The sequence below is a fragment of the Streptomyces paradoxus genome (genome assembly GCF_014202475.1).
Classification (GTDB): Bacteria; Actinomycetota; Actinomycetes; order Streptomycetales; family Streptomycetaceae; genus Streptomyces; species Streptomyces paradoxus.
The window spans coordinates 181689-225240 of sequence record NZ_JACHGV010000011.1 but is presented as its reverse complement, the minus strand read 5'-3'; the positions used below and the strand labels follow the sequence as shown (position 1 = coordinate 225240).

Annotated in this window: 43 protein-coding genes and 2 pseudogenes (1 of these 45 running past the window's edge); 17 read left to right on the top strand and 28 right to left on the bottom strand. The window is 72.4% G+C overall.

Going from position 1 to position 43552, the window contains the following annotated elements; genetic code table 11:
• Both HNR57_RS31465 and HNR57_RS31460 read right to left on the bottom strand, forming a co-directional pair.
• The coding region (locus HNR57_RS31465) for a maltotransferase domain-containing protein (RefSeq protein WP_184565352.1) at positions 1–586 on the bottom strand (586 nt) is incomplete at its 3' end.
• Between the two features lie 74 nt (positions 587–660).
• The gene (locus HNR57_RS31460; protein ID WP_184565350.1) at positions 661–1029 is read right to left on the bottom strand and encodes a DUF5133 domain-containing protein; all 369 of its coding nucleotides are present in this window, start codon (positions 1027–1029) and stop codon (positions 661–663) included.
• A 365-nt stretch (positions 1030–1394) separates the two neighbouring features.
• On the opposite strand from HNR57_RS31460, the gene HNR57_RS31455 reads away from it, so the two are divergent.
• Both HNR57_RS31455 and glgX read left to right on the top strand, forming a co-directional pair.
• Positions 1395–1907 (top strand): pep a2, encoded by a 513-nt coding sequence (locus HNR57_RS31455; RefSeq protein ID WP_184565348.1) that lies wholly within the window; start codon positions 1395–1397, stop codon positions 1905–1907.
• Entirely contained in the window at positions 1904–4048 is a 2145-nt protein-coding gene (gene glgX, locus HNR57_RS31450) for a glycogen debranching protein GlgX (protein ID WP_184565346.1), read from the top strand. The genes HNR57_RS31455 and glgX overlap by 4 nt, the downstream gene beginning before the upstream one ends.
• A gap of 6 nt (positions 4049–4054) precedes the next feature.
• Here the strand turns inward: glgX and HNR57_RS31445 are convergent, their stop codons facing one another.
• A complete protein-coding gene (locus tag HNR57_RS31445; RefSeq protein WP_184565344.1) occupies positions 4055–4858 on the bottom strand; it encodes a VOC family protein in 804 nt (267 codons plus the stop codon).
• Positions 4859–5104: 246 nt separating this feature from the next.
• Here HNR57_RS31445 and HNR57_RS31440 point away from each other — a divergent pair, with 246 nt between their 5' ends.
• Entirely contained in the window at positions 5105–5425 is a 321-nt protein-coding gene (locus HNR57_RS31440; protein WP_184565342.1) for an ANTAR domain-containing protein, read from the top strand.
• Between the two features lie 30 nt (positions 5426–5455).
• On the opposite strand, the gene HNR57_RS31435 is transcribed toward HNR57_RS31440, so the two are convergent.
• Positions 5456–6247 carry an RNA polymerase sigma factor SigF gene (locus HNR57_RS31435; protein ID WP_184565340.1) on the bottom strand — a complete coding sequence of 264 codons (792 nt, stop codon included), beginning with the start codon at positions 6245–6247 and terminating at the stop codon, positions 5456–5458.
• 253 nt (positions 6248–6500) lie between these two features.
• Here HNR57_RS31435 and HNR57_RS31430 point away from each other — a divergent pair.
• From HNR57_RS31430 to HNR57_RS31420, 3 genes and pseudogenes are all read left to right on the top strand, one after another.
• Positions 6501–6957 (top strand): annotated as a pseudogene (locus HNR57_RS31430) (MarR family winged helix-turn-helix transcriptional regulator).
• A gap of 120 nt (positions 6958–7077) precedes the next feature.
• Positions 7078–7714: pseudogene (locus HNR57_RS31425) on the top strand (ABC transporter permease); the annotation flags it as partial.
• Between the two features lie 191 nt (positions 7715–7905).
• Complete coding sequence (locus tag HNR57_RS31420) at positions 7906–8427, top strand: hypothetical protein (protein WP_033311799.1); 522 nt, start codon at positions 7906–7908, stop codon at positions 8425–8427.
• 24 nt (positions 8428–8451) lie between these two features.
• Here HNR57_RS31420 and hemC read toward each other — a convergent pair whose 3' ends face one another.
• The 4 genes from hemC to ligD form a co-directional block, all read right to left on the bottom strand.
• Positions 8452–9387: a hydroxymethylbilane synthase gene (hemC, locus tag HNR57_RS31415; protein ID WP_107459080.1), complete on the bottom strand. Its 936-nt coding sequence runs from the start codon at positions 9385–9387 to the stop codon at positions 8452–8454.
• A gap of 67 nt (positions 9388–9454) precedes the next feature.
• A complete protein-coding gene (locus tag HNR57_RS31410; protein WP_184565338.1) occupies positions 9455–10477 on the bottom strand; it encodes a questin oxidase family protein in 1023 nt (340 codons plus the stop codon).
• 97 nt (positions 10478–10574) lie between these two features.
• On the bottom strand, positions 10575–11348 hold the full coding sequence (locus tag HNR57_RS31405) for an NPP1 family protein (RefSeq protein ID WP_184565336.1): 774 nt from the start codon (positions 11346–11348) through the stop codon (positions 10575–10577).
• A gap of 142 nt (positions 11349–11490) precedes the next feature.
• Positions 11491–12471 carry a non-homologous end-joining DNA ligase gene (gene ligD / locus HNR57_RS31400; RefSeq protein WP_184565404.1) on the bottom strand — a complete coding sequence of 327 codons (981 nt, stop codon included), beginning with the start codon at positions 12469–12471 and terminating at the stop codon, positions 11491–11493.
• 159 nt (positions 12472–12630) lie between these two features.
• On the opposite strand from ligD, the gene HNR57_RS31395 reads away from it, so the two are divergent.
• On the top strand, positions 12631–13146 hold the full coding sequence (locus tag HNR57_RS31395) for a MarR family winged helix-turn-helix transcriptional regulator (protein ID WP_184565334.1): 516 nt from the start codon (positions 12631–12633) through the stop codon (positions 13144–13146).
• A gap of 7 nt (positions 13147–13153) precedes the next feature.
• Here HNR57_RS31395 and HNR57_RS31390 read toward each other — a convergent pair whose 3' ends face one another.
• On the bottom strand, positions 13154–14197 hold the full coding sequence (locus HNR57_RS31390; RefSeq protein WP_246555116.1) for an MFS transporter: 1044 nt from the start codon (positions 14195–14197) through the stop codon (positions 13154–13156).
• On the opposite strand from HNR57_RS31390, the gene HNR57_RS31385 reads away from it, so the two are divergent.
• From HNR57_RS31385 to HNR57_RS31370, 4 genes are all read left to right on the top strand, one after another.
• Entirely contained in the window at positions 14198–14578 is a 381-nt protein-coding gene (locus tag HNR57_RS31385) for a helix-turn-helix transcriptional regulator (RefSeq protein ID WP_246555114.1), read from the top strand. It begins immediately after the preceding gene.
• Positions 14579–14623: 45 nt separating this feature from the next.
• Positions 14624–15004: a DoxX family protein gene (locus HNR57_RS31380; protein ID WP_184565331.1), complete on the top strand. Its 381-nt coding sequence runs from the start codon at positions 14624–14626 to the stop codon at positions 15002–15004.
• Positions 15001–15468, top strand: a complete 468-nt coding sequence (locus HNR57_RS31375; RefSeq protein WP_313675273.1) for a peroxiredoxin — start codon at positions 15001–15003, stop codon at positions 15466–15468. The genes HNR57_RS31380 and HNR57_RS31375 overlap by 4 nt, the downstream gene beginning before the upstream one ends.
• A 61-nt stretch (positions 15469–15529) precedes the next feature.
• Entirely contained in the window at positions 15530–17872 is a 2343-nt protein-coding gene (locus HNR57_RS31370; protein WP_184565329.1) for an ATP-binding SpoIIE family protein phosphatase, read from the top strand.
• Between the two features lie 2 nt (positions 17873–17874).
• Here the strand turns inward: HNR57_RS31370 and HNR57_RS31365 are convergent, their stop codons facing one another.
• Both HNR57_RS31365 and HNR57_RS31360 read right to left on the bottom strand, forming a co-directional pair.
• On the bottom strand, positions 17875–18474 hold the full coding sequence (locus HNR57_RS31365; protein ID WP_184565327.1) for a DNA polymerase ligase N-terminal domain-containing protein: 600 nt from the start codon (positions 18472–18474) through the stop codon (positions 17875–17877).
• 38 nt (positions 18475–18512) lie between these two features.
• Positions 18513–19343, bottom strand: a complete 831-nt coding sequence (locus HNR57_RS31360) for an aldo/keto reductase (protein ID WP_184565325.1) — start codon at positions 19341–19343, stop codon at positions 18513–18515.
• Between the two features lie 109 nt (positions 19344–19452).
• Between HNR57_RS31360 and HNR57_RS31355 the strand changes: the two genes are divergently transcribed.
• The gene (locus HNR57_RS31355) at positions 19453–20517 is read left to right on the top strand and encodes a LacI family DNA-binding transcriptional regulator (RefSeq protein WP_184565400.1); all 1065 of its coding nucleotides are present in this window, start codon (positions 19453–19455) and stop codon (positions 20515–20517) included.
• Here HNR57_RS31355 and HNR57_RS31350 read toward each other — a convergent pair.
• From HNR57_RS31350 to HNR57_RS31335, 4 genes are read right to left on the bottom strand one after another with little or no spacing between them, the layout of a single operon-like run.
• Positions 20480–21856, bottom strand: a complete 1377-nt coding sequence (locus HNR57_RS31350) for a glycoside hydrolase family 32 protein (RefSeq protein ID WP_184565323.1) — start codon at positions 21854–21856, stop codon at positions 20480–20482. The genes HNR57_RS31355 and HNR57_RS31350 overlap by 38 nt on opposite strands.
• Entirely contained in the window at positions 21853–22707 is an 855-nt protein-coding gene (locus HNR57_RS31345) for a carbohydrate ABC transporter permease (protein WP_184565321.1), read from the bottom strand. The genes HNR57_RS31350 and HNR57_RS31345 overlap by 4 nt, the downstream gene beginning before the upstream one ends.
• A 17-nt stretch (positions 22708–22724) precedes the next feature.
• Entirely contained in the window at positions 22725–23681 is a 957-nt protein-coding gene (locus HNR57_RS31340; RefSeq protein WP_184565319.1) for a carbohydrate ABC transporter permease, read from the bottom strand.
• The gene (locus HNR57_RS31335; RefSeq protein WP_184565317.1) at positions 23678–25087 is read right to left on the bottom strand and encodes an extracellular solute-binding protein; all 1410 of its coding nucleotides are present in this window, start codon (positions 25085–25087) and stop codon (positions 23678–23680) included. Before HNR57_RS31335 ends, HNR57_RS31340 begins: the two co-directional genes overlap by 4 nt.
• A 163-nt stretch (positions 25088–25250) precedes the next feature.
• On the opposite strand from HNR57_RS31335, the gene HNR57_RS31330 reads away from it, so the two are divergent.
• The gene (locus HNR57_RS31330; protein ID WP_184565315.1) at positions 25251–26795 is read left to right on the top strand and encodes a glycoside hydrolase family 32 protein; all 1545 of its coding nucleotides are present in this window, start codon (positions 25251–25253) and stop codon (positions 26793–26795) included.
• Here the strand turns inward: HNR57_RS31330 and HNR57_RS31325 are convergent.
• Entirely contained in the window at positions 26785–27141 is a 357-nt protein-coding gene (locus HNR57_RS31325) for a hypothetical protein (protein WP_184565313.1), read from the bottom strand. The two genes, HNR57_RS31330 and HNR57_RS31325, sit on opposite strands and share 11 nt — an antisense overlap.
• Positions 27142–27290: 149 nt before the next feature.
• On the opposite strand from HNR57_RS31325, the gene HNR57_RS31320 reads away from it, so the two are divergent.
• Positions 27291–28265 (top strand): TauD/TfdA dioxygenase family protein, encoded by a 975-nt coding sequence (locus HNR57_RS31320; protein ID WP_184565311.1) that lies wholly within the window; start codon positions 27291–27293, stop codon positions 28263–28265.
• Between the two features lie 15 nt (positions 28266–28280).
• On the opposite strand, the gene HNR57_RS31315 is transcribed toward HNR57_RS31320, so the two are convergent.
• From HNR57_RS31315 to HNR57_RS31295, 5 genes are all read right to left on the bottom strand, one after another.
• Positions 28281–29309 carry an LLM class flavin-dependent oxidoreductase gene (locus HNR57_RS31315; protein WP_184565309.1) on the bottom strand — a complete coding sequence of 343 codons (1029 nt, stop codon included), beginning with the start codon at positions 29307–29309 and terminating at the stop codon, positions 28281–28283.
• A gap of 80 nt (positions 29310–29389) precedes the next feature.
• On the bottom strand, positions 29390–30895 hold the full coding sequence (locus HNR57_RS31310) for a metallophosphoesterase family protein (protein WP_184565307.1): 1506 nt from the start codon (positions 30893–30895) through the stop codon (positions 29390–29392).
• A gap of 47 nt (positions 30896–30942) precedes the next feature.
• Positions 30943–31776, bottom strand: coding sequence for an MHYT domain-containing protein (locus HNR57_RS31305; RefSeq protein ID WP_184565305.1), 834 nt, complete (start codon positions 31774–31776; stop codon positions 30943–30945).
• Between the two features lie 120 nt (positions 31777–31896).
• Positions 31897–32652 (bottom strand): dienelactone hydrolase family protein, encoded by a 756-nt coding sequence (locus HNR57_RS31300; RefSeq protein ID WP_184565303.1) that lies wholly within the window; start codon positions 32650–32652, stop codon positions 31897–31899.
• 173 nt (positions 32653–32825) lie between these two features.
• Positions 32826–33446, bottom strand: a complete 621-nt coding sequence (locus HNR57_RS31295) for an L-threonylcarbamoyladenylate synthase (protein ID WP_184565301.1) — start codon at positions 33444–33446, stop codon at positions 32826–32828.
• 170 nt (positions 33447–33616) lie between these two features.
• Here HNR57_RS31295 and HNR57_RS31290 point away from each other — a divergent pair, with 170 nt between their 5' ends.
• The gene (locus HNR57_RS31290; RefSeq protein WP_184565299.1) at positions 33617–35110 is read left to right on the top strand and encodes a helix-turn-helix domain-containing protein; all 1494 of its coding nucleotides are present in this window, start codon (positions 33617–33619) and stop codon (positions 35108–35110) included.
• Between the two features lie 231 nt (positions 35111–35341).
• Here HNR57_RS31290 and HNR57_RS31285 read toward each other — a convergent pair whose 3' ends face one another.
• The 6 genes from HNR57_RS31285 to HNR57_RS31260 are packed head-to-tail and all read right to left on the bottom strand — an operon-like array spanning position 35342 to position 40687.
• Positions 35342–36562: a cytochrome P450 family protein gene (locus HNR57_RS31285; protein WP_184565297.1), complete on the bottom strand. Its 1221-nt coding sequence runs from the start codon at positions 36560–36562 to the stop codon at positions 35342–35344.
• On the bottom strand, positions 36559–37797 hold the full coding sequence (locus HNR57_RS31280) for a cytochrome P450 family protein (RefSeq protein ID WP_184565295.1): 1239 nt from the start codon (positions 37795–37797) through the stop codon (positions 36559–36561). Before HNR57_RS31280 ends, HNR57_RS31285 begins: the two co-directional genes overlap by 4 nt.
• On the bottom strand, positions 37794–38423 hold the full coding sequence (locus tag HNR57_RS31275; protein WP_184565293.1) for a GTP-binding protein: 630 nt from the start codon (positions 38421–38423) through the stop codon (positions 37794–37796). Before HNR57_RS31275 ends, HNR57_RS31280 begins: the two co-directional genes overlap by 4 nt.
• On the bottom strand, positions 38395–38757 hold the full coding sequence (locus HNR57_RS31270) for a DUF742 domain-containing protein (protein ID WP_184565291.1): 363 nt from the start codon (positions 38755–38757) through the stop codon (positions 38395–38397). The genes HNR57_RS31275 and HNR57_RS31270 overlap by 29 nt, the downstream gene beginning before the upstream one ends.
• Positions 38754–39176, bottom strand: a complete 423-nt coding sequence (locus tag HNR57_RS31265; RefSeq protein ID WP_184565289.1) for a roadblock/LC7 domain-containing protein — start codon at positions 39174–39176, stop codon at positions 38754–38756. The genes HNR57_RS31270 and HNR57_RS31265 overlap by 4 nt, the downstream gene beginning before the upstream one ends.
• Positions 39173–40687 (bottom strand): ATP-binding protein, encoded by a 1515-nt coding sequence (locus HNR57_RS31260; RefSeq protein WP_184565287.1) that lies wholly within the window; start codon positions 40685–40687, stop codon positions 39173–39175. The genes HNR57_RS31265 and HNR57_RS31260 overlap by 4 nt, the downstream gene beginning before the upstream one ends.
• Before the next feature lie 331 nt (positions 40688–41018).
• Between HNR57_RS31260 and HNR57_RS31255 the strand changes: the two genes are divergently transcribed.
• Complete coding sequence (locus HNR57_RS31255; protein WP_184565285.1) at positions 41019–41255, top strand: hypothetical protein; 237 nt, start codon at positions 41019–41021, stop codon at positions 41253–41255.
• A gap of 98 nt (positions 41256–41353) precedes the next feature.
• Here the strand turns inward: HNR57_RS31255 and HNR57_RS31250 are convergent, their stop codons facing one another.
• Positions 41354–41968, bottom strand: coding sequence for a hypothetical protein (locus tag HNR57_RS31250; RefSeq protein WP_313675265.1), 615 nt, complete (start codon positions 41966–41968; stop codon positions 41354–41356).
• A gap of 283 nt (positions 41969–42251) precedes the next feature.
• Between HNR57_RS31250 and HNR57_RS31245 the strand changes: the two genes are divergently transcribed.
• Positions 42252–43552, top strand: the 5' portion of a protein-coding gene (locus tag HNR57_RS31245; protein ID WP_184565283.1) for a catalase. Its footprint extends 358 nt past the window's final position; only the first 1301 of its 1659 coding nucleotides appear in the window; it begins with the start codon at positions 42252–42254; the stop codon falls past the right edge of the window.

Here is a 43552-nt window from a genome sequence, read left to right as displayed (position 1 = left end):
CCCGCTCCACCAGCAGCGGCAACGGCTCACTGCTGGTCACCAGATCCCGCAGCGGATGCCTGGCCAGGACCTCGTCCACCTCCGGCGTCAGCGCCGCCGCGAACCGGTCCGCGGTGGGCAGCAAGTCGTCGCGCAGGACCTGCGCAGCGGTGAGCAGCACGGCGCGGCCGGCTTCCTTCGGCACGCCGGCCGCTGCCCGCTCGTACAGTTCCGCGCCCTCTTCCAGGACCAGGCCCGGATCGATGCCCGCCGGGATCTTTATGCCCGCCGTGCGGCGCCAGGTGGCCACCGGATCGCTCCAGGCCTCGACCCGGTAGGACCAGCGGCCGACGGCGTCCGCGGTGATCTCGGCGCCCCAGCGGTCGCTGCCGGGGGCGAGCTCGCGCATCGGCGTCCACGGGCCGGGCCTGCCCTCCGAGTCCTTCAGGACGACATGGGCGGCCACCGCGTCGTGCCCCTCCCGGAACACGGTGGCGGTGACCTCGAACGTCTCACCCACGACCGCCTTCGCCGGCCGGTTGCCGCCCTCCACGGCCGGGCGGACGTCCCTCACCGGGATACGGCCGATGGCCCGGGTCCTCGTCATGGTCCTCACCTCCACCGTGCTCGAAAGCCGGGCCGCGGGGGCCCGGTTCAGGGACTGGATGTGCGGGAAGGGCGTCACCTTCGCGCTGTGGATCTCCGCTCGGAAGCGGGGGATCTGCGCTCCGCCGCCGGCGGTCTTCGTCTGACCGCCGCTGCCGGGCGGGGCCGTTCGGCCGGTTCCTGCGCACAGGTGATGTGCTGCTCCTGGAGGCAGGTGATCTGCTGTTCCTGCAGATAGGTGACGTGGTTGGTGCGCAGGTACCGTTCGGCGGCGTCCGCGGCCTCCCGCGCGCAGCGCTTGCCCATCAGCACGCAGAGCGTGTAGCCGGAGTCCTCGAAGGTGGTCCGCACCGTGCGGTCGTTCGGTGCCGCGAGCATCACGCGTTCCCAGGCCCGGTAACGCCGCAACTGCCGGGCGACTTCGGCTTTGGCGGGTAGCAGCATGGCGCCGATCACCTTTCGGGGCTCGAGGGACACGGTCTCCCGACGGTCGGACGGCGGCCGTGCAGCGCAGCGGCACGGACCCGTAACGGCGATCGAGTTCTTCACACATGGTGCACGCGCGGCGACACAGCGTCTTGTTGGATCTTCAACCAGTGAAGGCTTCGCTGCGCCGTTCGGGCATACCCCTCGCCGCTCACTTGTGCGCTCCCCTGCCTCAACCGTGCGCTCGTGTTGCACGAACGGGCTAGCGCCCTCAGGCTGTTGGTGACTCAGAAGCGATAGGCGCTCACGTTCCGTGTTCGGGGCTCGTCCCGCAGGACCGCGGGAGCGAGAAGGAGCTGAGCTTCGCGGTGAGGAGCCGACCGATGAAGACCGCAGTGCCCTGCTACTACCACCTCGACGTGGAAGTCAGCCCGGAACGGGTGGGACAGGTCAGCCGCATTCTGGCCGCTCACCTGAAGTTCTGGGACCTGGACAACCTGGTCCAGCCCGTCTGCGGCGGTGCCGAGATGCTGCTCAACGCCATCGACGAACACGCCACGGACAAGAACACGTCGATCGAGATGTGGTGGAACGGGCAGCACCTGATCACCGCCATCGGGGACAACGACCGCGCTCTGCGCCCGGACCAGGAGCTGCGAGGCTGCCTGGAGCACCTCGCGGCCATGAGCGACGGCTGGGGCTGCTGCGCGACCGAGACCGGCAGCAAGGTCATCTGGTTCTCGCAGCGCGCCCGCGCCGGCGAACGCGTCCCGCTGGTCCCGACCGCGCCCGCGCCGCGGGAGAGTGAGGGCCTCGACGTGCCCCGCGAGGTCCCGGTCACGCAGCTGGCCGCCCCGGCCTTCACTCCGGACGAGGTCCTGGAGGACGCCCGGTGACGCGCCGGCAGACTCGGAAAGGGGTGTCCGCCTGGAGCGGGCGCCCCTACCCGCTGGGTGCGGCCTACGACGGGGAGGGCACCAACTTCGCGCTCTTCAGCGAGGTCGCCGAACGCGTCGAGCTGGTCCTCGTCGACGACGACGGCACCCACACCCGGGTGCCGCTGAACGAGGTCGACGGCTTCGTCTGGCACGGCTACCTCCCCGGCGTCGGCCCCGGCCAGCGCTACGGCTACCGGGTGCACGGGCCGTGGGCCCCGGCCGCCGGACACCGCTGCAACCCGGCGAAACTGCTGCTCGACCCGTACGCCCGTGCGGTGGAGGGGCAGATCGACAACCACCCCTCGCTCTACGAGCGCAACCCGGACGGCCCCGACCCGGCCGACAGCGCCGGGCACACCATGCTCGGCGTGGTGACCGACCCGGCCTTCGACTGGGGCGACGACGCCCGGCCCTGCCGGGCCTACGCGGACACGGTGATCTACGAGACACACGTCAAGGGCATGACCCGCACCCACCCCGAGGTGCCCCCGGAACTGCGGGGCACCTACGCCGGGCTGGCGCACCCCGCGGTCGTCGAGCACCTTACCTCCCTCGGTGTCACGGCCGTGGAGCTCATGCCGGTCCATCAGTTCGTCCACGACGGCGTGCTGCACGACCGGGGCCTGACCAACTACTGGGGCTACAACACCATCGGCTTCTTCGCCCCCCACAACGGCTACGCCGCCCACGGCACCCGCGGCGGGCAGGTCGCCGAGTTCAAGCAGATGGTGAAGACCCTGCACGCGGCCGGGCTCGAAGTGATCCTCGACGTGGTCTACAACCACACCGCCGAGGGCAACGAGATGGGTCCCACCCTGTCCTTCCGCGGGATCGACAACTCCTCGTACTACCGCCTGGTCGACGGCGACTGGGAGCACTACTACGACACCACCGGCACCGGCAACAGCCTGCTGATGCGGCACCCCTACGTCCTGCAGCTGATCATGGACTCGCTGCGGTACTGGGTGACCGAGATGCACGTCGACGGCTTCCGCTTCGACCTCGCGGCGACGCTCGCCCGGCAGTTCCACGAGGTGGACCGGCTGTCGGCGTTCTTCGACCTCATCCAGCAGGACCCGGTGATCAGCCGCGTCAAGCTCATCGCCGAGCCGTGGGACGTCGGCGAGGGCGGCTACCAGGTGGGCAACTTCCCGCCGCTGTGGTCGGAGTGGAACGGCATGTACCGCGACGCGGTGCGCGACTTCTGGCGCGGCGAGGACCACACGCTCGGCGAGTTCGCGTCCCGGCTCACGGGCTCCTCCGACCTGTACCAGCACAGCAGGCGCCGGCCCCGGGCCAGCGTCAACTTCGTCACCGCCCACGACGGCTTCACCCTCCGCGACCTCGTCTCGTACAACGGCAAGCACAACGAGGACAACGGCGAGGGCAACCAGGACGGCGAGAGCAGCAACCGGTCCTGGAACTGCGGCACCGAGGGCGAGACCCGCGACCCGGCGGTACTGGAACTGCGCACCCGCCAGCAGCGCAACTTCCTCGCCACGCTGCTGCTGTCCCAGGGCATCCCGATGCTCTCCCACGGCGACGAACTCGGGCGCACCCAGGGTGGCAACAACAACGCCTACTGCCAGGACAACGACATCTCCTGGATCGACTGGCGGCTCACCGAGGAACAGCGCGACCTGCTGGAGTTCACCCGGTACCTCATCCGGCTGCGCACCGGGCACCCCGTGCTGCGCCGGCGCCGCTTCTTCCGCGGCGAGACCCTGACCCGCGCGGACCAGCCCCTGCCCGACCTGGTGTGGCTGGCGCCCGACGCCCGCGAGATGACCGACGACGACTGGCAGCGCGGCGACGCGCACTCCGTCGGCGTGTTCCTCAACGGCGACGCCATTGCCGAACCCGACGCGTGGGGCCGCCCGGTCGTCGACGACTCGTTCCTGCTGCTCCTCAACAGCCACTGGGAGCCGGTCGGCTTCCGCCTCCCGGACGCCGCCTACGGCGAACGCTGGACGGCCCTGATCGACACCGCCGACCCGGAGGGCACGCCCGACGAGTCGGAGCACAAGGCGGGCACGGGCCTGACCGTCGGGGCCCGCAGCCTGGTCCTGCTGTCCCGGCCGTCCCGCGAGAAGGAGTGACGCGGGTCAGCGGCCGCGGCGCGCGGTCACCGTGAACTGGGCGCCGTCGTGGTCCCGCAGCACCGCCTCGCCGTTGCCCTTCGACAGCACGCTGCCGCCGTGGAGTTCCGCGGCGCGGGCGCAGGCCTCCACGTCGTCGACGGAGAAGTGGACCTGCCAGTGCGGCCGGATCGCGGGGTCGGGGGCCGCCTCCAGGGCGCCCGACTCGATCCGGGCCACCACGTCCCCGCGGCTGCGCAGCACGACCTCGCCGCCTTCGTAGTGGACCTCGCAGCAGCCGGGGCGCTGGGAGGCCCAGTCGAGGACCTCGCCGTAGAAGATCGCCGCGTCGAAGGCGTCACGGGTGTGGAGCGTGATGAAGGCCGGCTGGGCGTTGCGCCAGGTCTCCCAGTCGGTGAAGAGGTCGCCCTCCCAGATGCCGAAGGTCGCCCCGTCCCGGTCGGCCAGCAGCGCCGCCCGGCCCGGCGGCAGTGAGATCGGCCCGACAGCGACCGTGCCCATGCGCTCCTGCACCCGCGCGGCCGCGTCGTCCGCGCTGCGCACCGCGAAGTACGGCGTCCACGCCACCGCCATCTGCCACATGGCCGCCACCCCCGCGATCCCGGCCACCGGCGAGCCGTCCACCAGCGCGATCCGGAACCGGTCGCCGAGCTTGGCCGGCCGCCACTGCCAGCCCAGCACGGCCCCGTAGAACTCCTCGGTCGCCTTGACGTCCCGGCTGGTCAGGCTCACCCAGCAGGGCGCCCCGAACACGGAGTGTGATGAGACGACGTCCTTCGTTCCGGAGGAGGTGGGCGTGTCGTGGTTCATGGCAGTCGCGTCCTGATCTCGTCGGCCTGGCAGCCACCGGAGGATTGACACCAGTGTCCAACCGGAACCGCTGTGGGCGCCTGCCGAGTACCCCGGCGGGGGCGCCGAAACGGCGTCCGGCCTGGTCCGCCCCGGTGGCACCGGGCGGCCCGAGTGACGACGATGGAGGGGTCGGACACTGCGTCAGGGTACTCAAGCATCCGGTGGGGCCTCGGGCGCAGCGGCGCACCGGACCAGGAGGTCACCATGCCCACGGACGGGGGCTCGGATCGGATCTTCGCGCTGCAGGAAGAGGTCCAGCAGCTGAAGGAGGCGGTCGTCTCCCACGCCGTCGTGGACCAGGCGATCGGGATGGTCGTCGCGCTCGGCCGGATCTCCCCCGACCAGGGGTGGGCCGTGCTGAAGGAGGTCTCCCAGCACACCAACATCAAGCTGCGCAACGTCGCGGAACTGATCCTCGTCTGGGGGCGCACGGGCGTCATGCCCGAGGAGATCCGGGCCGCCCTGGAGGACGCCCTCGACCGGGCCGGACCGACGCAGATCCCCGGCTCGCCGCCGGAGACGTGACCCCGGCGGCACCCGGCACCGGCCCCCGCTTCAGCGGGCCTCCGTCAGCAGTTCCTCACGCAGATGGGCGAAGCAGCTGCTGAGCAGCCGTGAGACGTGCATCTGAGAGATGCCGAGCTGCTCGGCGATCCGGCTCTGCGTCATGCCCTTGAAGAACCGCAGGTAGAGGATGATCCGCTCGCGCTCCGGCAGCGCCTCCAGGCAGGGCCTGACCGCCACCCTGTCGACGACGGTGTCGAAGGCCGGGTCGGGCCCGCCGATCGCGTCCCCGAGGGCGTAGCCGTCGGTCCCGGGCATCTCCGCCTCCAGCGACAGCGCGGAGAAGCATTCGAGAGCCTCCATGCCGGTGCGCACCTCGCCCTCGGTGAGCTGGGCATACTCGGCGATCTCGGCGACCGTGGGGGAGCGGCCCGGGGTGGTCTGCGACAGCTCCTTCGCGGCGTGCCGTACCCGGTTGCGCAGGTCCTGGACCCGGCGCGGTACGTGCAGCGTCCACATGTGGTCGCGGAAGTGGCGCTTGATCTCCCCGGTGACCGTCGGCACCGCGTATGCCTCGAAGGCGTTGCCGCGGGCCGGGTCGTAGTGGTCGACCGCCTTCACGAGGCCGAGGGCCGCCACCTGGTACAGATCCTCCAGGGCCTCGCCCCGGCCCCGGAAGCGGACGGCGATCCGCTCGGCCATGGGGAGCCAGGCCTCGACCAGCTCGTCCCGCAGGGCCTTGCGCTCGGGCCCCTCGGACAGTCGCGCGAGCCGCGCGAACGCCGCGGCGGTGTCGGGTGCGTCGTCGTGGGGGTGCGTTCGGGGGCTGCCGGCGATACGCATGGTGCGCACCTCCCTGAGCAGGTGCTGAGTATGGACAGACACCGTGGGAAGCGCGGCCTCGGATCTGACGAAAGCACCGGGGGATCGGGCGGCCTGCTCCCCACGTGCGTGCCTCCTGTCCGAAGCACTGACAATTCAGAATACGGCATTTGGTGCATGTGGGCGCTCTCAAGGTCGCCGTCGTCAGTCCCTTCCTTGACCTCTCTTGGCCGCACCTTGGGCCGATTAGCTCTACAGAGCTGATCTCGGCCGCCTGGAGCCGGAGACCTTCCCCGAGGAGCCGGCCGACGCACTGGTCGGTGTCCAGCGGCGGATGCGGCGGCGCCTGCGGCGGCAGACGCCCGACCCGCGGCTGCGCGGCGCCGAGGTGGAACTGCTGCGTCTGGTCGTGGCGCGGCCCGGCGTCGGCATCTCCGACGCGGCCAGGGAGCTGGGTCTGGCGGCCGACTCGGTGTCCACCCTCGTCAAGCGGCTGGTTGGGGGCGGGCTATCTGGTCCGCGAGACCGACCAGGCCGACCGGCGGGCCGCCCGGCTCATTCCCACACCCGCCGCCGAGACGCGGCTGCGCGACTGGCGCCGGCGCCGGGCCGAGCTCGTGCGCCGCCATGTTGCGCGCCTGGACGAGCCGGACCGCCTGGCGTTGCGGGCGGCGGTCCCGGCCCTGCGCAAGCCGGCCGACACCCTGCACGAGGAGGCCGAGGAATCATGACGTTGGACACCACCCCGCCCGGTGCCGACGCCGTCGCCTGCACCGGGCTCACCTACGCCTTCGGCGACCACAACGCCGTGGACGGGCTCGACCTCACCGTCCGGCGGGGCGAGGTGTTCGGGCTGGTCCTTCACCCGGATCAAGGCGATCCCCACCGGCGGCATCCCGTACGCCGACTACCTGGCGCCCGGCATCATCGCCCAGTCCGCCATGTTCATCGCCATCTTCTACGGCATCCAGATCATCTGGGAACGTGACGCCGGTGTCCTGAGCAAGCTCCTCGTCACGCCGACCCCGCGCTCGGCGCTGATCACCGGCAAGGCGTTCGCGGCCGGGGTGAAGTCGCTCGTCCAGGCCGTCGTCGTGCTCCTCATCGCCGCCCTGCTCGGCGTGGCCCTGACCTGGAACCCGCTCAAGCTGCTCGCCGTCGCCGCCATCGTCGTCCTCGGCTCGGCCTTCTTCTCCTGCCTGTCGATGACCATCGCCGGCATCGTCCTCGGCCGCGACCGTCTCATGGGGAGCGGGCAGGCGATCACGATGCCGCTGTTCTTCGGCTCCAACGCCCTGTACCCGGTGTCGGTGATGCCGGGCTGGCTGCAGAGCGTCAGCAAGGCCAACCCGCTCAGCTACGAGGTGGACGCCCTGCGCGGCTCCCGGCACACCCCGCCATCTGGCGGCCGACTTCGCGGTGCTGTTCATCGCCGCCGCGCTCGGCGTCACCGCCGCCTCGGCCCTGCTGGGCCGGCTGGCCCGTTGATCTTCACTCGTGGAAGTGATGTGCGGCACGCCTGAGCAAGCGCTTTCTCCGCTGGTTTCCGGATAACCGCTGGGCACGGCTTGATCACCGATCAAAAAGGATGAACTGCCTGGCCACAGCGCATTCTGCTCATTTGACAGTGCGCTGAGGCCACAGATAGGAAGCAGCTTCCAGAGGTCGAGAGGTGCAGCGTGTACGAGCCGAACGTGGTCGGGGACTGGCAGGAGTACGACGAGCATGCCGGTCTGCGCGTCCGCGTCCACCGTCTGGAACTGGCCGAGCCGCCCCGCGGCCGGGACGACGCCGCCGACGGACTGACGTACTTCTGCCTCCGCGTGACGGTCGAGAACCGCGGCAGCCGCCATCTCGGCGTCCACCTCGAGGACGGCCAGATCGACGTCCGGCTCGGCCCGGACGGCGAGAGCGCCTTCATCGACTGGCGCAACTCGCAGTTCATCGAGGGCTTCGACGTCTATCCGCTGCGCCGCGCCACCGCCGTGCTGTACGCGGCCGGCGCCGAGGCGTCCCTGAGTCTCGTGGACGTCCAGGTGCAGTTGCGCGTCGAGGAGGAGTGGACCGGCCGCCGGCTCTGGGCGGGCGGCATCGGGGCGCACGAGGGCCCTGCCGGGGCCCAGCAGGGTCCGGTGCGGGACAGCCTGGCGCACCAGGTGAGCGTCTTCCTGCGGGACCAGGCGGAGGAAGGCACCGCCTGATCCCGTGTCAGGGCGTCGCGCGGATCAGTGCGGGATGCCGTCGATGATCTCGCGGGCGCCCTGGCGCAGCAGGGCCACGGCGACCGAGGTGCCGAGCGTGGCCGGGTCGAGGCGGCCCGCCCACTCGTGGGCGTTGAGCCGGGTCTTGCCGTCCGGGGTGAACACACAGGCCCGCAGGGACAGTTCGCCACTGCGGTCCACCTGCGCGAACCCGGCGATGGGGCTGTTGCAGTGCCCCTGCAGCACATGCAGGAACATGCGCTCGGCGGTGGTCTCCCGGTAGGTGTCCGGGTCGCCGAGACCGCTCACCGCGTCGATCAGCGCGGCGTCCCCCTCACGGCACTGCAGCGCCAGCACGCCCGCGCCGATGGGCGGCATCATCGTCTCGGTCGAGAGGATCTCGCTGATCACGTCCTCGCGGCCGATGCGCTCCAGGCCGGAGACCGCGAGCAGCAGGGCGTCCGCCTCGCCGGCCTCCAGCTTCGCCAGACGCTTGTTGGCGTTGCCGCGGAACGGCACGCACTCCAGGTGGGGGTGCGTGGCGGCCAGTTGCGCGACCCGGCGCACCGAGGAGGTGCCGATCCGTGTCCCGGCAGGCAACTCGTCCAGGGTGAGTCCGCCCGGGTGGATCAGGGCGTCGCGGATGTCGTCCCGCTTGAGGAACGCGGCGAACACCGTGCCCGCCGGGAGTGGCCGGTCGGCGGGCACGTCCTTCACGCAGTGCACGGCGAGGTCGGCCTCGCCGGCCAGCAGCGCCGCGTCGACCTCCTTGGTGAACGCGCCCTTGCCCTCGACCTGGGACAGATCGCCCATCCACTTGTCGCCGGTGGTCTTCACCGGCACGACCTCGGTGCGCACTCCGGGGTGGGCGGCGGCCAACTCGGCCCGGACGCGCTCCACCTGGGCGAGCGCCATGGGGGAGTCGCGGGAGACGATGCGAATCAGTTCGGGGACGGACATGCGGACACGATAGTCCCTTCGCGGGGTCGCTCGTCCCGGACCTTCTCCGACTGCCGGGCATCGGGCGTCAGTTCGGAACGAGCGGATCGCTCAGTTCCACCGCTCGCAGGGCCGCGGCGAGGGCCCGCTCGTCGCCGACGTCGAGGGCGGTGTCGGTGAGCTTCACGACGTGCTCGTCTCCGTGCGCGAGGGCCCGTTCCAGCACCTCCTGGGCCGGGCACCCGGGCGCGGGGACGTCCGCGACGGGCTCGGCGGTGGGGTACATGGCGGTGACGGCCGCGGACGCGGTCCACGCCGCGCGCAGGCTCGGCGCCCACAGCGCGCGGGGCAGGGAGCCGAGGGTGCGCAGGACGGCGTTGGGCGCGGTCGCCGCGTGCACCAGCATGGTCGCCTCGCCGTGGCCGTGGGTGGCGTAGCGGTGGGTCGCGGCCCGGACCAGTTCGGCGAGGCGGTCCCGGGCCGTGTCCGGGTCGGTCACGTCGTCCGCCCACAGCGGCAACCGCCGTACGGCTGCCAGCCGGTCGGGGAATCCGCCCCGGGGATCGGTGACCGGCGGCACGGCGTCCAGGGACCGCGCGGCACCCGGCGCCGCGGGCAGGGCCGTGATGCCGGAGACGGGCCGGTGCCGGGCGGCCCAGTAGCCGAGGCCGTGCGCGAGTTCGGCGAGCCGCGGCGCGTTCTCGCGGGCCTCCAGGGCCCGTACGGCATGCCCGACGCGGATGACGGGATGCGTGGAGCCGCCGTACATCCCGGGCAGCAGGCGCGGCCACCACGCGGCGAGGACGTCCCGCCACGGCTGCTCGGCGAGCGCGCGGCCGAAGTACCCGATCCAGTCGGCGGCCCGGCGCGGGTCGCCCAGCGCCTCACGCCAGTCGGCGTCGGTCACGGGAGCGACGGGCCCGGGCAGGTCCTCCAGCTTGTGCCGGTAGAGGTCCAGCCACCGGTGCACGGCATCCGCCCGGCCGTGCGCGGCGAGGGCCTCCACGACCATGGGGGCGTGATTGGTGAGCCGGCCGAGCCGCTCCGGCCCGGTGGCGTGGAGACGGCCGAGGGCGTCCTCGAGGGTCCCTGTCGTGTCGTGCGTGTCCATGCGGGGACGCTATGCGGCCGCCCCGCGCCGGGGGATCGGGCGCGGGGCGGAACCCGGACCCCACCGGAGGCCTAGGCCTCCGGCCGGGCCGGTGCGGTCAGGCGTACGGGTCGAAGGGGATGCCGGAGGGCTTGGCCTTGGCGAGGTGGTTGGCGAAGGTGCCGTCCTTCAGGCCGAAGTTGGCGCTGCCGAAGTCGTACGACGTGAGCTTGTCGCGCACCCCGGCCGGGTAGCCGTTCCAGCCGACCAGTGCCGGGTACTGCCAGGTGCGCTTGTGGTTCTCCGGCGGCTCGTCGTTCCCGTTCGCGGCGCGGAAGCAGTGTGTTCTGATGCCGTCCTTGTGGTAGACGATCTTCGCGTGCGTGCCGTCGAAGCGGATCGCGGACGCCGCGTGCACGGTGAACCCGCCGTGGTTGGACGTCGACACGTACTTGACCTGGTTGTCCTGCACGAACACCGCGACGTGCTCGAAGTCGTGCCGGTGGCCTCCGATGCCGCTGCCGGCCACCGCCTGGTCCTTCTCGAAGTAGAGGGCGTACAGGATGGCGCACCAGCCGTTGTTGCACTTGGAGCGCGCGTAGCCGTTGGTGTTGTCGAGGTCCGAGGCGTCCCGGCAGTTGCCGTTCAGGGCGCCGGTCGGTTTGAGCCCGCCGTTCACGGTGCCGTCCGGGCCGATCGCGGGCGTGGAGTAGCAGCCGTCGGTGTCGTAGTCGTAGGCGGGCTGGTACGTCTGCTCCAGGGCGTCCGCGTTGGCGGGCAGCGCCGACGGTGGGGCGGCGAAGGCCGTGGCGGGGGAGGCGAGGACGAGGGCGGCGGCACCGGCCGCTCCGATGATCCATCTCCTGCGGTGGGCGAACGGGCGTGACGACACTGCGTCCTCCTTGGTCCGGGCGCAGCCCAACGGCTGTGGGGGAAAGGGAGGTTCAGCTTCCAGGCTGAACGCGTCCATGCCAAGAGGGACGGAGGATCCGAACGGTGAATCGGAGCGCAATAGTTGGGGCCGCCCGTTCGATTCAGACCATGTCGTCGGGGATGTCGGCCGCGGCCTCCTCGGGTGCGAGATCGGGCCGGAGCCGCAGCCAGGACGGCTGCCGCAGCAACCCCTCCCGCGTGCGGGTGCTGTAGCGGACCTCGCCGACGAGGCGGGGGACGACCCAGTGCGCGCCCGGAGCGCGCGGGGCGGGGTCGAAGGGGCAGACGTCACTCGCGGCGGCCCCCAGCAGTGCGGCGAGTTCGGTGCGTTCGGCCTCGCTCCAGCCGGTGCCCACGCTGCCGACGTAGCGCAGCCGCCCCGCCGCGCGCTGCCCCACCAGCACCGCGCCGGGCAGGCCGGTGAGCCGCCCCTTGCCCGGCTGCCAGCCGCCGACCAGGACGTCCTCGGTGCGCATGTTGCGGATCTTGATCCAGGCCCGGGAGCGCACCCCCGGTTCGTACACCGAGTCGAGCCGCTTGCAGACCAGGCCCTCCAGGCCGTGCTCCCGGGTGGCGCGCAGGGCCTCGGCGCCGTGGCCGACGAGTGCGCGCGGGGTCGACCAGGAGGGCCCGGCGAGGCCGAGGTCCTCCAGTGCCGCGCGGCGTCGTGCGTAGGGGAGCCGGAGGAGGGAGTGGTCCTGCAGGTGCATCAGGTCGAACAGCACGAGGTGGACCGGGACCTCCGCCGCTCGCCGCGCGGCCCTGGCGGGGGCGTGGGCCAGGCCCATCCGGGACTGCAGCAGCTGGAAGCTGGCGCGGCCCTGGTCGTCCAGGGCCATGATCTCGCCGTCGAGTACGGCGGGTGTGGCGCCGAGGGCGGTTCCCAGCGGCCGCAGTTCGGGGTAGGCGGCCGTGATGTCGTCACCGGAGCGGGCGCGCAGCAGCACACTGCCGTCCCCGGGCAGATAGACCACCACCCGCTGGCCGTCCTGCTTGGTCTCGTAGGCCCAGCGCGCGTCCTGCGCGGCGGGCGGCAGGGTGCCGGACGTGGCGAGCATGGGCGGGATCAGCGGCAGGTCCACGGGTGAGGTGTCGACGAACCGGCGGGCCGCCACGCGTGTTTCCTGTCTCTTTCCCCTGAACGGGGTGAACCGCTCGACGAACGAGGGAAACGCCGAAGGAACGGGGGCGGAGCCGCCCGATTTAGTTGAGTTACGCAACGAGATGGTACCGTGGCGCTCATGCCCACACCACCGCTCCCCGGCGCCCCCTCCCCGGAAGTGATCGAGATCGAGCGTGCGCTCACCCGCATCACCTACCTGAGCACGCGCGCCCGCCAGCACGAACGGCTGATGGCTCTGGCGGGCGTGCCGCTCGACCGCGCCGCGGTCGCCCTGCTGCGGCAGATCGCCGACTCCGAGCCGCAGCGGCCGGGGGAGCTCGCCACCCGGCTGGGCGTGGAGGCCTCGCACGTCACGCGCACGGTGCAGCAGTTGCAGAAGTCCGGATACGTCACCCGTGTCCCCGACCCGGACGACCGCCGCGCCCAGCGCATCGAGCTCACCGATGCCGGGGGCGAGGCCATCGCCAGGATCCGCGAGGCCGGCGTCCGCGGCATGCAGGTGGCCCTCTCGGCCTGGTCCCCCGAGGAACTGGGGCAGCTCGCGACGCTCTTCCACCGCATGGTCGACGACTTCCTCGCCCACGCCGTCGACGACGAAGGCGAATCCCGGCCGGCTCCGCCCGGCCCAGCCTGATCCCCGGTCACCGTCCGGCCGGATCACGCGGATCCGGCCGGACGGTCACCGCCGCCCCCGGCGGGGCCGGCTCGCGCAGGCCGCACAGCAGCAGCCGGCCCAGCGCGGGCAGCGCGACGAGCGGCAGCAGGGCCGACCGCAGGGACGTCGCGTCGGCCAGCGCCCCGAGCGCGGGGACCGCGAGGCCGCCGACGCTCACCGCCAGACCCAGCGTGACCCCGCTCGCGGTCCCCACGCGCCGGGGCAGGAAGTCCTGGCTCAGCGTGATGTGCAGCGAGAACGGCACATACAGACCCGCCGACGTCAGCGCCACGAACAGGTACACCGGCGGCCCGGGGACCAGGACGAGCCCGGCCACGGCCAGGACCGTCAGGGCGTACGACCGGCGCACCACCGCCATCCGCCCGTACTGCCCGGCCAGCCGGCCCCCGGCCAGCCGGCCCCCGGCCAGCTTGCCGGCCGCGCCGCCGGCGTAGAGCACGAACAGGGCCGCCGTACCGGCCGCGACACCGCCACCGGTGCGCTCCCGCACGTACAGCGAGACGAACGTGCCGAGGCCGACGAACACCACGGAGCGGCAGACCACGGCCCCGGACAGCCGCAGGAAGGACCCCCAGTCGTCCTCGCCCGCGACGGCGGACGCGGTGGTACTCCGCGCGCCGGACCCCGCCGAGCGCACCACCGCCGCACACAGCGCCGCCGCCAGGGCCGGGACGACCAGCAGGGGAGAGGCGCGCAGCCCGCCCGTGGCCAGCACGGCGAAGACCAGCAGGGGAGCCAGGGCGAAGCCGGCGTTGCCGCCGAAGGAGAACCAGCCCATCCCGGTGTGCCGGCCGTGCGCCGCGGCCCGCGCCACCCGGGCGGCCTCCGGATGGTAGGCGGCCACACCCACCCCCGCTGACACTGGCGGCGGTGGCCGCCGCTCCGCCTCGACCATCCGGCCGTCCTGGCTGTCAGCCCACTGCTGCGCGAGCTGATCCTCGCCTACACCCGTGACCCCGGCGACGACGGTCCCGAGCGCCGCCGGCTGGCCGCCGTCCTGCGCGACCAATTGCGCCTTTCCCCCCAGCAGCCGCTGCGGCTGCCCGCCCCCGTCGACCCGCGCCTGGCCGCCGTCTGCGCGCTCGTGCACGCCGACCCGGCCGACGTGCGCACCCTCGCGCAACTCGGCGCCGCGACCGGGGTGGGGGAGCGGACGCTCAGCCGGCTCTTCCGCGGCGAGTTCGGCATGACGTTCCCGCAGTGGCGCACCCAGTCGCGGCTCTACCACGCCCTGCGGATGCTGGCCGAGGGCCTGCCCGTCACGACCGTGGCCCACCGCTGCGGCTGGTCCTCCGCCAGCGCCTTCATCGACGTCTTCCGCCGCTCCTTCGGCTACACGCCCGGCAGGCAGACATCACGGGCACTCCCGGGACCCGGTGAACCGACCTGACTACCGTCCGGTAATAATGCGCGGCAGGCCTTCAGAGGAGGAACCGTGTCCCGGTCCGAACGCTCGCCCCTGCTGCTCGCCGGCCTCCTGGCCACCGCGGGCGTCGCCCACTTCGCCACCCCACGCCCGTTCGACGCGACCATCCCGCGCGGCCTGCCCGGCACCCCGAGGGCCTGGACCTACGCCAGCGGCGCCGCCGAGCTCGCGCTGGCCGCCGGACTGGCGCTGCCGCGCACCCGCAAGGCCGCCGCGCTGGCCACGGCCGCCTTCTTCGTCGGGGTCTTCCCCGCCAACGTCAAGATGGCCGCCGACTGGCGCCACCGTCCCGCCCCGCAGAAGACCGCCGCCTTCGCCCGCCTGCCCCTGCAGGTGCCGCTGGTGCTCTGGGCCCGCGGCGTCGCCCGGAACGCGGAGGCCAGGCCGTGACCGCGCGCGTGCAGACCGGCGACACGGTCGAGGACTTCTCCCTGCCCGACGAGACCGGCACCGTCCGCAGCCTGTCCGGGTTGCTCGCCGAAGGCCCCGTCGTGCTCTTCTTCTACCCGGCCGCCCTGACACCCGGCTGCACCGCCCAGGCCTGCCACTTCCGCGACCTCGCCGCCGAGTTCGCCGCCGTCGGCGCCCGCCCCGTCGGCATCAGCGGCGACGACGTAGAGCGGCAGCAGGAGTTCGCCGGGCGGCACGGCCTCGGCATGCCGCTGCTGTCCGACGCCGACGGCGCGGTCCGCGAGCGGTTCGGGGTGAAGCGCGGCTTCTCCCTGGCGCCCACCAAGCGCACCACGTTCGTCATCGCACAGGACCGCACCGTCCTCGACGTCGTACGCAGCGAACTGCGCATGAACGCGCACGCCGACCGGGCCCTCACCGCGCTGCGCGCCCACCGGGCCTGACACCGTCACGAATGCTGCTTCGCGGTTGATAGAGGGCCGCAAAGGGATAATCCTGGACGATATGGAGGACGCCTCCGCTGCTGCGATCATCGACGCCCGCGGCATGCTGACGGGGTGGAGCGAGGGTGCCCGGCGGCTGACCGGCTACCCGGCCGAAGAGGCCCTGGGTCGTGCCGCGCGGGAACTGCTCGCCGAGACCGTGCCGCCCGAGGCGGTGTCCGCACTCTCCGGCACCGTCATGGTGCGCCACCGCGACGGCTACCTCGTAGGGCTCCGCGTCAGGGCCTGCGCCGTGACCGGCCCGGACGGGGAGGCGGGCGGCTATGTGATCACCGCCGCGTCGCCCGGCCGTGGGGAGACCTCCCTCGCGGGCCGCGCCTTCCAGCAGGCGTCCATCTCGATGTCCGTCTTCGACACCGGCCAGCGCTACCTGCGGCTCAACGACGCCGCCTGCCATGTGATGGGCGTGTCCGAGGAGACCCTGCTCGGCCGGCACTTCCCGGAGACCGTGGAGGAGGCGGAGCACAGCCGCGGCTTCAACTGGCACCTGCGGCACGTCGTCGAGACCGGCCGGCCGCTGCGGTACGAGAGCTACACCGGCGCACCGGCCCTCAACCGCGAGCACGCCTGGGTCACCGAGATGTGGCCGGTGCGGGACGCCGCCGGCGAGCTCGTGGGAACCGCCCTGGCCGCCTTCGACAGCACCGAGCAGTACTGGGCCCGGCAGCGCCTCGCCCTGCTGAACGAGGCCGCCGCCGGGATCGGCACCACCCTGGACGTGGTCCGCACGGCCGAGGAACTGATCGGGGTCGTGATTCCCCGCTTCGCGGACTTCGCGAGCGTGGACCTGTTCGACTGGGTGCTCGGCGCGGACGAGGCGCCCACGGCGTCGGCCGAGGAGATCACGCTGCGGCGGGTCGCCCACGGATCCGTCACCGAGGGCACCCCGGAGGCGGCCGTCCATCTGGGTGCCGTGGACGTCTACCCCTCGTTCTCGCCGATCGCCCGGGCCATGCGGGAGGGCCGGGCCATCATCAGCCAGGCGGGGGAGCCGGCGTTCATGCGCTGGGTCGCCGAGCGCAATTCCCGCGCCCCGGAAGGACGCCCCTACCGCAAGGGCGTCCATTCGATGATGGCCGTACCGCTGCGGGCCCGCGGCACCACACTCGGCGTCGCCGTGGCCGTGCGGGTGGCGCAGCCCGACGACTACGCCGACGACGACGCGGTGTTCGCCGAGGAACTCGCCAGCCGGGCCGCGGTCTGCGTCGACAACGCCCGCCGCTTCGCCCGCGAACGCACCACCGCCCTCGCCCTCCAGCACAGCCTGCTGCCCAGGGGCCTGCCCGGCCAGGCCGCCGTGCAGGTCGCCCACCGCTACCTGCCCTCCGGCTCGGCGGCCGGCATCGGCGGCGACTGGTTCGACGTGATCCCGCTGTCCGGCAGCCGCGTCGCGCTGGTCGTGGGGGATGTCGTGGGGCACGGCATCCCCTCCACGGCGACCATGGGCCGGCTCGTCACGGCCGTCCGCACCCTCGCCGACGTGGACCTGCCGCCGGACGAACTCCTCACCCACCTCGACGACCTGGTCACCCATCTCGCCTCGGACGACCAGGACGACGAGGTCGCCGAGCTGGGCGCGACCTGCCTCTACGCCGTCTACGACCCCGTCACGCGCCGTCTGAACCTGGCCGCCGCCGGGCACCCCGCGCCCGCCCTGGTGCTGCCCGACGGATCCACCCGGCTGATCCCCATGAGCGCGGGGCCCCCGCTGGGCGTGGGAGGGCTGCCGTTCGAGGCGACGGAACTCCAGCTGCCCGAGGGCTCCGTCGTCGCCCTCTACACCGACGGGCTCATCGAGGACCGCGACCGCGACGTCGACCACGCCACCGACGAGCTGTGCCGGGCCCTGACCGTCCCCGCCGACTCGCTGGACGCCCTGTGCGACACCGTGCTGAAGGCCGTACTGCCGGAGGAGCCCGGCGACGACGTGGCCCTGCTGCTGGCCCGGACCCGGGCGCTGGGCGCCGACCAGGTCGCCACCTGGGACGTCACCCCCGACCCCGCGGAGGTGGCCGCCACCCGGCAGGCCGCCACCGACCAGCTCTCCGCCTGGGGCCTGGACGAGACGGCCTTCGTCACCGAACTCGTCGTCAGCGAACTGGTCACCAACGCCATCCGGTACGGTGCCCCGCCCATCCAGCTCCGCCTCATCCGGGACCAGACCCTCATCTGCGAGGTGTCCGACGGCAGTTCGACCTCCCCGCACCTGAGGCGGGCGCACCAGGACGACGAGGGCGGCCGTGGCCTGCTGCTGGTCGCCCAGCTCACCCAGCGCTGGGGCAGCCGGCAGACCACCCGGGGCAAGACGATCTGGTGCGAACAGTCACTCACACCGCTGTTCTGACCTCACTCCCCGGCTGCCTCGGAGGCGACCTGGGCGAGCGTGCGGCCGGACTTGGCCGAACGGGCGCGGCGCGGATCGGGAGCCCCGCGCGTACGGGCCGGGCCCCCGGCCCGCTTCACCAGCAGCCACGCCTCCTCGCCGCCGCGGAACCGGGTCAGGGCGTACGCGCCGTGGAGCTTGGTACCGCTCAGCCGGAACGTGGCGTGCCCGCGCTCCAGTGACCGGGCGAAATCGACGGGCCGGCCCGCGCGGTCGTGGCTCAGCGGCTCGTACGTGCCGTGGTCCCAGACGATCACCGTGCCGCCGCCGTACTCGCCGCGGGGGATCACGCCCTCGAACTCCTCGTACTCCAGCGGATGGTCCTCCGTGGGCACGGCCAGGCGCTTGTCCTTCGGGTCCGCCGAGGGGCCTTTCGGGACCGACCAGGATTTCAGCACGTCGTCCACCTGCAGCCGGAAGTCGAAGTGCATCGTGCTCGCGTCATGGATCTGCACCACGAACCGGGGCCTGTCGCCCGCCGGTGCTCCGCGTCCCCGGGGCTCGCCGGTCCGGTCGAAGTCGCGCTTGCCGCGGTAGTCCCGCAGCCGGTCCCGCTCAGCCACCTGCGGCTCCTTCCTGCCTGGCGTGCCCCGGGTACCCGTCAGAACTCCTCGTGCACCTCGGGGTCGGCGCCGACCCTCCGCCGCGGCCTGTCCGCGACGGCCCGCATCTCGTCCTCGCTCAGCTCGAAACCGAAGACGTCGAGGTTGGCGCGCTGCCGCTCGGGATTGGCCGACTTCGGGATGGGCACCGCACCCAGCTGCGTGTGCCAGCGCAGCACGACCTGCCCGGGCGACACCCCGTGCGCCCCGGCGATCCGTGCCACGGCGGGATCCTCCAGCAGGGGCGTACCCGGGCGCAGCGGGCTCCAGCTCTCGGTGACGATGCCCTTGCGAGCGTGGAAGGCGCGCAGCTCGTCCTGCGGCAAGAAGGGGTGCAGCTCGATCTGGTTGACCGAGGGCAGCACGCCGGTCTCCTTCTCCAGCCGCTCGATGTGCCCGGCCGTGAAGTTGGAGACGCCGATCGAACGGACCAGCCCCTCCTCGCGCAGTTTGATCATGGCCTTCCACGCGTCGACGTAACGGTCCACGCGCGGCAGCGGCCAGTGGATCAGGTACAGGTCGACGTACTCCAGGCCCAGGCGGGCCCGGGACTCCTCGAAGGAGGCGAGGGTCTCCTCGTAGCCGTGGTGCCGGCCCGGGAGTTTCGTCGTCACGACGATCTCCTCACGCTGCACCACGCCGGAGGCCACGCCGCGGCCGACCCCCGCCTCGTTGCGGTAGTTCGCCGCCGAGTCGATCAAGCGGTAGCCGGCCTCCAGGGCCGAGAGCACCGCCTGCTGCGCCTCGTCGTCGCCGAGCGGCCAGGTGCCCAGGCCCAGGGCGGGGAGCGTCGTACCGTCGTTGAGCGTGTGGGTCGGGATACTGATCACCGTCGGGCCTTCCCGTTGACTGTGCGTACGGCAGTGTCGTCCCTCCAGCGTCACGGATAGGGTGAGCAATGATCAACCGGACACGTGGGGGATGAGGACGGCGGACGGCATGGGCAGCGCCGAGGAGAAGCCGGTGGCGGGGTCGGGACGTCCCACCTCGCGGGATGTCGCGCGGCTCGCCGGCGTGTCGCACACCGCCGTGTCCTTCGTGTTCAACGGCCGCGCCGCCGGCAACCTCTCGCCCGCCACCCAGGAACGCATCCGGCAGGCGGCCGCCCGGCTCGGCTACCGGCCCGACCCCGTCGCCCGCGGCCTGCGCCGCAGCCGTACGGCCGTGATCGGCCTGGTCACCGACGAGATCGCCTCCTCACCCTTCGCCGGGCGGCTGCTGCGCGGCGCCATGGACACCGCCTGGGCCGACGAGCACCTGGTCCTCACCGTCGACTCCGGCGGCGACCCGGCCAAGGAGGACGCGGCGGTCGCCGAACTCCTCGACCGGCGCGTCGACGGCATCATCTACGCGGCCATGTCCCTGCGCAGCGTCCGCGTCCCCGAGGGCCTGCACCGCACCCACTCCGTCCTGGCCAACTGCCTGCCCGAGGACGACTCGCTGCCCGCCGTCATCCCCGCCGAGCGGGCCGGCGGCCGTACGGCGGCCCGGCTGCTGCTGGAGCAGGGGCACCGGCGGCTCGCGGTCGTCGGAGGGAATGACGACATCGCCTCGGTGGAGCGGCTGCGCGGCTTCCGCGACGCGCTGCGCGCCGAGGGCGTCACCGTCCCCCGGGACTGGATCGTCCGGACCGGAGGGGAGATCTCCGGCGGCTACGAGGGCGCCACGCGCCTGCTCGACGGCGCGCTCCCCGGCAGCCGGCCCACCGGGATCTTCACCTACAACGACCGGGTCGCCGCGGGCGTCCTGCACGCCGCGACCCGCCTCGGCATCGCCGTCCCGGAGGACCTGTCGGTGGTGGGGTACGACGACCAGGAGCACATGGCCGCCCACCTGACGCCGCCCCTCACCACCGTCGCCCTGCCCCACCGGGCCATGGGAGAGGCGGCCGCGCGTCTCCTCCTCGACTCCATCGGCACCGGCCGGACACCGCCCGCCACCGTGCGGCGTCTGGCCTGCCCGGTGATCAGCCGCGCGTCGGTGGGACCAGCGCCCACCCGGTGACGGACGCGCCGGACCGCACCCGCAACTCCCGGACGTCGTCGGCGCGTTCGTAGACCCGCTCGGTGATGGTGGCCCGGTCGCCGACGAACAGCTCGTACAGGGAGCCGTCGACGAGGACGCGCAGCGTGAGCTCCTCCTGCGGCGGTACGCGGACGACGACGGGTTCCGCCGATTCCCCGCGCGGCCAGGCGCTCCGGTCGAAGGTCACGGTGCCCTCGCCCGGATCCAGACGGACCGTCAGCTCGGCGCCGTGAGCCGACCTCAGCAGGCTGACCGTGGTGCGGGCGCGGGCGCCGATGGTCAGGTCGTAGGCCGCCGGCAGCGTGGCCCGGCCGGGAGCGGTCACGAACGGCCGGGCGTCCCGAAGCCTGTCCAGCTCCGGTGCCGGGGACACGCGCAGCGCCCCGTCGTGATGGACGTCGACGACACGGGGAGCGGTGAGCACACCGGCCCAGCCGGTCCCGCCCTGCTCCCGGGCCTCCCACGACCAGCCCCACAGCAGGGCGCGGTCGGGTTCCTGGAGCACGGCGGGGGCGTAGAAGTCGCGGCCGTGGTCGAGCAGGCCGCCGGTGCGCGCGGTGAAGCGCAGGTCCGCGTCCAGACGGCCCGTCAGGTAGCCCGTGGTCCATGGGTCCCCGTCCCACAGAGCCACCGCCAGCACCCACTCGCCGCCCTGCGTGGCGTACAGCTGCGGGCACTCCCAGCCGGTCGCACGGCCGCCGAACGCGGCCCGGGCGGCGGGGTCGTGACCGTCCAGGAGCACACCCGCGAACCGCCAGTCGGCCAGGTCGTCGCAGTCGTAGAGCAGGACCGAAGGGGTGCCGTCGGCGTGGCCCGCCCCGACCAGCGCCCAGCGGCGCCCGTCGTGCCGGAAGACGAACGGGTCGCGGAACATCACCACGTCCAGCCCCTCGGGCGGGCCCGAGACCACCGGCTCGGGCAGGGCAGTCCACTCGGTCAGCGCGGGATCGTCCGGGTCCGCGGCCCGGGCCAGGCAGACCGTGCCCAGCCCGGTGTGGTGCCGGTCCACCCCGGTGTAGACGGCCGTCGGCACGCCCCCGTCGTCGACCACGCACCCCGACCAGCAGCCCGCCTCGTCCGGGCCGCCCGGGGTCGGGGTGAGAGCGATCGGATGGTGCTCCCAGTGGGCGAGGTCGGCGCTGGAGGCATGGCCCCAGTGGACGTTGGCGTGCACCGGGGCGTCCGGGTTGTGCTGGTAGAAGAGGTGGTGGCGGCCGCGCCAGCGGAAGGGGCCGTTGGGGTCGTTCATCCAGTTGGCGGGCGGGCGGACCCGGAAGCGCGGGGCGTGCGGGTCCTGCGGGGGAGCGGCGAGGCTCAACGGTTGACTCCTGCGGACGTGATGCCCTCACGCAGAGGGCGCTGGCCGACGACGAACACGGCGACGGCGGGGATCATGGAGAGGACGACACCGGCGAGCACCACGGAGATGGAGCCGGTGCCGAGGTTGCCCTGGAGGGAAACCAGCCCCAGCGGCAGCGTGTAGTTCTGGCCCGACGTCTCCAGGATCAGCGGGCGGAAGAACTCGTTCCAGTGGTAGTTGAAGGCCAGGACACCGACGATCGCGAGGCCGGGCGCGGCCAGCGGGGCGTACACGGACCGGAAGGTCCGCCAGGGCCCGGCCCCGTCCAGCATCGCCGCCTCGCCCAGGTCCTTGGGCATGCCGAGGAAGTACTGGCGCATCAGGAACGTGCCGAACGCGGTCGGGAAGGCCGGGATGATCAGCCCGAGCAGGGTGTCGGTCAGGCTCATCGACTTCAGCACCAGGAACACCGGCACGATGGTGACCTGCAACGGCACCATCATCGTCGCCAGCACCAGGCCGAACAGCGGCTTCTTGAAGCGGAACTCCAACCGGGCGAAGGCGTATCCGGCCAGGCCCGCCGTGATCATCTGGCCGACGGCGATCAGGGCCGTGACCAGCGTGGAGTTGAGCGCGAGCAGCCAGACGTCGATCTGGTCGAACACTCCGCGGTACGCCTCGGCCGAGGGTTCGGAGGGGATGAGCTGCGGCGGCAGGTCGAACGCCTCGGCCGGGGTGCGCAGCGACGTGGAGACCGTCCACACCACCGGTCCGAGCGTGAGCAGCGCGCACACGGTCAGCCCGGCGATCCGCGCCCATGGCGCGAGCCCGTGCCGCACGCGGCCGGAGGACAGGGTTGCTTGGCTCATGGGAGGACTCACCCGGCTCACTGGTAGTGGACGAAACGCCGGCTGAGCCGGAACTGGAGGGCCGTGACCGCCATGATCAGCACGAACAGCAGCACGCCCACCGCGGACGCCTCCCCGAAGCGCAGCTGCTCGAACGCCGTCTCGTAGATGACCATCACGACCGTGCGGGTGGAGTCACCGGGACCGCCGTTGGTGAGGACGTAGGGCTGTTCGAAGACTTGGAGGGCGTTGATGATGCCGACCACCGAGGCGACCAGCAGCGTCGGCGACAGCAGCGGCAGGGTGACGGTCAGGTGCTTGCGCAGGCCCGTCGCTCCGTCAAGGGAGGCGGCCTCGTGGATCTCCTTCGGGATGTTGTTCAGCCCGCCGACGAACAGCAGGAACGAGAAGCCGAACTGCTGCCACACATAGACCAGGACCACCGTCGCCATGGCGGCGTTCTCCGACGTCAGCCACGGCACCGGCGCGATCCCGACGAAGCCGAGCAGCCAGTTGATCACCCCGAAGTCCTGGTTGAACAGGTACTTCATCACCACCGAGATCGACGCGGCGGACAGCACCAGCGGGAAGAAGAACGCCGAGCGGAACACCGAGCGCAGCCACCCGGGCATCCGCCCGTTCAGCGTCAGGGCGAGGGCCAGCGCGACGAACAGCTGCAACGCCACGGCGAACACCATGAACACCAGCGTGTTGCGGAAGGACACCAGCACGGTCTCGTCGCCGAACACCTCGCCGTAGTTGGAGAGCCCGGCGTAGGAGGGCGAGTCGATGACGTTCCAGTGGAACAGGCTGAGGATCACCGAGCCGGCGATGGGGACGATCGTGAAGACGACGATGCCCACGATCGTCGGCGCCAGGAACAGCGTGGCCAGCAGGCGGGTGCCGCGGTCACGGGCCGAGGGGCCCTTCGGCGCCGGGGCGGCCGGGGCCGGGGGGCGCTCGGCCCGCGCGGGCGGTATCCGGGTGTTCGTCATACGTCACGCTCCATGGCCTTCTCCAGGTCGCCCTGCATCCGGCGCAGCGCGGGACGCACCGAGCGCGAGGAGGCCAGGGCCGTGCCGGTGTGCTTCAGCAGGACCTGCTCCACCTCGGCGACCTGCGGCGGCGCCGGGATCGGTCCGGTGTCGGGGAACCGGTCGAGGGTGTCGTAGAAGACCGGCCAGTGCGCCGGGCCGGTCTTCGCGTAGCGGTCCGCGGTGAGCAGGGACCGGCGGGCCGGGGTCGTCTGGTTCGTGGCGAACAGCCGCTCCAGGGTGTCCTTGCGGGCCGCGTACTTGATGAACTCCCACGCCTCGTCCTGCATCTTCGAGGTGCGCAGCAGCGCGTATCCCGCCGCCCCGTACTGCATGCGCTGGGTGCGCCAGCGCGGGAAGTACTGCACGTCGAACCCGTCCCGCTCCATCCCGGCCAGGTGCAGACCGCCCGCCCAGAAGCCGCCCGCCGGGGTGACGCCGACCCGGCCGGTGGAGAACACGCCGATGAGGTTCTGGCCGTTGCCGCCCTCGGGCCGGGTGCACAGGCCGTCCTGGATGAGGGAGGCGAGGTAGTCGTAGACCTCCTCCACCCGGTCGTGCGAGGCCTGCGGCGTCGTCCAGCGGAAGCCCCCGCCGCGGCCCTCGCGCTGCGCGGCCGGGTAGAAGCCGTTCCACAGCCAGTCGCCGCCGGGCGCCTTGGACTCGGCGAGCAGGTTGGTGTCGTTCGCGAACAGCCACGGGACCACGCCGCCCCACAGCCGGTTGGTCCAGAAATACGGCGTGAAGCGGGAGCCGCCCGACCTCTTCATGTCCCGCAGCAGCGCCGTGAAGTCGTCCCGGGTCCAGTCGGACGGCGGGAACGGTGCTCCGGCCCGGCGCAGCACCTGGCGGTTGAAGTACATGTCGGCCGCGTTGAACTCGACCGGCAGCTGGTGGAGGCTGCCCTCGTACATCATCGACTCGACCAGCGAGGGATGGACGTCGGCGAAGTACTCCTTCAGCTCGGCCGCGTCCCGCTTGACCCACTTGTCCAGGGCCACCCCGAGGCGCTGCGCGAAGAGCTGCACGCCCTCGGTGGCGACGTAGACGAGGTCGGGGGCGGTGCCCGCGGCGACCTGGGTGAGGATCTTCGCGAAGAAGTCCGACCAGTCGACGGCCTGGACCGCGTTGATCCGCAGCTTGATGTCGGGGTGCAGCTCGGCGAAGCCCTCGCTGAGCGTGCGGATGGCCTCCGGCCCGTAGGCGGGGCCCAGCGTGGCGACGACGAGGGAGCCGTCGTCCCGGCCGGGGATGTCGGCTCCGGTGAGCCGGTCCCAGCTCGCGGCGGTGCCGGCCAGGGCGGCGGCCCCCGCGCCATAGGCGCCGTACCGCAGCAGCGCTCGGCGGGTGAGGTGCGAGTCGGTCATCGTATGCGGGGCCTAACTCGTGTTAGCCGTGGGTTGATGCCCCAGATGATGTGAGGGCGGAACGGGCCTGTCAAGGCGTGCGACCGCTTGACCTTTAACGAGTTAGGTCCGAAAGTCCTGATCCCATGAACCACCGTTTCCGACGAGAGGAACGAGGTGTGTGATGGGCGGGATCACCAGGAGGACGCTGTTCGCCGGGTCGGCCGTGGGCGCGGCGGGCGCTCTGCTGCCGGCAGCGGGCCCGGCCGCGGCCGGGCCCGGGAGGACGGCCCGGGCGAGCTACCGGGCCGGGTACCACTTCACCGTCCCCGAGCAGTGGAAGAACGACCCGCAGAGGCCGGTCTGGATCGACGGCAGCTATCACTACTACTACCTTCACAACGCCGACTACCTGGCCGGTGAGATCGGCACCGCCTGGCGTCTGGCCACCAGCACCGACCTGGTCTCCTTCACGGACCGGGGGATCGCCGTGCCCAAGGACACCACGCCCAACGGCGACGTCTGGTCGGGTTCGGCGGTGGTCGACACGCACGGCACGGCGGGCTTCGGGGCGGGGGCGGTCGTCGTCCTGGCCACGATGTCACCGCACGACGGCCCGGCCGACCAGGCGCAGTACCTGTACTACTCCACCGACGCCGGCCGCACCTTCACCCCGCACGGCACCGGCCCGGTGCTGCCCAACCCCGGCGTGCGCGACTTCCGCGACCCGAAGGTGATCCGCGACGAGGAACGCGACCGGTGGGTGATGACCCTCGCCGAGAACGACAAGGTGGGCTTCTACCACTCCGCCGACCTCAAGTCCTGGACGTACGTCAGCGGGTTCGTCAAGGGCGGCATCGGGGTGCTGGAGTGCCCCGACCTGTTCCGGATCCGGGCCGGGGACGGCACGCTGAAGTGGGTGCTCGGGGTGAGCGCCAACGGCAAGGGCGCCGGGCTGCCCAACACGTACGCGTACTGGACGGGCTCCTTCGACGGCAGCGCCTTCACCGCCGAGGCCTCCGAGCCGCAGTGGCTCGATCACGGCTGGGACTGGTACGGCGCCGTCACCTTCGACAAGCGCGGCACCGACGGCACCCCCGACGAGGGCACCCGGTACGCCATCGGCTGGCTGAACAACTGGGACTACGCCCACATCACGCCCACGATCGACAGTGACGGCTTCAACGGCACCGACTCGATCGTCCGCGAGATCACGCTGGAGCGCGCGGGCGACGGCACGTACTTCCTGGCCTCCCGGCCGGTCGCCGCGCTCGACCGCTACGTCTCCCGCACGGTGCGGCTCGGCGACCTGGAGGTCCAGGGCAGCCGCGTCCTCGACTACCGGGGCACCGCGTACGAGCTGACCTGCGAGATCACCTGGGACCAGCTCACGGGCGCGGGGGTCCAGCTGCGGCGCTCCCCGGACGGCGTCCGGCACATCGACGCCGGAGTCCACCGGGACTACGCCTACCTCAACCGCCGCCCCACCGTGTCCCCCGACATGACGGGCAGATGGCAGGAGAGCCGCAGCCCCTTCGACCCGGCCCGGCGCGGGGCGCGGTTGCGCATCCTGGTCGACCACACCTCCGTGGAGATGTTCGTGGACGACGGCCGGTACGTGCACTCCTCGGCGGCCTTTCCGTATCTGGTCGACACGGGGCTCGCGCTGTTCACGGTGGAGGGGAAGGCGGTGTTCCGGAACACCGTGATCCGCGAGTTCAGGGTGTAGGGCGCGCCTTACCGCTCGGCCATGTCCCGGCCTCCTCGAAACCGCGGTCCCGGACGACGGGCAGGGAACCCTCCACCGTGTCGATCCAGTCGTCGATCGCCTCGGGGGAGGTGCGCACGGCGTCGATCAGCTCCTCGACGAGCCGCAGTGTGGCCTCGCCGAGGTTCGCCCTGAGCTGGTCGAGGGTCACCTCCTGGTAGGTCATGCCCAGTTGCCACCAGAACCGCATGAGGTAGCGGCACTCCTGCTGGTCGCGGTCGTCGGCGAGCCGGTCGTGGATCACCCGGCGGACGTACCCGCGCTGCTCCTCGTCGCGAAAGCCCGCCGGCAGGTCCGTCAAGGTCATGGGGCCTGACGCTACCGACGGCGGTCCGCCCGCCTCGACCGGTTTTCCGGCAGCCCCGACCGGCTCGTCACGGCATGGTCGCCCTCGGCGGAGATCACTGTCACGATCTTCGGGAAGGCAGGACCACGCCCACGACCAGCGGAGCGCTCATGACGACGGACAGCAGGACGACGGACGAGGCGGCGCGGAAGGCCGGGGTGGAGGTGAAGCCGGTCGCCGGGTACATCGGGGCCGAGATCAGCGGGGTCGATCTGGCGGCCGGTCTCGACGACGCCGTGGTCGCCGCGATCAGGGCGGCGGTGCTGCGGTGGAAGGTGGTGTTCTTCCGTGGGCAGCGGCTGGACCACGCCGCGCACGTGGCGTTCGCGCGCCGGTTCGGCGAAACCGTGGTGCTGCCCCGGCGGGGCAAGGCCTCGCCCCCGGACTTCCCCGAGATCGAGACGACCGCCGACCGGCTGGAGCTGGGCGGACGGTTCGGGATGGAGCACGACGAGTGGCTGCGGCGCCGCCGCCACACGCTGCTGCGCGGCTGGCACTGCGACCACGGCGCCCGCGTCGACCCGCCCGCCGCGACGATCCTGCGCGCCGAGACCGTACCGCCCTATGGCGGCGACACCACCTGGTCCAACCTGGCGGCGGCGTACGCCGGACTCTCCGCGCCGCTGCGGCAGTTCGTCGACGGGCTGCGGGCCGAGCACCGGCTCGGCGTCGGCTACCAGCCGCGGCCCGGCGACGACGCGTACGTCCGGCACCTGCTGGACCGCCAGGTCGCCACGCTGCACCCGCTGGTGCGCGTCCACCCGGAGTCGGGCGAGCGGATCCTCTACGTCAACGGCTACTACGTCGAGCAGATCGCCGGCCTCTCCCGGCCCGAGAGCGGCGCGATCCTGGAGATGCTGCTGGAGCAGGCGGTCCGGCCCGAGTACACGGTCCGGTTCCGCTGGGAGCCCGGCAGCGTGGCGTTCTGGGACAACCGCGCCACCATGCACCTGGCCCCCGGCGACACCGCCCACCTCGACCATCCCCGGATCATGCACCGCGTGATGCTCGCCGGAGACGTGCCCGTGGGGGTGGACGGCACGGCATCGCAGCCGGTCACGGGGACCGAGCCGGGCCGCTGGTGACCCGGCACCCAGGCCCTAGAGGCCCGGCTGCCAGCCGAGGGCCGGGCCCAGTTTCGTCGCCATGTCGGTGAGGATCTGTACGTAGTCCTCGTGCTCGAAGGTGAAAGGCAGTGCGAACGCCACCTCCTCCACCTCCCGGAACGCGGCGTGCGCGTGCAGCCGTTCGGCGATCTCCGCCGAGGTGCCCACCAGGTCCGGCGCGAACAGCAGCCGCGCCGGGCCCTGTGGCGTGGCCGTGCGGGGAGTGCGCCGCGCGGCGTACTCCTCGTACCGGGCACGCTGCCCGGGCGAGGCCGAGTCCGTGGGGATGACGACCAGGCCCTGCGAGACCCGGGCGGCCTCGCCGTCGGGGTGGGCGGCGCGGAAGGCGCGGATCTGGGCGAGCTGGATCTCCGCGAAGTCGTAGGGGCCGTCGGGCTCTTCGGCCTTGACGACACTGCTGGTGAGCAGGTTCATGCCGTGCTCGCCGGCCCATCGGGCCGAGCGCAGGCTGCCGCCGCCGTACCACAGGCGGCTCCCCAGGCCGGGGGAGTGCGGCTGCACCCGGTCCGAGAAGACCTCGAAGCCCTCAGCCCCGCTGAAGTCCGTCACCGGCTCGCCCCGCACGGCGTCGAGCAGCCGCTCCACGCGCCCGTAGCCGAAGTCCTCGGCGTCGGCCGTGTCCGGGTAGAGCGCGTCCTTGACCTGGTCGAAGTGCAGGGGCGGTCCGACGCTCACGCCCGGGTTGAGCCGCCCGCCCGACAGCAGGTCGACAGTGGCCAGGTCCTCGGCCAGCCGCAGCGGGTTCTCCCAGCCGAGCGGGGTGACCGCCGTGCCCAGCTCGATGCGGCGGGTGCGCTGGGACGCCGCCGACAGGACGGCGACCGGGGAGGAGATGCCGTACTGAAGATGCCGGTGACGCACCCAAGCACTGTCGAAACCGAGCCGCTCGCCCAGCTCGATGATCTCCAGCGTGGACTCGTGGCCCCGGCGCGGGTCCGCCGCGTCGAACAGCCCGATCGTCAGGAAGCCCAGCTTGCGCAGCGGTCGTGGGGTCGGCGGCACGAGCCCTCCATCATTGAACCTTCAATGGCCTACGGTGGTCTCAACCCGGCGGTGGCCCGTGCTGTTCCCGTTCCGCCCGGTCAGCGCAGCGGGATCGTCACCTCGTCCTCGACCGGCGGGGCGACTTCCTGGGCGCGGTTGCCGGTGGCCGCGTAGCAGCGCAGCCGGACCGACTCCGGGGAGACGTCCAAGCGCAGGAAGCACTTGAAGAACGGCGGGCTGTACGTCGCCGAGCCCGGCGAGAACAGCGACGTGTAGATCTTCCGCACGGGCAGCCGGAACCGCTTCGCCTTGTCCGGGCGGCGGCCGGTGCCGAGCAGCCCGGCGACCAGGCGGACGCGCCGGGTGACGCGGGTCGAGGCGCCCGGGGCACGTGTGGGCTTGATGCCGAGACGCTCGGCGATCACGGCCGTCGCCTCGGCCTCGGTGAGCGTGAAGAAGCGGCGCATCCGCAGCCGGCGGCCGTAGAGCCGGCTGTAGAAGGCCAGGGAGTCGCCCCGCAGCGGGTAGCAGCGGAAGTCCTGCTCGGTGACCCCGGCGACGTTGACGCGGGGGATCGTGTGGGTTGCGTGCATGAACGCGCCGCCCCCGCCCGCGACGACGTACTGGAGCGTGCGGCCGTCGTCCAGCCGGACCGGGTAGCGCTGGTAGTTGTGGATGTCGCCGCCGATCGCCGCCACATAGTGGTGGTCCGGGTCGCGGACGACGGCGTCGACGGTCCCGCCCCCTTCGATGGCGCACGGCTCGCACCGGCCGTCCACGTACAGCGGCGAGCCGGTCACCAGGATCTTCGGGCGGGGGCCCCGGGAGACCTCGCGCAGCCAGGCGCCCTGCTCGGCGTCGAGGGTGCCGAGCAGGCCCGTGTCGATGCCGATGATCCGCACCGGGCCGGCGTCGATCGCCCAGTACGGGCCCGGCTGGACGGCCTGCTGGGCGGCGGCGGAGCGCTGCTCGCGTGCCTCGTCGAGGCGCCGGCCGTCGTCCGGGTCCGGCCGGTGCCACAGCAGTGACCGCAGCCAGGCCCGGGTGAGAGGTCGAGGGCGGGGGCCGGGCGGCAGGGGCGGGGCGTCGCCGCAGAAGACGCGCATGAAGCCGCCGAGGTCCTCGTACCAGTCGTGGTTGCCGGGTATCGCGTAGATCGGCGCCTGGTAGTCCCGGTAGGGGCGGAAGAACTTGATGTCGTAGTCGTCCGCGCTGCCCACCGGGTAGATCACGTCACTGGCCAGTACGGCGAAGCGGGTGTCCTGACCGGTGTTCAGAAGGCCCGGCACGACGGCGTACTGGGGGTCGTCGCCCTCGCCGGTGTCGCCGATGACCAGGAACGAGAACCGGTCCGGGTCGTCGCGCCGGATCACCCTGTCGGCCGGTGCTCCGCAGGCCGCCCGCTGCGCCACCCACCGGCTGCGCGTCCCGCCGGTCGGGTCCCCGAACCAGGAGGCGAGTACGCCGTTGCGGGCGACCCACAGCATCCTGGGGTTCAGCCAGGAGATCTTCTCGGTCTTCGGCGGCATCAACCGCTGGTACGCGCCTCGTTCGGTGGTGCCCCAGCCGGCGCCTTCGGCGGTATCGCGTGAGGAGTCAGACACCGGTGCACCGTAACAATCGGTTCATGACCCGCCCGCAGGCGGGCTGTTCACCGCTCGCGCGCGGATGAGACCGCCGTACGCCACGAAGGGCGCTTCCCGCCGGGGGAGTTGAGGGCCGGGGAGTCCGGCCGGGGTGCGGAGGAGCGCTCGCCCAGCACCAGCAGCGGATCGAACATCACCACGACCCCGGCCAGCAGCAGGAAGACGACCGGCCCCAGCAGCATCGGCAGCAGCAGGGACATGGGCGAGTCGCCCTCCCAGGTCCCGCCGGTCATGTCGTGCACATGGACGCTGACGGCGGCCATGCCCGTGTAGTGCATCCCGGACACCGCGACGCCCATCACCAGGCTCGCCCCGAGACTCGTCAGGAAGCCGCGGATGGTGACGGCCGACCACAGCGCCGCTGTCGCGGCGCCGATGGCGATCAGCACGGACAGCGCGACACCGGCCGGGTCGTAGCCGACCTCGCCGTTCAGCCGCATCGCCGCCATGCCGAGGTAGTGCATGCCCGCCACGCCCAGGCCGGTGACCGCGCCCGCCACCGCCAGCGTGACGCCGCCCGTGCCGCGCAGGCCGACGATGAACACGCCGGCACCCACCACGGCGACGGCCACGACGAGACTGAGCACCGTCGTGGCCGCGTCGTAGCGGATCCGGGTCTCCTCCACGTGGAAGCCGATCATGGCGATGAAGTGCATCGTCCAGATGCCGCATCCGATGGAGGCGGCGCCTAACGCCAGCCAGCCCGCCCTGAAGGAACGCGCGTCGAGCAGCGCGCGCACGATGCACCGCAGCCCGAGCGCCCCTCCCAGACAGGCCATCAGATAGGCCGCCACCGGGGTCACCGCACCGTAGCGGAACCCGTCGACCGTGCCGTCCATGAGCCAACTCCCCCCGAGTCATGGCTGGTTTCCAGCAAGGTCTACGCGCAGGGATCGTGGGATAGCAAGCCCTTACCGCCGGTAGGCCGGCAACTCCTCTTCAGCAGATCCCGATTGGGGTCAGAATGTGCGCTTCAGCAGGTCGAGCAGCGCAGACCAGTGCCGCTCGTCGCCCTCCCGGTGGTACGAGGCGGTGTCGGCCTGGGTGAAACCGTGGGACGCGCCCGTGTACACCTCGCACCGGTGGCGCACGCCCGCCGCGGTGAGGGCCTCCTCCAGGCGCTCGATCTGCTCCTCCGGCAGCGAGGGGTCCTGGTCGGCGTGGCCGAAGTACAGCTCGGCGGTGACCTTGCCGGCCACCAGGTGGGGACTGTCCGGGGTGTCCGTGGCCAGCCGTCCGCCGTGGAAGCCGGCCGCGGCCGCGACCCGCTCCGGGTAGGTGCCGGCGGTGAGCAGCGAGAGCCGGGCGCCCATGCAGTAGCCGGTCAGCGCGACCGGCCCGTCGGCCACCGCCGGGGAACCGGCCAGCCAGCTCAGGTACGCACCGGCGTCCCGCATCGCCAGGTCGGGCGTCAGGGCCTGCATGACCGGCATGATGCGCTCGAAGATCTCCGGCCGTGCTCCCGGGTCGATGAACTCGGGCAGGTCGAACAGCGGGGCGCGGCCGTGCCGGTAGAACACGTTCGGCACCAGCACGGTGTAGCCCTCGGCGGCCAGCCGGTCCGCCATGGACCGCAGCTGCGGGCGCAGACCGAAGGCGTCCATGAAGACCAGGACCGCCGGGTGGGCGGCCCCGTCGGCGGGGTGGACCAGATACGCGTCCGCGGTGCCGTCCCCGGTGGGGATGTCGACAGCGGTTCCCTGTACGGCGGTCATGGCTGGGCTGCCTCTCTGCGGGGGTGGGGAACAGGAACCCGTCCGCGTGACCGGGCGGATCACGGGCATCGTGACACGCCCGTTCCCGGGGCATTCCGCCCGCCCCCGGCACGTGGTTGGACCGTGAACGGCCCTTGGTTCGCGTTTTACTCGAACCGAGTGGGGTCTCCCGCTTACTCGAACCGAGTGGGGTCTCCCGCGCCGTACCGCACGATCTCGGCCTCCCCGCCGGAGAAGTCGATGACCGTCGTCGGCTCGGTCCCGCAGTCACCGGAGTCGACCACCCCGTCCAGCACGTGGTCGAGCAGGTCCTTGATCTCCCAGCCCTGCGTCATCGGCTCCTCCTCGCCGGGCAGCAGCAGCGTGCTGGACAACAGCGGCTCACCGAGCTCGGCGAGCAGGGCCTGGGTGACGACGTGGTCGGGGATGCGCACACCGACCGTCTTCTTCTTGGGGTGCTGCAGCATGCGCGGCACCTCCTTCGTCGCGGGCAGGATGAACGTGTAGCTGCCGGGCGTCGACGCCTTGATCGCGCGGAACACGTCGTTGTCGATCCGCACGAACTGACCGAGCTGGGCGAAGTCCTGGCACACCAGGGTGAAGTGGTGCCGGTCGTCCAGCTTGCGGATCGTGCGGATCCGGTCGATGCCGTCACGGCTGCCGAGACGGCAGCCCAGTGCGTAACAGGAGTCCGTGGGGTAGGCGACCAGAGCGTCGGCGCGGATGCTGTCGGCGATCTGGCCGATGGTGCGGGCCTGGGGGTTGTCGGGGTGCACGTCGTAGTACTTCGCCATCCGCCGAGCTTATGCCGCCGGTACGGGCCGGCGGCGCAGGAGGGGGCCGGGCCCGGGGACGCGGGCCCCCGCCGTCCGGCGTCCGGGCCGGGAGAAGAGCCCTGCGGACGTGAGGTAACGTCCCCGACCGGTGTGCCGGAAGCGGCGCCAGGAGCGAGGGGAAGGCCCAGGTGGCTGGCCGAGAGGACGGGAACCGGCAGCAGGAGACGCAGGCCGGCACGGGCCCGGCGTGGGCGGCGGAACTGCTGGAGCATCTGCGCCCGGCCGGACGGGATGTCCGCAGAGTCGTCGCCTGGCTCTCCGGCACCCTGGGCGCGACCGTCGCCCTGCAGGACGCCGCCGGGAACCTCGTCGCCGGAGACCGGCTCCCCCTGGACGAGGATCTGGTCGCGGACATCACCACCGGCCGGATCGCCTCCGCTGCCTGGGAGAGCCGTGAGCGCCACCTGCGGCTGGTCAGGGTGGAGCACCCGTCCCACGCGTGTGTGCTCGCCGTCTCCCGGCAGTCCCCCTTCGACCGGCCGGCCTCCGACATCGTCACGCACACCGCCCAGGTGATCGAACTGCTCCTGACGGTGAGCGAATCGAACGCGGCCGGGCACCGGCTGCGCCGGGCCACCGCCGACCTGCGCCTGGCGATCCTGCAACTGCTCATGGTCGAGGACACCATCGCCGCCCGCCGCGTCGCCGCGGGACTCTGGCCCGGGCTGCTGGACGCCGAGACGGCGAGCGTGTACGTCGTCGAGACGGACCCCGCCGTGCGCGACCGCATCGCCGAGGAGTGCCTCGACAGCACCCGGGAGGACGCCCTGGTCGTACGCTGCCCGGCCATGGACGGGCACGTGATCGTCGTCGGTCCGCGGGAGGCCACGGGCGAAGCCCTGCGGTCGCTGGTCCGGCGGCACCCCGGCCTCTTCCTCGGCGGCAGTGTCCGGCAGAGCCTCGCCCGGACCGCCACCGCCTACGGGCAGGCCGTCAGCGCCCTCGCCGTCGCCCACTTCCGGTCCGACAAGACGGCCGTCTACGCCGAGCGCACCCATCCCGAACGCCTCATGGACCCGGTGGCGCTGCGCGGCTGGACGTCCCGGGTGCTGCGCCCGCTGGACACCCTCCCGCACCACACCCGCGCCGAACTCCTCGCCACCAGCCGGCTCGGCCTGGAGTTCACCGCCGTCAACGCCGCCAAGGTCCTCGGCGTCAGCCGCAACACCGTCCGGGCCCGCATGGAACGCGTCGAGAACCTGCTCGGCACCGACTTCGCCGACCTCACCGTCCGGGCGGTCGTCCACCTGGCGCTCAACACCCAGATCGGCCTGCCCGACGCCCCGCGCGCCGACGGCACCGAAGACCCCGGGCTGCGGCTCGCCGACCTGCTGTCCGGTCCCGCCGTACGCACCTGGGCGCAGGACCTGCTGGGCCGGCTGGACGCCGACACCAGGAACCCGCGCCGGACACTGCGCACCTGGATCGCCACCGGCGGCAACGCCGAGCGGGCCGCGCAGGCCCTGGGCGTGCACGCCCAGACCGTGCGCGAACACGTCCGCAGCGCCGAACCCGTCCTGGAACGCCAGCTCCTGGCCGGGGGCACCGACCTGTACGAGGTGGTGCTGGCCCACCTGGCCGTGGGTGACCTCGAACTGCCGGATTTCCGGCGCCCCGCGTGAGCAGGTTCTCCGCCGGGACAACCGGTTGGCCAGGTCCGGACGGGACGAAACCGGGCCATCCGGACTCAGCTGTGCACGGGTGAGCCCCGCTGAGCGTGCAGCGGGCACCGACACGGTTCACAAGCCCTCGGACATGGACGTAAGTTCAACTCACCCGCGGGGGCACGACCGGAACGGGGGACCGGTCGCGCTCCCGCGCGCTGCACTGCGCGGCGGCGTCCGCAGCCGGCGTCAGCCCCGCAGCCGCACCGGGATCTCCTGCCAGCCGAACGCGATGAACGACGGCACCTGCCGCAGCCCCTCGTCGCCTTCGGCCAGGCGCAGGCCGGGGAACCGCTCGAACAGCGCCGGCAGCGCGGTCAGGGCCTCCAGCCGGGCCAGCGGCGCCCCGATGCAGCGGTGCACGCCGATCCCGAACGCCAGGTGGTCGTCGGCGCCGCGCGCGGCGTCGAACCGGTCGGCGTCCGGCCCGTAGCGCTCGGGATCGAGCCCCGCGGCGGCGTACGTCGTGATGATGGCGTCGCCGGCCGGGATCGTCACCCCTCCGGCGACGAGGTCGGTGACGGCGAACCGCAGCGGCAGCGACGCGATCGACGGGTGCGCGCGCAGCGTCTCGTCGACGACCGCGTCCCAGCCGATCTCCCCGGCCCGCACGGCCGCCAGCTGCCCCGGACTGCGGAGCAGGGCGACCACCGCGTTGCCTATCAGGTTCACCGTGGTCTCGAAACCGGCGCCGATCACCAGCAGGAGCGTGTAGAGCAGCTCCTCCTCGCTCAGCCGGTCACCGTCCTCGTCCCGGACCCGGATCAGCTCCGTCGTCATGTCGTCCCCGGGATGGGCGGCCCGGTGCGCGATCAGCGCGGGCAGCACCGTCCCGATCTGCCGCTGCACGGACGCCGCGTACTCCGGGCTCGGGTCGGAGGTGTCCATGAGGGCCGCGATGAGCCGGCCGGTGTCCTCCCACAACTCCTCCGGCACGCCCATCAGTTCACAGATCATCCGCATCGGCAGCGGATGAGCGAGCCCCGCCTTGACGTCGACGACCTCACCGTCGGCCGCCTCCAGCGCGGCCAGCAGCTCCGCCGTGATCGCCTCCACCCGGGGCCGCATCGCCTCGGTGCGCCGGTGCGTGAAGCTGGGCGCGACCAGCTTGCGGAGCCGGGTGTGGTCCGGGCCGTACGCGGAGAGCATGTTGACCACGCCGACCCAGCCCAGGATCCAGCCCCAGGACGGGTGTTCGCCGATCTCGGGCCAGAGCCGCCAGTGCAGCCGCGGGTCCTTGCTGACCCGCGGGTCGAGGATGAGCTCCTTCAGCGTGTCGTACCGCGTCGGCGCCCAGGCGGGGATGCCGCCGGGCAGCTCCACGGGTACGACCGGGCCGAGAGCGCGCAGCCGGGCGCTCTCGGCGGCGATGTCGGTGCCTAACGGGTCCAGAGCGATGCGGTCGGTCACGGTCGTCCTCCAGGCTGGTCGGGGGAGCGGGGGCTGAAACGGACGGGCAGCGCCGTCAGCGAGCGGTGGAACGGCCCGGGCCGCCACGTCAGGCGCTCGCGGGGCAGCACGGGTTCGAGGCCGGGCAGCCACTGGGTGAGCCGTTCTATCGCCTCGGTGGCGATGAGCAGGGTGTGCTGCTTGACCGGGCAGGCGTGCGGGCCCGCCGACCAGGACAGGTGCGAGGCGTCGGACCGGTGCGGCAGCGCCCCGCGCTCCCGCTCGGCCGCCTCGGCGAGCGCCCCGTAGGAGATCACCACCGGTACCGCGGCCCTGATCCACGCACCGTGGAAGGAGACGGCCGTACGGGCGTAGTGGATGCCGTAGTTCGCGAGCGGCGTCTCATGGTGCAGGACCTCCAGCACCGCGTCCGTCACCGGGCGGGCGCCGCTGGTCAGCGTCGAGTAGTAGTCCGGGTTGCCGAGGATCCGGGACAGCGCGTTGGACACCAGGTTGGCCGTGGGCTCGTGCCCGGCGCCGAGGGTGAGGAACACCTGCCAGGTGACCTCCTCGGGGGTCAGGCCCGCCGGGTGGTCCAGCAGCCAGCTCGGCAGGTCGTCGCCGCGCCGCTCGGTCTTGGCGGCGATCAGCTCCAGCACGTACCCGCCGAACTCGGCCTCGCCCTGGGCCGCCTGGGCGCCGCCCTCGATCAGTTTGCCCAGCGCGGCGTTCAGCCGGTCGCTCGCGCTGTCCGGCAGCCCGAACAGGCTGTTGAACACCAGCGCCATCAGCGGCCGGGTGAACTCGCCCACCAGGTCGGCCTCGCCCCGCGGCCCGATCCGGCTCACCAGCAGGTGCACCGCCCGGTGCACCCGGGCCCGCAGATCGTGCGGCTCCACCAGGTCGAACGCGTCGATGAGCGAGGTGCGGTAGCGCAGGTGGGCGCCCCCGTCGGCGAACAGGGTGTTGGGCCGCCAGCGCATCATGCCCAGCACGGGCGAGTCGTCCGGGACGGTCGCCTCCCACGGCCGGGGATCGTGCGAGAACGTCTCCGTGTCGTGCAGCAGCTCCAGCGCCGCCCGCCGGCCGGTGACGACGTACGCCGGGACACCGGGCGCCAGTTCCGCCCAGCCGACCGGGCCGTGGGCGCGCAGGGCGGCGTAGTAGGGGTGGGGATCGCGGGCGAAGCCGTCCTCCCACAGGCGGACGGGCGCGGCAACGGAGAAGGCCTGCTCGGCGGGGGACGGGTGGGTCACCGTGACTCCGGGGGAGGGTTGTGGTCGATCAGGTGCTGCACCAGCGCGAGCAGGGCGTCGAGCGACGAGTCCGCCTCCCGCGCGTCGCAGGTCACCATCGGGGTCGTGGGCTCCAGGTCCAGGGCGGCGCGCAACTGCTCGGGCGTGTGGTGGCGGGGCGTGTCCGGGAAGGTGTTGAAGGCGACCGCGTACGGCAGTCCGGTCTCCTCCACCAGCCCCAGCACGTCGAACGAGGCGTCGATCCGGCGGGCGTCGACCAGTACGAGCGCGCCGAGCGCCCCGTAGGCGATGTCGTCCCACAAGGGCCGGAACCGCTCCTGGCCGGGCGTGCCGAACAGGTAGAGCACGACGCCGCCCGGCAGGCTGATCCGGCCGAAGTCGATGGCGACCGTGGTGGTCGACTTGTCGCGTACGCCGGAGAGATCGTCGACCTGCGCGGACGCCTCGGTGAGCTGTTCCTCCGTGTGCAGCGGGCGGATCTCGGAGACGGAGCGGATCAGGGTGGTCTTGCCCACCCCGAACGGCCCCGTGACCAGGATCTTCACCAAGTCCTGGGCGGTGTCGGGGAGATGGACGTCCGCATCGCCGGGGCGGGTGTCAACGGTGCTTGAGGTCGCGGAGGCCATCGGCCACTCTCTTCAGCAGGTCGGGGTCGAAGCGCCGGGCGGGCGGGATCGGCGCACGGGCCAGTACCAGGTCGCGGTCGAGGAGGTCGGCGGCCAGCACGAGCACCGCGGAGACGGGCAGCCGCAACAGTGCGGCGGCCTCCACGACCGTCAGCGACCCGTACTCCAGCTCCTCCAGCAGGGCCGCCTGTGCGGCGGGCAGTTCCGCGGGGGCCGGCTCACCGCTGCCGGTGAGGACGGACAGCCGCTCCAGGTGCGCACGGCTGGGCCGCGCCACCCCGCCGGTCGACAGGTACGCGGGAACCAGGGGACGGCCGCCTCGGCGGCCCGTCATGCCGGCGTGTCGCCGTCGGCACCTCGGGGCCCGGCGGCCATGGCCTTCTCGCCCAGCCGCGCCACCTGCGAGTGCACCCGGTGGGCGAGCAGGTCCAGCCGTACCTCGGGATCGCCGTACGCGGCGACGCAGGTGCCGTGGTCCGTCGGCACGATGAGCACATATCCGTGGTCCGACTCGATGACGACCTGCCGGATGTCGGCCCGGTCGGTGTCGGCGAACGCCGCCGCCGCGGTACGGCAGGCGCCCTGCACGGTGCTGGTGATCGCCGCGACCCGCTCGGCCGACGGCCGCGACAGCGCGTCGGTGTAGCCGGTGACGAGTCCGTCCCGGGTGAGCAGGACGGCGGCCACGACGTGCGGCACCTCCAGGACCGGTTCGAGCACCCATGCCGTGTCCCCCGCTTCGCGGCTGGTCATCGAGCCGTTCCCCCTTCGTCGTGGTTGCTGGCGGCGTCCTCGGACGCCGGGTCGGCCGTCGTCGCGGCCGGGGCACCCTCAGGTACGTCCGGGACGGCCGCGGTGTTCGACCCGGCAGCGCTCCGTGCTGCCGCGGTGCCCGACTGGAGGGCACCGAGGGCGGCGGCAGACTCCTCGGGGCGGCGGGGGCGGCGCTGGGGTACGCCGTCGGCCGCGTCGGGGCCGGCCGAGGCCGGGGCGCGGCCGCGGCGGCGCCGCTGGGGGAGGCCGCCGCTCTCCCGCGGGCCGTGGTGGCCGGGGGCCGGGGTTTCGGCGTCCTGCTCCGTGCCGTAGCCGTGGTCGTGGCCTGCGGCGGTGGGAAGCGGCTCGGGCGTGCGCGGGACGACGGCAGGGGCGGATCCGGCCTCGGGTTCGGGCGGTGGAGTGGCCGGGACGGCCCTCCGGGTCGAACGCGGGGCGCTGGCCGCCGGAGGCAGTTCCTCGGGGTCGATCCGCGTCAGCAGATGACGGTCGACCCGCAGCACCGCCCGGACTCCGCCGTACGGCGACGGGGAGGTCAGGTCCACGCTCAGATCGAACTGCCGGGTCAGCCGGCCGACGGCCGCCAGCCCCATGCGCGGCGGATCGCCGAGCTCGGTCAGCAGGATCGGGTCCGAACCGGCGACCATCCGCTGGGCCCGGGCGCGCTCGTCCTGCGTCATGCCGAGGCCGGCGTCGTCCACGGTGACGCAGACCCCGTGGTGGACCGCCTCCAGATTGACCACGACCTCCGTGTCGGGCGCGGAGTGCCGCAGCGCGTTGTCGAGGAGCTCGGCGACGATGATGGCGACCGGCTCGACGGCGTGGGACACCAGGGCCGTACCGGCCGCCAGGTGATTGCTGACCCGGACGCGCCGGTAGCCCGCGAGCCGGGCCTGACCGCCCGTCACCGCGTCGACGAGATGGGATTCCTCCCGGGCGAGCCCCACCCAGGCACCGCACACCACCGCGGCGATCTGGGCGCGCCGCAGCGACTGCTCGTTCTCGTGGTCCAGCTCGAACAGGGTCTGCGCCAGCTCCGGGTCGTCGTAGCGCTGCTGCAGTCCGCGCAGGGCGTCCTGCAACCGGTACAGCGCCGCCTGGATCTCCCGGGTGGCCCCGCGCATCCCGGCCTGTGCGGCCGCGTCGATCCGGGTGCGCTGCGCGGCCAGTTCGGCGTGCAGCCCCGTCAAGACCCGTTCCAGGGCGGCGCCCAGCGGTGAACCGGCCAGCTGCGGGTTCAGCGGGCCGGGCTCGGTGACGTGGGGATGTGCGGCCTGCCGGGCCGCGGCGGGCACCCGCCGCGCCGCCAGATGCTCGACCTCGGAAGTGAACGTCCGCGATGTCCCGTCGAGTTGAGCCCGCAGCGCAGCCGTCTTCGCGCGCTGCGCGGCCAGTTGCCGCCGTGAGCGCAGCAGCCCGCCGCCGAGGGCGAACGCGGACAGTGTGCCGAGGGCGAGGGCGCCGACAGCCAGGTCCGGTACTTCGATCATCGAGTCGATTCCAGGAGGGAGTCGGGCAGGGTCGGGTCCGAGGTGCTCTGGCGAGCCACCCGCAGCACAGTACACACCGTCATCGACCGGTCTCGCACGGTGTCACGCCACTTCGTTCCGAAAGTGACCGGCGTCTGTCGGCTTACGAGGTAAGGGTCTGAATTGCCGTACAGGAGTGGGGAGTTGGTGGTGCGTACGGGTTTGACCGGTCGGTGTGCTTGGCCGTGTCCCGGTGGTCACTCCAGGTGACAGGGCCGGGCTGTGTGTCCCACGTGAGGACGGGTACCCGTCCGGCGCCTGAAGAGGTCCGCTCCGCGACAAGGAGGCCCGGATGAGCAGCGAATCGGAAACCGGCGGTGTGACCGGTACGCAGGACAAGGACTACAACCTGATCTGGTATGTCGAGGCGTGCCTGAACAATGCTCTGCGCCTGGAGAGCTACATCCAGGACGCGGAACGCGCCAAGGACACCGAGGTCGCGGACCTGTTCCGCAAGGCCCAGGCGGACAGCCGCAAGGGCGCCGAACTGGGCAAGGGGCTGCTGCGCGCCCGCCTCGACGGAGGCTGAGGCTCACCGGCCCACGAAGGCCCGGGCCCCGCGGGGTGCGGGCCTTCCTCCGCGTCAGCGCCTCCGTGTCAGGGCCAGACCCCGGCAGAGCCCCCGGGTCAGAGCCGGAAGATCGCGCTGACCCGCTCGGTGAGTTCGTCCTCCGTCAGCGTGCCGTCCACCGTGACGGCGGGCAGCCCCAGACGCGCGGTCTCCTCGCGCAGCCGCTCGGTGAACAGGGCGTCCCGGACGGCGACGTCGTGCTCCGCCCGCCTCGGATCACCGGTCCGCTCGGTGAAACTCCCCTCGGCTGTGGCACGGCTCTTGAACGCGACCTGGCGGAATTCCGGCGTGGGAAGCAGCCAGACGGCGTGGCCGGGCCCGGTGAGCAGCGGCTGCACCAGGTGCGGCAGCAGGCGGAATCCCTCGACGACGACAGGCGTCTCCGTGGGCATCCGCGCGAGATCCTCGACGATCAGGCCGAAGGCCTCGCCCCGGAACCAGTGGAACGTCTCGAGCATGGTCCGGGGGGACCGGTCGACCCACCGCTGGTCCATGTCCATGGCCATGAACTCGTGCAGGAGCGGCGCCTCCGCGGCGGTGGTCCGGCGCGCGTGATCCGCCATCACGTCGTCGGTCGCGTAGAGACGCCAGCCGTGCCGGCCCGCGAGGCGGCGGGCGATGGTGGACTTGCCCGCGCCGCTCCCGCCCCCGATCCAGTAGACGTGCCGCACGCCTGTCCCTTTCCCGTGGCCCGGCCCGGTCGTCAGTGGCGGATGCCACGATGCCGGCAGCCCACCATGGCATCCCGGGCGAGAAGGAGTCGATCGCCCTCTGGCTGAGCACCGGCCCGCACACCGGCGAGGCCCCTGCGCCGTAACGGCCCGCCCGGTCAGCCGGCACGTGAGTGACCCCGCCCCGCCGGGTACCCGGCCCGTCCCGCCAGGACCGGCCGGGCGGCCGCTCACGGCACCGGCCCGGCCGGCCGCCGGTCACGAGCCGAAGGAGCCCACGCATATGACGGACGTATCCGGTACCGGCCCCGCTCCGGGCGACGACCGCAAGGTACTCACCAACCGCCAGGGCCATCCGGTCTACGACAACCAGAACCAGCGCACCGTAGGCGCCCGCGGCCCCGCCACGCTGGAGAACTACCAGCTCCTGGAGAAGATCAGCCACTTCGACCGGGAGCGCATCCCCGAACGTGTCGTGCACGCCCGCGGCGTCACCGCCTACGGTCACTTCGAGGCCTACGGCACCTGGGGTGACGAGCCGATCAGCCGCTACACCCGGGCCAGGCTCTTCCAGGAGCGCGGCAAGCGCACGGACGTCGCCGTCCGCTTCTCCACCGTCATCGGCGGCCGCGACTCCTCCGAGGCCGCCCGCGACCCGCGTGGTTTCGCCGTCAAGTTCTACACCGAGGACGGCAACTGGGATTTGGTCGGCAACAACCTGGGTGTCTTCTTCATCCGCGACGCCATCAAGTTCCCCGACGTCATCCACGCCCTCAAACCGGACCCGGTGACCTTCGAACAGCGGCCGGGCCGCATCTTCGACTTCATGTCGCAGACGCCCGAGGCGATGCACATGCTGGTCAACCTGTTCAGCCCGCGCGGCATCCCCGCCGACTACCGCCACATGCAGGGTTTCGGCGTCAACACCTACAAGTGGGTGAACCCCGACGGCGAGACCAAGCTCGTCAAGTACCACTGGATGCCCAAGCAGGGCGTGCGCAGCATGACCGAGGAGGACGCGGCCAACGTCCAGGCCGACACCCTCGGCCACGCCACCAAGGACCTGTACGAGGCCGTCGCCCACGGTGACCTGCCGGAGTGGGAGCTGCTCGTCCAGATGATGGACGACCACGACCACCCGGAGCTCGACTTCGACCCCCTGGACGACACCAAGACCTGGCCCGAGCAGGACTTCCCGCCGAAGCCGGTGGGCCGGATGGTGCTCGACCGGATGCCGCGGGACTTCTTCGCCGAGAACGAGCAGATCTCCTTCGGCACCGGCGTCCTCGTCGACGGCCTGGACTTCTCCGACGACAAGATGCTCATCGGCCGGACCTTTTCCTACAGCGACACCCAGCGCTACCGGGTCGGCGCGAACTACCTGCAGCTGCCCGTCAACCAGGCCAAGAACGCGGACGTGCGCACCAACCAGCGCGACGGCCAGATGACCTACCACGTGGACGGCGGGGGAGAGAACCCGCAGGTCAACTACGAGCCGTCCATCACCGGCGGCCTGCGCGAGGCCCGCTACCCGACCCACGACGAGCAGGGCCCGCAGATCACCGGCCGGCTCACCCGCAAGCG

Coding starts and splice junctions, on each gene's coding strand:
- HNR57_RS31460 (WP_184565350.1), bottom strand. CDS start 1,029: ATGCTGCTACCCGCCAAAGCCGAAGTCGCCCGGCAGTTGCGGCGTTAC.
- HNR57_RS31455 (WP_184565348.1), top strand. CDS start 1,395: ATGAAGACCGCAGTGCCCTGCTACTACCACCTCGACGTGGAAGTCAGC.
- HNR57_RS31445 (WP_184565344.1), bottom strand. CDS start 4,858: ATGAACCACGACACGCCCACCTCCTCCGGAACGAAGGACGTCGTCTCA.
- HNR57_RS31440 (WP_184565342.1), top strand. CDS start 5,105: ATGCCCACGGACGGGGGCTCGGATCGGATCTTCGCGCTGCAGGAAGAG.
- HNR57_RS31435 (WP_184565340.1), bottom strand. CDS start 6,247: ATGCGTATCGCCGGCAGCCCCCGAACGCACCCCCACGACGACGCACCC.
- hemC (WP_107459080.1), bottom strand. CDS start 9,387: ATGTCCGTCCCCGAACTGATTCGCATCGTCTCCCGCGACTCCCCCATG.
- HNR57_RS31410 (WP_184565338.1), bottom strand. CDS start 10,477: ATGGACACGCACGACACGACAGGGACCCTCGAGGACGCCCTCGGCCGT.
- HNR57_RS31395 (WP_184565334.1), top strand. CDS start 12,631: ATGCCCACACCACCGCTCCCCGGCGCCCCCTCCCCGGAAGTGATCGAG.
- HNR57_RS31370 (WP_184565329.1), top strand. CDS start 15,530: ATGGAGGACGCCTCCGCTGCTGCGATCATCGACGCCCGCGGCATGCTG.
- HNR57_RS31355 (WP_184565400.1), top strand. CDS start 19,453: ATGGGCAGCGCCGAGGAGAAGCCGGTGGCGGGGTCGGGACGTCCCACC.
- HNR57_RS31345 (WP_184565321.1), bottom strand. CDS start 22,707: ATGAGCCAAGCAACCCTGTCCTCCGGCCGCGTGCGGCACGGGCTCGCG.
- HNR57_RS31340 (WP_184565319.1), bottom strand. CDS start 23,681: ATGACGAACACCCGGATACCGCCCGCGCGGGCCGAGCGCCCCCCGGCC.
- HNR57_RS31335 (WP_184565317.1), bottom strand. CDS start 25,087: ATGACCGACTCGCACCTCACCCGCCGAGCGCTGCTGCGGTACGGCGCC.
- HNR57_RS31330 (WP_184565315.1), top strand. CDS start 25,251: ATGGGCGGGATCACCAGGAGGACGCTGTTCGCCGGGTCGGCCGTGGGC.
- HNR57_RS31325 (WP_184565313.1), bottom strand. CDS start 27,141: ATGACCTTGACGGACCTGCCGGCGGGCTTTCGCGACGAGGAGCAGCGC.
- HNR57_RS31320 (WP_184565311.1), top strand. CDS start 27,291: ATGACGACGGACAGCAGGACGACGGACGAGGCGGCGCGGAAGGCCGGG.
- HNR57_RS31305 (WP_184565305.1), bottom strand. CDS start 31,776: ATGGACGGCACGGTCGACGGGTTCCGCTACGGTGCGGTGACCCCGGTG.
- HNR57_RS31300 (WP_184565303.1), bottom strand. CDS start 32,652: ATGACCGCCGTACAGGGAACCGCTGTCGACATCCCCACCGGGGACGGC.
- HNR57_RS31295 (WP_184565301.1), bottom strand. CDS start 33,446: ATGGCGAAGTACTACGACGTGCACCCCGACAACCCCCAGGCCCGCACC.
- HNR57_RS31275 (WP_184565293.1), bottom strand. CDS start 38,423: ATGGCCTCCGCGACCTCAAGCACCGTTGACACCCGCCCCGGCGATGCG.
- HNR57_RS31270 (WP_184565291.1), bottom strand. CDS start 38,757: ATGACGGGCCGCCGAGGCGGCCGTCCCCTGGTTCCCGCGTACCTGTCG.
- HNR57_RS31265 (WP_184565289.1), bottom strand. CDS start 39,176: ATGACCAGCCGCGAAGCGGGGGACACGGCATGGGTGCTCGAACCGGTC.
- HNR57_RS31260 (WP_184565287.1), bottom strand. CDS start 40,687: ATGATCGAAGTACCGGACCTGGCTGTCGGCGCCCTCGCCCTCGGCACA.
- HNR57_RS31255 (WP_184565285.1), top strand. CDS start 41,019: ATGAGCAGCGAATCGGAAACCGGCGGTGTGACCGGTACGCAGGACAAG.